This is a genomic window from Paraburkholderia antibiotica (assembly GCF_012927125.1).
Lineage (GTDB): Bacteria > Pseudomonadota > Gammaproteobacteria > Burkholderiales > Burkholderiaceae > Paraburkholderia > Paraburkholderia antibiotica.
Genome location: NZ_JABBFZ010000032.1, coordinates 1 through 45,092, shown reverse-complemented (window position 1 = coordinate 45,092; position 45,092 = coordinate 1). Strand labels below are relative to the sequence as shown.

The window sequence follows — 45,092 nt, the reverse complement described above, 5'->3', positions numbered from 1 at the left end:
ACGCTTTAATCCCACTCTCGCCTTGCAAATATGCGTCTACCAACCGCTGCTTGAACCGTTCGTCGTACTTCGCCATGAAAAACACCCCAAAGGTTGGATCAGTGTCCAACTTTTGGGGTGCAGTTCAGTTCGGAAATGAACCTCGCCGCTTTTTTTTGCCGGCCCGGCACCTGCATCGGCACCGGTCCGCGATCTCTTCCTACTCTCGCCCGCTCAGGACTCCACGTCTTCCAGACTGAAGATTTCGGTCTGGTCGTTGTACGAGAAGATTTCGCCGTAACGGCCCCAGTTGATGACCGCGTCGAGCGTCTCCTCGGCGGCGCTATCGGACAGGAAGTCTTCCAGCTCCTGCTCGAAACGCACGCGCGGCGCGCGATGCCCCGGCCGCTCGTTCAACACCTTCTTGATCCGCGCGGCAAGCGGCACGTGGCGCAGCAGATGCTCGGCGAACATCATCTTGCGTTCCTGCGTGCCGAACTCGGCGAACACGCGCGCCGGCGGCGTCAGGAAAATATCGCCCTCGCGCACGTCGGCGAAACCGAGGTGCTGCAGCACTTCGGCGATCGGGAACAGATCGTCGACCTCCAGATGCAGCGAGCGCGCGATTTCCGGCATGTCCGCGCGACCGTGGTACGGCGCGGCGGCGAGCGTTTCGATCAGACCCGCCATCAGGTTGGTCGACACGTGCGGCAACCAGCTGTGCAGCTCAAGCCCCTTGCGGGTCTTTTCGTCGGTCTGACGCGCGGTCATCTTCGCGTAGATCTCGTCGACGAGGCGGCGGAACGCCGGGTCCAGACGATTGCGCGGATGCTTGAACGGCACCTTGATCTCGGCGATCACCCGCCCCGGATTCGACGACAGCACCAGAATCCGGTCGCACATGAACACCGCTTCCTCGATGTTGTGCGTGACGATCAGCACGGCCTTGATCGGCATGCGGCCTTGCGTCCACAGATCGAGCAGGTCGGTACGCAGCGTTTCGGCGGTCAGCACGTCGAGCGCGGAGAACGGCTCGTCCATCAGCAGCAGCGTCGGGTCGACCACCAGCGCGCGCGCAAAGCCGACGCGCTGACGCATACCGCCCGACAGCTCGCGCGGATACGCGTTCTCGAAACCGTCGAGACCGATCAGGTCGATCGCCGCGAGCGCGCGCGTGCGCCGCTCGCTAGCGCCGACGCCTTGCGCCTCGAGACCGGCTTCCACGTTCTGCAGCACGGTCAGCCACGGGAACAGCGCGAAGGTCTGGAACACCATCGCGACGCCTTTGGCCGGGCCTTCGAGCGGCTTGCCCATATAGGTCACTTCGCCGTCGGTCGGTTCGATCAGACCGGCGATGATACGCAGCAGCGTCGACTTGCCCGAGCCCGAGCGGCCGAGCAAACCGACGATCTCGCCTTCGCGCAGCGACAGATTCGCGTCGTCGAGGACGAGCAGTTCGCCCTGGGTCTTGTTGAAGCCGCGGCACACGTCCTTCACGCGCAGGATTTCCTCGCCGAGGCGCGGGGGCTTCGGCGGCGTCTGGATCGGCGCGGCGGTCATAGCAGCTTTAGGATTTTGCATCGCGTTAAGCCTTCATTTCTCAATCTAGGCGGAGCTTGCCTTCGGCATAGGCGTACATCGGACGCCACAGCAGACGGTTGAACAGGGTCACGAACAGGGACATCACGGCGATGCCCACGATGATCTTCGGATAGTCGCCCGCCGCGGTGGTCTGCGCGATATAGGCGCCGAGACCATGCGCGGCGACCTTGGTATCGCCCCACTGCACGAATTCGGCGACGATGCTCGCGTTCCACGCGCCGCCCGACGCGGTGATCGCGCCGGTCACGTAGTACGGGAAAATGCCCGGCAGCATCGCCTGACGCCACCATTGCCAGCCGCGAATGTGGAAATTCTTGGCCGCCTCGCGGTAGTCGTTCGGGTACGAGCTCGCGCCGGCAATCACGTTGAACAGGATATACCACTGCGTACCGAGCACGATCAGCGGCGACAGCCAGATATCCGGGTTCAGATGGAAGCGCACGATCACGATCACGAACACCGGGAACAGCAGGTTCGCCGGGAACGCGGCAAGGAACTGCGCGAGCGGCTGGATCTTTTCCGCGAGCGCCGGACGCAGACCGATCAGCACGCCGATCGGCACCCAGATCACGGACGCGATCGCGATCAGCACGACCACGCGCAACAGCGTGATCAGACCGAGCACCAGCACGTGGCCGACTTCTTCGAGCGACACGCCGGTCCGCACATAAAGGAACACGCGATACACCACGTAGACGGTGACCAGCAACACGAGCGCCGCCCAGAGCATGTCGCCGAACTTCGAACTCTTCTCGCGCTGCGGGATCTGGAAGCGCGGCGTGCTGAACGCCGGCAGCTCGAAGCGCACGCGCGCGGCTTTGGCGAACATCCAGCCGAGCGGCACCAGCAGGCGGTGAATCAGGCGGGTGCGGCGAATCAGGTCGAGCAGCCAGGACTCCGGCGCATCGCCCGAACTGGTGTTTTCCATCCGGAATTTGTCGGCCCACGCGACGAGCGGACGGAACAGGAACTGGTCGTACGCGAGAATCACGACCGTCATCGCGAGGATCACCCAGCCGATCGCGTGCAGGTTCTTGTCGCTGATCGCCTGGGCCAGATACGCGCCGATGCCCGGCAGCGTGATCGTTTTGTTGCCGACCGTAATCGCTTCCGACGCAACCACGAAGAACCAGCCGCCCGACATCGACATCATCATGTTCCAGATCAGGCCCGGCATCGAGAACGGCACTTCGAGTTTCCAGAAGCGCTGCCATGAAGTCAGATGGAAGCCGCGCGACACTTCATCCAGATCGCGCGGCACCGTGCGCAGCGACTGGTAGAAGCTGAACGTCATGTTCCACGCCTGGCTCGTGAAGATCGCGAAGATTGCCGCGAGCTCGGCGCCGAGCACGCGGCCCGGGAACAGCGCGAGGAAGAACGTAACGGTGAACGAGATGTAGCCGAGCACCGGCACCGACTGCAGGATGTCGAGAATCGGCACCAGCACGAGTCCGGCGCGCCGACTCTTGGCCGCGAGCGTGCCGTACACCAGCGTGAAGATCAGCGACGCGACCATCGCCGCGAGCATGCGCAGCGTGGTGCGCAGCGCGTATTCGGGCAGGTTGGCCGGATCGAGCGAGATCGTCTGGGATTTCAGCGTCGACATCGGCGCGAGCGTCTCGTGAAAACCGATCGACGCCATCGCGATCAGACAGATGATCAGCGGAAACGCAACGAAGTCCCAGCGATTGGGCAACACGCGCCATGCCGACGCATTGGCCGTGCGCTTCAGGTTGAAACTGAAATCCATCAGACGCCCTCCCCAATGGAACAGGCATTCGAACGCTCGAAGGAGGCCGCGACTATCTCACGGCGGTCTATGGATCGGTCCGGAAAGCAGAAATCAGGCATGGCAAAACACGCGTGCGTGGTAAATCGTTAGCGTTGGAGACACGTCGGCCGGCAACGGACAGGGTCGTGGACAAGTCGCCCAGGATCACCGCCCTCATACCGGATCGCTGTCGCCGCGGACGCCGCCCTAAGGCCGGCGGGCTTTCCTCGTTTGGACGGCACGACACTACACCATCCTATGTTTCAGGCACAACCTCGGACCGCAAATTGCGAGATGGCTCACAAGCCCGTGGCGTAAGCCGTTGGCAAGCATCGGCCCGGGTGACCGCGCCGCACTGTACCCTGCTCGAACGGATTGCGGGGCGTCACCTCGCGAAGCCATCCGGGCGCGTGGCGCCCAAGCCACATCCGCGTCTCTCGACGCGAATCAGTCATCCTGACGAACTCGTTCCCGGAACGCCGTGCAGCCATCAAGAAACCGACGCGGCTGCCGTTATGAACCTGGCCAGCCCCGCATATGCAGTCCGCATCCCAGCAATAACGGTGGCGTCGGGCCCCATGACGGTTAAAATCGGGAAACGACGTCCCTGTTTAGAAACAGTTCATCCTGGGCCGCGGCGACGACGCAGCGCACCCTGCTTGCGAAGAGCCGTCACCGCGACCGGCAACGCGGCCGCCACGGAGGCAGACACAGCGCCGGCGCGCTGCCACGATTGAGCAAGTTGCATGTCACAGCCAGACGGATCAGAGGGTCGATGAACAGGACAACCTTGCGCCAGGTCGCCGGGCCGGTCAGCTTCGTGCTGATCGTACTGGTTTGCTGGTTCGTGGCTGGCATGGTCGCGGACCGGATGGTACAGCAAGAGCTGGACGCGGCGCTGCGCACGCAGCGGCAAATGTCCACGTCGATCGTCGACAACATGGCCGAAGTGATTGCCAGCGACCTCGCGATGTCCCGCGCCATCCCCGCAACCATGGCCGAAATGGACGTGGTCCAGCGTGCCTTGATGCAAGCGCAGAATTATGCCGCGAACGGCGAAGCGGCGGAACCCGCTCTGCGCACCGCGCTGCTCGCCAATCCGCAGATGACCGCGGTCAGCAAGTTCCTGCACGACGCCCAAGGCTTCTCCGGACTCGACCAGATCTGGATCGTCAACACGAACGGCATCTGCGTGGCCTCGAGCAGCACGATCGCGGACCCCGGCGGCGCGCAACGCTCGTTCGTCGGCGTCGACATGCGCGCGCGCGGCTATCTGACCAACGCGCTGCTCGGCGCATTCTCCGAAGCCTACGGCGTGGGCCGCGCAAGCGGCGAGCCGGGTATCTTCATCGCCGCGCCGGTGTATTCGGACGGCCTGCTGGTCGGCGCGGTGGTCGCGAAGGTCGGCATCGCGCGGCTGCGCCATTGGGTCGCCCACGCGGGCACCTTCGTCGCCGACGACAACGGCGTCATCATCATGGCGCACAACAGCGCGCTCGAAGGCCACGCGCTGCCGAATTCGCACGTCACGCAAATGAGCCCCGCGGAGCGGCGCGTCATCTACCGCCGCGATACGTTTCCCGACATGCTGATCCGCGAAGATACCGAGTTGCGCGAGCAGGCGCCGTGGGTGCCGCCCGCCGTCGCCGGGCAGCTGTTCGGGATGAGCCGGCAGCCGGCGCCGGCGCTCTATCAGTCGCGCAGCGGTCTGAATTCGGGACTGTCCGCGCATCTGGTCGACCCGCTCGCCGCGTGGCCCGAGCTGCTGCGCAACCACAAGCGCGACCATCTGCTGGTATTCCTGACGCTGGCCGGCACCGTCGCGCTCGCCTGGGTCATCACCGTGTCTTATGTGCGCGAGCGGCGTCACCATCGCGCGACACGCGATCTCGCCGAACAGCTGCAGTCGGCCAATACGCTGCTGTCGGCCGAGGCGCGGCACGATGCGCTGACCGGCGCGTTGTCGCGGCGCTATTTCCTCGATCTGCTGCGACGTGAAATCGATCGCGCCCACGCGAACAACGAGCCGCTGTGCATGGCGATCGCCGACCTCGATCACTTCAAGCAGATCAACGACCACTTCGGCCATGCGGCCGGCGACCGCGCGCTCGAACATTTCGTCGATACCTGCCGCGCCGAGTTGCGCAGCTCCGACGCGATCGGTCGGCTCGGCGGCGAGGAGTTCGGACTGCTGCTGCCCGCCACCGATCTGGCGGGCGGACGTGAGGTGGTCGAGCGTCTGCGGTTGCGTCTGAAGGCGGTACCGTCGCCGAAGCTGCCGGCCGCGGCGGGCTTGAGCGTGAGCATCGGCATCACTGAACTGTCGCCCGACGATCTGCCCGAGCGCATCATGAGCCGCGCCGACACCGCGCTCTACGCGGCCAAGACCGGCGGGCGCGACCGCACCGAAGCGCTGCCGCCCGACGACACCGCGCCGCCGACCCGCACGGCGGTGAATGCCTGGTAAGCGCCGGATCGAACGATGCGCGTCGTTCTTTTTACCCTGCCCACAACAACGCTCGCTGCCCACCCATGGCTTGACGCACCGCAAAAGCGCGGAGTCGTCGTTGTCGACTGAACCAGGCTTCCCGCATCGGAGCAGGTATCATCGATCCTGATATTGGATCGTTGCTATTGCTCTAACGGGAGATTCGCATGAAGGGAAATCTGGTGATCGTCTGTCGCGATCAGGACGCTGACGCATTCGACCATCTGCTCGCCGAATATGGCGCATTCCAGACGCGCCTGTCGTCTACCGCGTGGTATCTGAAACTGGAGGTCGCGCCGGAACTGATTCAGGAGGAAATCCTCACGCGCCTCGGCAAGTACACGACGCATTACATCTTCGAGGCGGAATCGGTGACGTGGAATACCGTGGACAGCGAAACGGCCAATGCATTGAATACGTTGTTCTCGGATTAAGCACTGCCCACTCGCGATGCCGCCGCTACGCGCCCGCATCGCGACGCTTCACTCCGCTGGCTCAAGCGGTCGCATTCACCTGCTACGTTAGTTTGCCAGGCTGGCTTGCCAACTTGATTTACCACCTTGGTTCGCCGCCCTGATCCACCGCTTCAGTCTGCTTCTACCAGGCATTTTCCGAGGCTGTCGCCACGCGCGGCAGCACTTCGAGCGGAAAGCTCATCAGCACTCGCAAACCGCGGCCGCCGTGGTTACCGATCTCCCACTCGCCACCCGCGCGCCGCACCAGACGTTCGACGATCGCCAGACCCAATCCGCTATGACCGTTGCCACCGCGCGCCGGATCGAGCCGCACGAACGGCCGGCTCGCGCTGATCAGGTCCTGCGCGGCAATGCCTTTGCCGTTGTCGCTGATCGACAGCGTGAAGCCCTGCGATGTCCGCGCGGTGGCAACCACCACCGGCGGTGCACCGTACGCGTGAGCGTTGTCGAGCAGATTCGACAGGATCCGGTCGAGCGTGGCCGCGGGCAGCAGGAACGACGGTCCCGCGTTGAGTTCGGTCCGCACGGTCGGCGCACCGGCGGCGACCGCCCGATAGCTGCGTACGACCCGCTCGCATTGCGCATCGACTTCGACCGGCTCGCTGCGATCCGCGCCGTCGTGCGCAAACACCAGAAACTGCTCGACGATATGCGTCATCGAGTCGACGTCGCGCACGACACCGTCGCGCGTTTTCGCGTCGTCCATCATTTCGGCTCGCAGCCGCAGACGCGCAAGCGGCGTCTTCAGGTCATGCGCGACGCCGGCCAGCATCACCGCGCGATCGTTCTCGGTCCGCGCGACTTCCTGCACCATCTGATTGAAACCATGCGTGAGTTGCCGCAATTCGCGCGGGCCGCGCTCCGGCACCGGCGGCACCGGCAGGCCTCGACCGAAGCGCGTGACCGCCTGGGCGAGCGAGCGCAGCGGCTGCTGCAACGCCCATGCGGCAAACAACGCCGCCATCACCGCGAACGAGAAGATGATCGCGAGCCACAGCACGGTGCGGTCGAGCGAGCGCGGCATGCGCAGCGGCTGCACCGGCACGACGATCCAGTTTCGATCCGTCGCGGCGCGCACCCACAGCGTGGGCGGCCCGCCAGGCGGACCGACACGCACCTGGGTGTTGGCTGGCATGCGATCGCGCAAATCTTCGATGAAGCGCTCGAGCGGCGCCGGCAATTCCGTGTTGACCGCCGGCACGTCGGGGCTCGCCGGATCGACGAGCTTCACGCGTGACGGCAGCGGTTGATCCGGTGTACGGGCGACGTGCTGACGTACCGCGTCGACGAGGAAGGTCGCTTCCTCGACCGCGTAGCGCGTTTGCTGTTGCGAGCGTTCGAGCCGCATCAGCGCATACCACGCGAAATGCGACAGCATCAGCACCGCGACGACGAGCAGCGCTAGCCGCCCAAACAGCGAATCAATGGGCCGGCGCATGTTGCTCGCCGTCCGGCACGAACACGTAACCGCGGCCACGCACCGTCTGGATGAAGCGCGGGGTGGACGGATCGGTTTCGAGAATGCGACGCAGGCGCCACACCTGCACGTCGATGCCGCGGTCGGTGCCGTCGTACTCGGGACCGTGCAGCAATTCCAGCAGACGCTCGCGCGTGAGCGTGCGCATCGGGTGATTGACGAAAATCTTCAGTAGCGCGAATTCGCTGCCCGACAGCGTGAGCGGCCTGTCTTCGAGATGCAGCGTGCGCGACTGGAAGTCCAGCGTGAAGCGGCCGAAGCTGAACGGCTCGCGCTGTTCCGGCGCGGCCGCCGACGGCAGCGTGCGACGCCGCCGCAGCACCGCCTGCACGCGCGCGAGCAGTTCGCGCGGATTGAACGGCTTGCCGAGATAGTCGTCCGCGCCGAGTTCGAGCCCGACGATGCGATCGACGTCGTCCGCGCGCGCGGTGAGCATGATCACGGGGATATCGTCGCCCGACGCGCGCAGCTTGCGCAGCGCGGTGAGACCGTCCACGCCGGGCATCATCAGGTCCAGCACGATGAGGTCCGGGCGCTCGCGTTCGAGCCGGCGCTCGAGCGAGCCGGCATCGTGCAGCACCGATACTTCGATGCCCTGACGGGCGAGATAGTCGCGCAACAGATCGCGCAATTCGACGTCGTCGTCGACAACCAGGATTTGAGTAGCCATGGGATGAAGTTTAACGCTCAGCAGATTGGGTTTTCGTTTTCAGAACCGCCTCAAGGGTTACCGGGTGTTACGGTGAAAGGCGCACGTAATCGGTGGTAATAGCCGCATCCTGCCGCGTAACACAGCGACCGGCACGCTTCTCTACGCTGTGCCTTACCGAATGCAGGCAGTCCACATGACCGGTTGCATCGTCGGCTATTCCATTACAAGGAGCCTTATATGTCCACCAAAAAGATGTCACGCGTTCTCGCCGTTGCCGCCACCGCTCTCGCCCTCGGCGCGGGTGCCGCTTATGCCGCTCAACCCGCCGAGCACGCGCACGGCGGCCCCGGCGGCTGGCACGGCCAGTTCATGAAGCAGCTGACCCAGCTCCACGACCAGCTCAAGCTGAACGCGGATCAGGAAAAGCTCTGGCAGAACGCGCTCGATACGATGAAGCAGAACCACGAAGCGATGCGCGCAAACCACAAGCAGGCTCACGACCAGTTCAAGGCCGCGCAGCAACAACCGATCCTCGATCTGAACGCGATGGCCGCCACGCATCAGCAGATCGAGCAGAAGAACGCGCAACTGCACCAGCAAACCACCGACGCATGGCTGAAGTTCTATAACGGCCTGAACGACCAGCAGAAGACCACCGTCAGCACCGCGCTGAAGCAGCGCTTTGCGCGGATGGAACAGCGTCACGAGAAGATGCGCGAGCGCTGGGAGCAGCACAAGGCTCAGAAGGGCGCGGCTTCGGCTCCGGCCGCCAACCAGTAAGCGCGCCGGTTGCGAGGCGGGCCAGCGCGGCCGCCTCGCCGATATAAAAACGCCACGGAAGAAGTTTTCCGTGGCGTTTGCGTTGGTGCCGACTATCTGGCTGCAGTAATAACTAGCGGCGGTGAGCACCGCGGCGCGAATCAGCCGTGAATCAGCCGTTCAACGGGCCGAGATCGAACAGCAGCACTTCTGCGTGCTCGCCCTGCTCCAGCGTGACGGTATCGACGTCGCTCAGCTTCGCGGCGTCGCCCGCCTTGAGCGCCGTGCCGTTCACGCTCAGCGCGCCGCGCGCGACGTGCACGTAAGCGAGACGCCCCGCCGGCAGCGCGAACGTCGCCTGTTCCGCGCCGTCGAACAGTCCCGCGTAAATCGACGCGTCCGCGTGGATCGTCACCGAGCCGTCGCGACCCTCGGGCGACGCGATCACGCGCAGGCGGCCGCGCTTGCTGTCGGCGTCGAAACGCTTTTCCTCGTAGCCGGGCTGATCGCCCGCGCGGCGCGGAATGATCCAGATCTGCAGCAGATGCGCGAGCTCGTCTTGCGACGCGTTGAACTCGCTGTGCTGCACGCCGGTGCCGGCGCTCATGCGCTGCACGTCGCCGGGACGGATCGTCGAGCCGTTGCCCATGCTGTCGCGATGCGCGAGCGCGCCTTCGAGCACGTACGTGACGATCTCCATGTCCCGGTGACCATGCGCGCCGAAGCCCTGGCCGCCGGCGATGCGGTCTTCGTTGATCACGCGCAGCGGGCCGAAATGCACGTGCTGCGGATCGCGGTAATCGGCAAACGAGAAGCTGTGATACGAGTCGAGCCAGCCGTGGTTGGCATGGCCGCGTTCTTCGGAACGGCGAATCTCGATCATGGAAAATCTCCCGGCAAGTAATAAATAGAGCGATGACGGAAATGTAGGGGCAGCGCCGCAACTTAACAATCGGCGCGCCAGCACCGGACCGTTCCAGCGGTGCATGCAATCGCGCGCGGACCGCCCGGCCATGCCGAAACGGCCGACCGACCGCCCTCATCCCACGCGAGGCTTTCCCGAACCGAACCGCTTGCCGTGAAACCCATCCGGCAGGAAACCGGCCGGAAACGCCGCACGGGCCGGAAAATCGCCGCCGGCGTCGCGCCCGCACAACGCCCGCCGCGGCGACTTGCCGCTCGCGGCCCTGCCGGACTGGCAGCTTGCCGCTCTTCGGGTAAAATACCGCGCTTTTCAACGCGCATGCGCTCCGTTGGACGTGCATGCTGCGCCGGCGAGCTGCGTCGGGCAAGCCGCAACCGGTGCGCGGCGACGTCCGCGACCGTGAAAAACGGGTGCAATGGGTTGTCTAACGGGCAGTTAAGGGACGGTTACAGGGCAGCTTAAAGCGCTCCGCTCTACCCGCCACGTCGAACCAACCGTCGCCCGTCGCGCAGCGACACCCCTGCGGCACGGCAATTTTGACCGCCTAGAATAGCGACCGTCGGCGACCGTCGGCCCCAGCCGATGCTCGCCGAGTCGATCATCACGACGATCAGTTTGATCCAGGAGAATCATGAAGAAGTTCGCACTGTGCGTGGCTCTGGCAGTCATGGCCACCGGCGCGATGGCGAAAGAATGGAAGACCGTGCGCATCGGCGTCGATGCCAGTTATCCGCCGTTCGAATCGAAGGCGCCTAGCGGCGACATCGTCGGCTTCGACGCCGATCTGACCCGCGCCCTGTGCGCGAAGATGAACGTGAAATGCGTGTGGGTCGAGTCGGATCTCGACGGCATCATTCCGGCGCTGAAGGGCAAGAAATTCGACGCGATCATCTCCTCCCTGACCGTCACCGACAAACGCCGCGAACAGATCGACTTCTCCGACAAGCTGTTCGACGCACCGGCCCGCATGATCGCGAAAAGCGGTTCGCCGCTGCTGCCGACGCCCGAATCGCTGAAGGGCAAGCGCGTTGGCGTCGAGCAGGGTTCGACCCAGGAGCAATACGCGAAGCTCTGGTGGGAGCCGAAGGGCGTGACCATCGTGTCGTACCAGAATCAGGATCAGGTCTACGCCGATCTCGCATCGGGCCGTCTCGACGCCGCGCTGCAGGACGAGTTGCAGGCCGACGCCGGCTTCCTGAAGACGCCGCGCGGCAAGGGCTTCGCCTGGGCCGGCCCGGAAGTGAAGGATCCGAAGACGATCGGCGAAGGCACCGCGATCGGTCTGCGCAAGGGCGACGCCGATCTGAAGGCGATGTTCAACCGCGCACTCGCCGAGGTTCATCAGGACGGCACGTTCCGGAAGATCGAGAAGCAGTACTTCGACGTCGACATTTATCCTGGGCGCTAGGCGAAACTCGGGGCTCGCCCGCATGGGCTTGACCGGAACTTCGGAATAGAGTCGGCTCAGGCCGGTGGCAATGGCGGTCGTAGTCGTTATCGTAGTCGCAGTCGTAGTGGCAGCACCGGGCAGTAGATTCAAAACAACTCGAGACGAAAGTCCAAAAGCGCGCCGCGGGATCGGCAATGTTCCCGCGGCATGATTTGCACAGCGGCGTGCTGTGCGCCGCAGGTCACCGCGAGCCGACCGCTCGCGGCACACGCGGCGCAACACGGGCCGCGTCTTTCGCGGTGCGCGACGCGCGCATCGTCAAGGACTTCCTATGTTCCTTCAAGGCTACGGCCCGCTGCTTCTCACCGGTACCTGGGCAACCGTCAAACTGGCGGTGCTGTCACTCGTACTGGCCTTCGTGCTGGGCCTCCTCGGCGCGGCGGCGAAACTGTCGAAAAGCCGCTTCTCCAATGGCGTCGGCACCGTCTACACGACGCTCGTGCGCGGGGTGCCCGACCTCGTGCTGATGCTGCTGCTGTTCTACAGCATCCAGATCTGGCTGAACAACCTGACCGACGCGCTGGGCTGGGATCAGATCGACATCGATCCGTTCGTGGCCGGCGTCGCCGTGCTCGGCTTCATCTACGGCGCGTACTTCACCGAGACCTTCCGTGGCGCGTTTCTCGCGGTGCCGCGCGGCCAGCTCGAAGCGGGCGCCGCCTACGGCATGACGAACTGGCAGGTGTTCTCGCGCATCATGTTCCCGCAGATGATGCGCTTCGCGCTGCCCGGCATCGGCAATAACTGGCAGGTGATGGTGAAGGCGACCGCGCTGGTGTCGATCATCGGTCTGGCCGACGTCGTCAAGGCCTCGCAGGACGCCGGCAAGGGCACGCTGCGGTTCTTCTTCTTCACGCTGCTCGCCGGCGCGATCTATCTCGTCATCACGACGGTGTCCAACTTCGTGCTGATGTACCTCGAAAAGCGTTACTCGACCGGCGTGCGAAAGGCGGATCTATGATTGCGATCATTCAGGAATACTGGCGCAACTACCTCTTCACCGACGGCTATCGCTTCACCGGCGTCGCGATCACGCTGTGGCTGCTGGTGGTGTCGATCGGACTGGGCTTCTGTCTGTCGGTGCCGCTCGCGGTGGCGCGCGTATCGAGGAAGAAGTGGCTGTCGGGTCTGGTGTGGCTGTACACGTACATCTTCCGCGGCACGCCGCTCTACGTGCAGCTGCTGCTGTGCTACACCGGCCTCTACAGCCTCGAAATCATCCGCAACAACGAGCTGACCAACGCGTTCTTCCGCGACGGCATGCACTGCACGCTGCTCGCGTTCACGCTGAACACCTGCGCCTATACGACCGAGATTTTCGCCGGCGCGATCAAGGCGACGCCCTACGGTGAGATCGAAGCGGCGCGCGCATACGGGATGTCGTCGTTCACGCTGTACCGGCGCGTGATTCTGCCGTCGGCGCTGCGCCGCGCGCTGCCCTACTACAGCAACGAAGTGATCCTGATGCTGCACGCGACCACGGTCGCGTTCACGGCCACGGTGCCGGACATCCTGAAGATCGCGCGCGACGTGAACTCGGCGACGTATCAATCGTTCAATGCGTTCGGCATCGCCGCGCTGCTGTATCTATGCATTTCTTTCGCGCTGGTGTGGCTGTTCCGCCGCGCCGAGCGTCGCTGGCTCGCTTACCTGCGGCCGCAAGGCAAGTAACTCCGCGCGCCCCTGGGCAGGCAAGCTCGTTAAGGATCCTGATGAATTCCAAGAAGCAAAAGCTCTTCGTCGACGAGCTTCACAAAAAGTACGGCGACAACGAAGTCCTCAAGGGCGTGTCGCTGAAAGCCGATGCCGGCGACGTGATCAGCGTGATCGGTTCGTCCGGCTCGGGCAAGAGCACGATGCTCCGCTGCATCAACTTTCTCGAGCAGCCGAACGCCGGGCGCATTTTCGTCGACGGCGAGGAAGTGCGCACGCAGACCGCCAGGGACGGCGCGCTGCGCGTGTCGGACCCGAAGCAGCTGCAGCGCGTGCGCACCAAGCTCGCGATGGTGTTCCAGCACTTCAACCTGTGGTCGCACATGAACGTGCTCGAGAACATCATCGAGGCGCCGGTGCATGTGCTCGGTCTGAAGCGCAAGGAAGCCGAGGATCGCGCCCGCGAATATCTCGAGAAAGTCGGTCTCGCGCCGCGCCTGGAGAAACAGTATCCGTCGCATCTGTCGGGCGGCCAGCAGCAGCGCGTCGCGATTGCGCGCGCGCTGGCGATGCATCCCGACGTGATGCTGTTCGACGAACCGACTTCCGCGCTCGACCCGGAACTCGTCGGCGAAGTGCTGAAGGTGATGCAGAAGCTCGCCGAGGAAGGCCGCACGATGATCGTCGTCACCCACGAAATGGGTTTCGCGCGCAACGTGTCGAATCACGTGATGTTCCTGCATCAGGGCCGCGTCGAAGAAGAAGGCCATCCGGACGAAGTATTCCGCAATACCAAAAGCGAACGTCTGAAGCAATTTTTGTCGGGCAGTCTCAAATAATAAAATGACCTGCGGCCGGCAATAATTCGCCGCGTCGAAAATGTAGTCAATGTAGTATTACAAGGCGCTTACGAGCGCCTTTTTTATTTTCTCCGCCGCCTCCTTCGTGCTCTTCGAGAACACGAAAAAAACCGCTCAAAGCCCTTCCAGCAGGCCTCTCAGGTCGATTTTTCGCCCTACCCCGCCACTTTTTAATCGTCAATAGTGGCAATCCTTAATACGCCCCCTTCCGCGCTCTGAGTCCCTTGTCGGATAAGGCTTTGCACGTTTTCCCGAGGTACTTGAACGGGTCGCGCCGCACATTCGTATTGCAATTTGGCGACACCGTTTAGAAGCCATACCAATTTCTTCTCCCGGTTAAAGTTATTTTTGATAAATTAGTAACCAAAGTAGCAAAACAAAGTTGATTAAAAGTAGTTTCACTTCAAAGCAGAGGAGAACCGGTCGGCGAGGGATCGGCATGACGCACAGATAGCTCAACGCTACGCGTCACGGCAGGAGACCCTATCCACCCGCCACTCTCCCCTGGTACCGCTTCCTGTTCGGTGCCGAGCGCATCCGAACACCACTCGCAGTACTGGGTTTCATTTTTTGACAGGGTATGGAGGAGAAGATGAAGAAAGCATTGCTCGCCGCTGCGCTGATGTCGGCCGGCGTTGTTGCACACGCTCAAAGCAGCGTTACGCTGTACGGCCGCCTCGATGCAGGTATCGAGTACATGTCGGGCGTTCCGACCGGCGCCAACGTCAACGGCGCTGCTAACGGCAACTCGACCCGCTGGAAAGCAGAAAGCGGCGACTGGGGCACCAGCCTGTGGGGCATGAAGGGTGTCGAAGACATCGGCGCCGGCAACAAGGTGCTGTTCCAGTTGGAAGGCTCGTTCAACACGATGACGGGCTCGGGCCCGGGCGGTGGCGGCCTCTTCAATCGCTGGGCAACGGTCGGTCTGTCGAACGCACAGTACGGTACGTTCACGATGGGCCGTATGCTCTTCATCTCGAACGGCGTGTGGGACTTCGACCCGTTCGGTCAATCGGACTGGTCGTCGGCATCGCTGGTGCGTGGCCGCAACTGGCCGCAATCGAGCAACAACTTCGCGTACCAGTCGCCGAAGTTCGCCGGCTTTGACTTCTACGGTCAATACGCGCTGTCGAACGCGACGAGCTGGAACGGTAACGGCACGACCGCTCAAGGTCGCGAAGCCGGCGCACAGATCACCTACACGAACTCGCTGTTCCAGGTTCGCGGCATGTACGACGAAATCCGCAACCCGGCGAACGGCGGTCTGTATGGCCCGCAAGTCGGCACGATCAACACGGCCAATGCAGGTGGCGGCGTATTCTCGGCATCGCGTGAATACTCGGCCATGTTCAACGTGTTCCTCGGCCAGTTCAAGGTTCAGGGCGCTTACCAGGCTATCCGTTCGGCAGGTGCAACCGGTGTTCTGCCGGGCCAGCCGACCACGCTCGATCACGAATGGGGCGGCGTGACGTGGCAGGCAACGCCGGCTGCGGCACTGATCGCGGCGGTGTACCACGTGAACGGCAACAACGGCGCGGGCAATGCGACGATCTACACGGTTGGCGGTTCGTACAACCTGTCGAAGCGCACGCTGCTGGACATCCAGGTCGCTGGCGTGTCGAACAGCCGTACGGCTAACTTCGGTCTGAACGCGAACAATCCGGGCTTGGCAGCAAGCACGGACAACCCGCTGCAAGGCAAGGGCCAAACCGGCGTGTACGCAGGTATCCAGCACTCGTTCTAAGCGAGTGTGCCCCGAGGGCAAGTCCTTCGGGGCCTGACAGGTTTCTCCAAGAGAATCTTTTTCACGCTGCTGCGAGAGGCGCGTATCGGTGCAATATCCGCAAGGGTATTGCACCGTTTTTTATGGGCGCGCGGTTTCGTGATGGATTCCGCGCACCGTGACGGTGCGTCGCCTGATTGTGGGGCGCTTATACCGCCGCTTCGTTCTCTTCGCCGGTGCGGATGCGGATCACGCGCTCGACGTCCGCGACGAAGATCTTGCCGTCGCCGATCTTGCCGGTACGCGCCGCGCCGATGATCGCGTCGATCACCTGATCGCACTGGTTGTCCGCGACCACGACTTCGATCTTCACCTTCGGCAGAAAGTCGACCACGTATTCCGCACCACGATAGAGCTCGGTATGCCCCTTCTGACGGCCAAAGCCCTTGACCTCGGTAACGGTCAGGCCGGTGAGGCCAACTTCCGCGAGCGCCTCGCGCACTTCGTCGAGTTTGAACGGTTTGATGACTGCGGTGATGCGCTTCATGGCGAACCTCGTCTCGTGATAGGGAGAGTGAAAAGGGAAAAGATGATTTTTATTCTACGCCGCGCCGGATGCATTGCGGCATCCGGACACGCGCATGCTCGACGACGCTCGGGCCGGGCCGTCGCCAACGCGCTGGCGACGGCGACGACGAAATAGCGGCAACTATTGTGCCGCCGTGTCTCACTCCACCGGCTCGGTATAGCGCGACGTGATCGGATAACGCCAGTCGCGACCGAACGCGCGGTGCGTGACGCGAATACCGATCGGCGCCTGACGACGCTTGTACTCGTTGATCTTGATGAGGCGCGTGACGCGCTTCACGTCGTCGGCCTTGTAGCCCGCCGCGACGATCTCCGCGAGCGAACGATCCTCTTCCATGTACATGCGCATGATCGCGTCGAGTATGTCGTATTCGGGCAGGCTGTCCTGGTCGGTCTGGTTCTCGCGCAACTCCGCCGACGGCGCGCGCGTCAGAATGCGCTCGGGAATCACGTCGCGCGTCGCGAACGTGGTGGCCTCGTTGCGATAGCGGCACAGCCGGTACACGAGCGTCTTGGCAATATCTTTGATGACCGCGAAGCCGCCGGCCATGTCGCCGTACAGCGTGCAGTAGCCGACCGCCATCTCGCTCTTGTTGCCGGTGGTCAGCACGATCGAGCCAAACTTGTTCGACAGCGCCATCAGCAGCGTGCCGCGAATGCGCGCCTGGATGTTCTCTTCGGTCGCGTCTTCGGCACGGCCCGCGAATTCTTCGGCGAGCGAGCCGCGGAACGCGTCGAACATCGGCGCGATCGCGATCTCGTCATAGCGCACACCGACGCGGCGCGCCATCTCGGCGGCGTCGGTAGTCGAAATGTCCGCCGTGTAGCGCGACGGCATCATCACCGCGCGCACCTTGTCGGCGCCGAGCGCATCGCAGGCGACCGCCAGCACGAGCGCCGAATCGACGCCGCCCGACAAACCGATCAACGCGCCTGGGAAGCCGTTCTTGCCGATATAGTCGCGCACGCCCATCACGAGCGCCGCGTACACCTGCGCCTCGATCGACTGCTCCGGCGCGATCGCCGCCGGCAACGGCTTGCCGTTGTCGAACTCGACGATCGCCGTCGCTTCCTCGAACTGCGCGAGCTTCGCGACCAGCTCGCCCTGCGCGTCGAGCACGAACGAACCGCCGTCGAACACGAGTTCGTCCTGGCCGCCGACCATGTTCACGTAGACCATCGGAATGCCGGTCTCGCGAATCCGCGCGCGCAGAATGTCGAAGCGCACCGCTTCCTTGTTCAGGTGATACGGCGAGCCGTTCGGAATCAGCAGCACCTGCGCGCCGGCGGCCTTCGCCATCTGCGCGGCCGATGCATGCCACGCGTCCTCGCAGATCACGACGCCGTATCTGATACCGTCGAGTTCGAACACGAACGGTTGCGGGTCGGCCGCGAAGTAGCGCTTCTCGTCGAACACCTCGGTATTCGGCAGATCCTGCTTGCGATAAGTGCCCTTCACCTCGCCGTCGACGATCAACGACGCCGCGTTGAACGTATCGACCGGTGGCACACCGCGCTCGATCGGCGCGTTTGCATTACCATGGCCATTCGCCGCGTTATGAGCAGCGTCCCGCAGCGGATGACCGACGATCACATGCAGCCCCGTGAACGGCTTCAGCTGCGCGGCGAGATCGGCGAGCGCCGCGGCGCTCGCGGTATAGAACGCGGGACGCAGCAGCAGGTCTTCGGGCGGATAACCCGACAGCGCGAGTTCGGGCGCGACCAGCAGCTTCGCACCATCGCTGTGCGCGGCACGCGCGGCGGCGACGATCTTCGCGACGTTGCCGGCGAAGTCGCCGACAGTGACATTGATTTGAGCAAGAGCGATTCGGGTCTTCATGGCAGGATCGACAGGCAAGCCTTCACGGCTCGCGGGTACCGCGGCTAAAGGGCGCGACGGATTGGACACACCGGATAAACGAACTTAACGAACGACGTGGCCCGAGCATCTTCAAAGCCGCGCCGCTCATTGCAAACAGTCACCTAGATTGAACCAGCAACGCATCGATTATCGCACGGGCATTCTGGCGTCGCCCTCCGAGGTGGACGCCGCCGAGTGGAACGCCCTTCTCGCGCAACAGCCGCAGCCCACGCCGTTTTTGCGGCACGAGTTTCTGAGCGCGCTCAGCGCGACGCAATGCGCGGTCCCCGACACCGGTTGGGCGCCGCAATTCGTCACGCTGACCGACGCGCGCACCGGCAAGCTCGCGGCGGCCGCGCCCGTCTATCTGAAGGGTCACTCGTACGGCGAGTACGTGTTCGACTGGGCGTGGGCCGACGCGTATAAGCGCAACGGCCTGCCCTACTATCCGAAGCTGCTGTGCGCGGTGCCGTTCACGCCGGTGCAAGGCAACCGCCTGCTCTCGACCGACGAGCACGCGTTGCGCCATCTCGCGGCCACGTTGATGGCGTTCGCCGAGCAGGCCGAGGTGTCGTCGCTGCATGTGCTGTTTCCGACTCAAACGGAAGCCGAGGCGCTCACCGACATCGGCATGATGCAACGCGAAGGCGTGCAGTTCCACTGGCTCAACGACGGCTATCGCGACTTCGAAGACTTTCTGTCGACGCTCGAACAGAAGAAGCGCAAGAACATCCGCGCCGAACGTCGCAAGGTGCGCGATGCGGGCGTCACGCTGCGGCGCATTCGCGGCGAAGACATCACGGATGCCGACTGGCGCTTCTTCAGCAAGTGCTATCGGCAGACTTACCGCGAGCATTTTTCGAGTCCGTATCTGAACCTCGACTTTTTCCGCATGATCGGCGCGTCGATGCCCGAGAATCTGCTGCTCGTGATCGCCGAATACGAAGGCAAGCCGATCGCGAGTTCGCTGGTCGTCTATCAGCGCGACGCGAAGACCGGCGGCACGCTGTACGGCCGCTACTGGGGCGCGCTCGAACACGTGCCGTGCCTGCACTTCGAAACCGCGTACTATCAGCCGCTCGAATTCTGCATCGAGGAAAAGCTCGGCGTATTCGAAGGCGGCGCGCAAGGCGAGCACAAGATGGCGCGCGGGTTTCTGCCGACGGTCACGCGTTCGACGCACTGGCTCGCGCATCCGGCTTTCGCCGATGCGGTCGGCCATTTCCTCGACAACGAAAAGAACAGCATCCACGCGTACGTGGACGAGCTGCGCGATCACAATCCGTTCAAGAGCTAGGGGCTGGCAGCGCGGTTATGGCGTGGTTTCTCTATCTACTCGAATGCTCGGACGGCAGCGTCTATACCGGCATCGCGACCGATGTCGCCGCGCGCTTCGACAAACACGTGAACGGCACGGGCGCGCGTTATACGCGCTCGCGCAAACCGGTGCGGGTGCTGGCGTCGTTCGAACTGGCGGATCGGTCGAGCGCGTCGAAGGCCGAGTATTGGGTCAAGCGGCTCACGCCGACGGACAAATGGGCGCTCGCGGCGGGGGTGTTTTCGTTGGAGTCGGTGTTGCCGGTGGTAGCGGTGGATGCCGGCGAAGCGGCAAGCGACGGTAGCGACGACGGCGCCGCAGCGCCGGCTGAGTAACGTGGCCGAGTAACGTCGTCCTTTCCGCGGCACCCGTCGTGTCCACATATCGTGTCCACGTATCGCGCGCCCTACCCCCGCGCCTCGCGCATCCGTTCCGTCAACAGCCGATGCACGCGCGCAAGTTCGCCCACCACATCCACTTCCAGCGACGTCAACTGCTCGCGCGCGGGTAGTTCGAGTCGCATCGGCAGCAAGGTCCGATTCAACGCGGCTTCGATCCCCTCGCTCATCGCCGCGACCCATTCGTCGAGTTCCACATGCATGTCGCGCCGGTTCGCGCTCAGGCGCAACTGCGTCGCCGTGCCCGCCATCCGGCGCAGCAGGCTCAGTACCGTCAACGTCACCGTGTCGGCCATCGAGTCTTCGAGCTTTTCGAGCCGCACGCGGCCGAGCGCCTCCTCCGCGTTGTTGCTGGTAAGCCCCGCCGCGCGTCGCAGACGCTCGATCTCCTTGCTGCCATGTCGCGGCGCATCGAGCGACGCGCGCAGATACGCGAGATTCGCGCGCACCGCGTCGCCGAGATACACGCGCAGGTCGAGCTTCTCGCGCGTCGGCCACAGCAGGAAGGTCGCGAGCAGCGCGAGCACGCAGCCGAGCACGTTGTTGCCGAGCCGCGTCAGCGCGAACGAAAACTCGTTGGCGCCCGGCGTCGCGAAGTCGGCGACGAGCACGAAGGCCGGCGTCAGGAACAGCACGAACAGGCTGTAGCTGACCGGGCGCAGCGCCATCGTCGCCATCACGAGCGGGAACACCGCGAGCGAAATGCCGAGCGGCGAATGAATCGCATAGCCGATCGCCGCCGCCAGCACGCCGCCGACGATGCTGCCCGCCGCGCGCTCGATGCTGCGCGGCCACGTCGCCGCAATCGACGGCTGCAAGATCAGCAGCGTCGCCATCGTGGCCCAGTAGCCGAACGGCAAACCGAGCGCGCGAATCACGACAAAGCCCGCCGTCGTCGTCACGCCGACGCGCGCCGCATGGCGCAAGCCGACCGACTGCCACGACAGATTCGCCTTCAGCGTCGACCATGCTCGCGCCGCGTAACGCGCGACACACGCATGCCACGGCTCGGCGTGCACCTCGCGCGGCGCAAAGTCGACCAGTTCGAAACCGGATTGCAGCTTCACCGGTTCGAGCAACGCGCTTTCGAGCCGATGCGCGAAACGTCGCAAGCGTGCCTGCAAATCCGCGAGACGCGGCCAGCGCGCATCGCCCGCCGCGGTGCCAATGTCGCGCAGCACTTCGCCGATCGCGCCCAGCAAGCGCGCCGCGCGTTGCGAACGATGCGGGTCCTCGGGCACTTTCTCGGCCGCGCCCGACACCGCGATCAGATACGCGAACAAGGCCTCGCCGTCGGTCAACAGGCCGAGCAGCGTGTCGTAAGCCGCCGCGCCGCCGGCTTTCGACGCGGGCACGTTCGCGAGCGCATCGCGCGAACGTTCGAGCGCGGCGCGTGCGTCGGCGCGAAACTGCGCGGCATGCGACGCCCATTCGCGCGGCGCCGCGCGACGTTCGACGAGGCGCGCGCTATCGAACGCGACGTCAGCGAGACGCAGATACACCGCGCGCAACGACGCGCGGCTCGCGCCGAACGGATGAATGCGCCAGAGCGTCAGACTCAGCGCCACTGCGAACAGACAGCCGAGCAGATAGACGCCGAGAAACGCGAGACCCGCACGCGTATCGTGCATCGGCCGATCGACCATCACCACGCATGCGGTCGCCGCGAGAATCGTCACCTGCGAGGTCGCCGCGCCCCAGATGCGGCCGAACGCGCCGAGCGTCGTGAACGCGAGCACCGCTAGCGCGGCGAACACGGCACCCTGCGCGGACGCGAAGGCGGTGACGCCGCCGCATAGCGTGGACAGCAACGCGAAGCCCATCATCGACATGAAGCGCGCGCGGTTCGAGCCGCCCGCATCGGCGAGACAGGTCCAGAACGCGCCGATCGCGGCCCACGCGAAGACCGGATCGTGCAGCAGGTTGCCGAGCGCGAGCATTGCCGTCGACGCGCACGCGGCCCTTAACCCTTCCGACAGATTCGCCTCGCTCGCCGCAAACGACACCATCCAGACCGGCCGCTTGCGATAGATCGCGGTGACGACCGAATGCAGCCGGGTCGACCAGCGCGGCGATGTCGAGTGGGACTTGCTGCGGTTCATCATCCGGACAGTGCGTGTATGAATTGATGGGCGCGCGAAGATGCGTGAATTGGTTGTACGCGCGATAGGGTGCGGCGAATGATAAGGGTTTCTACCTAAATATAAAAATGCGTTCGGTTCATCGCGGCGATGCATTCGGGTTATGCGAGCACGCCCCTTCCTTAATCCCTGCCTTTGCCTCTTGACCGCGACCCGCATTCGGCGTTCTTATCGATACGCGTGCCGACGCATCTGCATGATCGAAATCCCATCCTTCTTCCGAGCGCGACATAACCGCAAAAGGTGTCCCATGGAATCCGTCACTGCCACCCCGCCGCTTTCACGCACGATTAATCTGCTAGCCGTAATCGATACGCAATACATCAAGCATAGTTACGAACCTAATCCGGACGTTTTACATCCCACCGCCATCAAACCGGACCACCTGTTTCTGATTGGCGCCGGTTTATGCAGCAACTCTGGAAAACTGAAGTTTGAAGCAAAAACCGGCGATGCCATTTCATTGACAGGAACATCCGCCACCCATAATTCAAACGACGCCGTTATTTTATATAACGCACATCCATCCGGCCGATCCCATATATTTCATCCGTTCAGACAGAAATTTGTGACAAGAAGATGCTCGGTTGAGCCGAATCCTGATTCGGAAAATTACGACGGCTTACCCGCCATTGAAACCACGTCCCATTTCTCACACCTCAATTCCAGAATCCAGGATTACGGCACACAACACATCGATTTTAAATTCGCGCTTTATACATTGTCCGACGACGGCCAGACCCAGCGGCTGTACGGCTATTACCGCTGCCGCCTGAGCGCAACCGTTGAGCCGCCGCACCGCACCCACCTGGAATAACCGGCTTTTACACGCCTGTTTAGTGAATCGCTAAAACACGATATTCTCGCCGCATTTTTAATTGATTTTAATATTTAATCTCCCTGCATAGCGACTCGCAGTGTCAACCTATTTATTTCGCTAGGTACGCAATCTGCGAAATAAGAGGACATTACCGGTGCACGCAGAACGTGCACCGAGATGTTCCCGATTGAAAATCACACGAGACGGAGATTGCAAATGAGCGACGTTAAATTGTTGGCGGCTGCGCAGAAAATCGACATCCTCACGGTTATCGACACGGAAACCATCAAGAATTACTGGAATAAAAGCAGCCCGAGCCGCACGCCGAGTCAGGATAAAAACGCTCCGACCGGTCTCGATCACAGCAATAAATTCATGATCTGCACGGGTTCGCGCGGCATTATCAGCGGCCAGGGCACCGGCGATCTGAGCTTCCGCGCTTACGTCGAAGATTCGGTGCGCTTCGTCGGCACGTCGGCATACAACAACGCGAACGATGCCGTGATCATCTACAAGATCCAGAAGTTTTCGGGCACCGACGTCTTCAACCAGTTCAATGCGAACGTGTACGTGAAGAAGGAAGCGGTCCAGCCGAATCCGAACTCGGACACCCGCGACGGCCTGCCGGCGCTGCACGTGCCGACGAACTTCTCGGTGCTCGAAGCGACGGTCCGCCAGAGCGGCACGGAAGGCTTCGGCGTGTGCTTCGCGCTGTACACGCTGTCGGACGACGGCCAGCGGCAAGACCTGTACGGCTACTTCTGGTGGGATCCGACCATCACGGTGGCCTAAGCGGGCGTCGCGCGAAACCGGCAGAGCGGTTTCGCAGCCTTCGGCTCATAACGAAAAACCGCGCGGCCCTTGCGGGCTCGCGCGGTTTTTTTCGTGCTTTTGACGCTGTGGCGCCAGCGGGCTAATCGACCCGCGGCACGCTTACTTCTTGTAGTTCGCGACGCCTTCGCTGATTTCCTTGTGCGCGGCATCGACGTCCGCCCAGCCTTCGACCTTCACCCACTTGCCCTTCTCGAGCGCCTTGTATTGCTCGAAGAAGTGCTTGATCTGGTCCTTCAGGTAAGCCGGCACGTCGTCGACCGACTTCAGGTTTGCCGTCATCGGGCAGATCTTGTCGTGCGGCACGGCGATCAGCTTCGCGTCGACGCCCGATTCGTCGGTCATCTGCAGCATGCCGAGTGCGCGAGCACGCACGACCGAGCCGGCCAGCAGCGGGAACGGCGTGATCACCAGCACGTCGACCGGGTCGCCGTCGCCCGACAGCGTCTGCGGGATGAAGCCGTAGTTGGCCGGATAGCGCATGCCGGTGCCGATAAAACGGTCGACGACGAGCAGGCCCATATCCTTGTCGGCTTCGTACTTCACCGGGTCGCTTTGCGCCGGGATTTCGATGATGACGTTGAAATCGTGCGGAAGGTCTTTGCCTGCGGGAACGTGATTGAAGCTCATGAGCGCTCTCTGAACGGGATGGAAGTCGGAATGCGGCGAACGGCGCGCGGGGCGGCGGACACGATGCAGACGGCTCGCGAACCGCGAACGTCGACTGTCGAGCCCTGAAACCCACTGGCCCCAACGATGAGGCCGCGCACCGGACCGTGCGGAATGCGCCATTATAGCCAATCGACCGGTGGCATCCCGTGTCGGATCGGCGCGATAATCGTCCGACGACGCTCGCTAGCGTTTCCAGTTTTGTGTCTCCCCTTCGAATCCGCGCCGCCGCACGCCGGCCGCGCGCCACCTTCAAGGAGCATGCATGGAAGAAGCCCGGCATTTCATCGGCGGCGAGTGGTGCGCCGCATCCGGCGGCGACACGATCGCCGTGCTCGATCCGTCGGACGGCCAGCCGTTCACGCGCATCGCGCGCGGCACCGAGGCCGATATCGACACGGCCGTGCACGCGGCGCGCCGCGCGTTCGACGGCGCATGGGGCGCGCTGAGCGCCGCCGAGCGCGGCCGCGTGCTGTACCGGCTATCGATGCTGGTCGCCGCGCGCCAGGAAGACCTCGCGCAACTCGAAGCGCGCGACACCGGCAAGCCGCTCAGGCAGGCGCGCGCCGACGCCGCCGCCCTCACCCGCTATTTCGAGTTCTACGCCGGCGCGGCCGACAAGCTGCACGGCGAAACGCTGCCCTATCAGGCGGGCTACACGGTGCTGACGATCCGCGAGCCGCACGGCGTGACCGGCCACATCGTGCCGTGGAATTATCCGATGCAGATTTTCGGACGCAGCGTCGGCGCGGCGCTCGCGACCGGCAACGCGTGCGTCGTCAAACCGGCCGAGGACGCGTGCCTCTCCGTGCTGCGCGTCGCCGAACTCGCCGCTGAGGCCGGCCTGCCGCCGGGCGCGCTGAACATCGTGACCGGCTACGGACACGAAGCGGGCGCGGCGCTCGCGCGTCATCCGGGCATCGATCACATCTCGTTCACCGGCTCGCCCGACACCGGCAAGCTCGTCACGCAGATGGCCGCCGAAAACCACGTGCCGGTCACGCTCGAACTCGGCGGCAAGTCGCCGCAAATCGTGTTCGCCGACGCCGATCTCGAGGCCGCGCTGCCGGTGCTGATCGCCGCGATCGTGCAGAACGCCGGACAAACCTGCTCGGCGGGCAGCCGCGTGCTGATCGACCGGGCAATTTACGAACCGCTGCTCGACCGGCTCAGCAATGCGTTCCAGGCGCTGCGTGTCGGACCGTCGCAAGCCGATCTCGACTGCGGGCCGCTGATCAGCGCGAAGCAGCAGCAACGCGTGTGGGATTTTCTATCGGATGCGCAGCACGACGGCATCACGATGGCCGCGCACGGTGAAGTGATTCCCGAAGCGCCCGAAAGCGGCTTCTATCAGGCCCCCACGTTGCTGCGCGACGTGCCCGCGAACCACCGCCTCGCGCGCGAGGAAGTGTTCGGCCCGGTGCTTGCCGCGATGTCGTTTCGCGACGAAGACGAGGCGCTCGCGCTCGCGAACGGCACGCAGTACGGACTCGTCGCCGGCATCTGGACTCGCGACGGCGCGCGTCAGATGCGGCTCGCGCGACGCGTGCGCTCGGGCCAGGTGTTCATCAACAACTATGGCGCGGGCGGCGGCGTCGAGTTGCCGTTCGGCGGCGTCAGGCATTCGGGGCATGGCCGCGAGAAAGGCTTCGAGGCGCTGTACGGCTTCACGGTGCTGAAGACGATCGCGATCCGGCACGGCTAGCGGATCGCACGGCACAGTACGGCGCGGCTCGGCTTGGCTCGGTTTGCCAGCAACGCGAGCAGCACGAGCAACCAGCTCAGCACGCTCAGTGCAATCGACGCGAGCCGTGCATGCATCACGCGACACGCAACAACGCATCGCTCTATCCATCACGAACAACGGAGACAACATGCGCTTGACAGGTAAAACGGCCATCGTCACGGGCGGCGGTTCGGGTTTCGGCGAAGGCATCGCGAAGACCTTTGCGCGCGAAGGCGCGAACGTCGTGGTCAACGACCTCAATGGGCCGGCCGCCGAACGCGTCGCGAGCGAGATCGCGCTGGCGGGCGGCAAGGCGATCGCGGTGGCGGGCAACGTCGCGCAACGCGATGATTGGCGCGCGCTGCGCGAAGCCGCGCTCGACGATTTCGGCAGCGTGCAGATCGTCGTCAACAACGCGGGCACCACGCATCGCAACAAGCCGGTGCTCGAAGTGAGCGAGGCCGAGTTCGACCGCGTCTATGCGGTGAACGTAAAGAGCATCTACTGGAGCGTGCAGGAGTTCGTGCCGTATTTCCGCGAGCAAGGCGGCGGCAGCTTCATCAATATCGCGTCGACGGCGGGTGTGCGGCCGCGCCCGGGCCTCGTCTGGTACAACGGCAGCAAGGGCGCGGTGATCGTCGCGAGCAAGTCGCTTGCGGTCGAGCTCGGGCCGGAGCGGATTCGCGTGAACTGCGTGAATCCGGTGATCGGCGAAACCGCGCTGCTATCCGAGTTCATGGGCGTCGAGGATACGCCGCAGAACCGGCAGAAATTTCTGGCCGGCATTCCGCTCGGTCGATTTTCGACGCCGCAGGATATTGCGAATGCCGCGCTGTATCTCGCGTCCGACGAGGCGGAATTCATTACCGGCGTGTGCCTCGAAGTGGATGGCGGGCGCTGCGTATAGAAGCACATGCAGCGGCACATGCAGCAGCACATGTAGCGACGCATGAAGTGAAGTAGCAGTGAAGCTGCGCTGCGCGCGCGTTGGGTTGAGGGGGCGTTGGATGCCCCCTTCGCTCACGACACATGCGCAGTCAATGCGCAGTCAGCGCGAACTCAGTGTTTTCCCCCGTTATTGATTCGTCGTGCAAAAGACCGGTCGCGGCTAGAATCGACCGACGTCGGTACTTCAATTCAAAAGAAAAGAGGAGACGCATTCATGGCTAGTCCCGCAGATCCGCTTCGCCATCCCGGCGCCGGCACGCCGCCGTCGACCTTCGAGGAGGCGACCTATCGCAAGGTCACATGGCGGCTCGCGCCGCTGTTGATGCTCTGCTACATCGTCGCGTATCTGGACCGCGTGAACGTCGGCTTCGCGAAGCTGGGGATGAGCGCGGACCTCGGCCTGAGCGATGCCGTGTACGGCTTCGGCGCGGGGATTTTCTTTATCGGCTATTTCATCTTCGAAGTGCCGAGCAACGTCATCTTGCACAAGGTCGGCGCGCGCGTATGGATCGCGCGGATCATGATTTCGTGGGGCGTGATCTCGATGCTGACGATGTTAGTCACCACGCCGACGATGTTCTACGTGATGCGCTTCCTGCTCGGGCTCGCCGAGGCCGGGTTCTTCCCCGGCATCATTCTGTATCTGACCTACTGGTATCCGGCGCATCGGCGCGGACGGATGACGACCTGGTTCATGACGGCGATTGCGCTGTCGGGTGTGATCGGCGGACCGGTGTCGGGGTACATCCTGAAGAACTTCGATGGCACGAACGGCTGGCATGGCTGGCAGTGGCTGTTTCTGCTCGAAGGGATTCCTTCGGTACTTGTCGGGATCGTCGTGTTCGTGATGCTCGACGACCGGATTTCGAAGGCCAAGTGGCTGACGAAGGAAGAGCAGCAATTGCTCGAGAGCCAGGTGTCGGCGGAAGAAGCGACCAAGCACGATATGCCGATCCGCGAAGTGTTCACGAGTGGGCGCGTGTTGATGCTGAGCCTCACGTACTTTTCGTTCGTGATGGGGCTGTATGGCGTGAGCTTCTGGCTGCCGACGATCATCAAATCGACCGGCGTCACCGATGCGTTTGCGATCGGCTTGCTGTCGGCGGTGCCGTTTGCGGCGGCGGTGGTAGCGATGGTGTTTGTCGCGCGCAGTGCGGATCGCTCACGCGAGCGCAGGTGGCATATTGCATTGCCGGCGTTTCTGGGCGCGGTCGGGCTCGTGCTTTCCGTCGTGTGGGCGCATAACACCGTGCTGGCGATGACCGGCTTGACGCTCGCGACGATGGGCATCCTCACTACCCTGCCGTTGTTCTGGAGTCTGCCGACGGCGATTCTCGCGGGGACCGGTGCGGCAGCGGGGATTGCGATGATCAACTCGATCGGAAATCTTGCCGGCTTTCTGAGCCCTTATGCGGTGGGCTGGTTAAAGCAGGCTACCGCGGCTAACGATTCGGGGATGTATATGCTGGCGGCGTTTATGGTGCTGGGTGGGTTGCTGGCGATTAGCGTGCCGGCCAGGATGGTGAATAAATAAGCGGGAGCGCGGATAAGAAAGCCCCGGCGGGGCTTTCTTTGTGCGTCGGCGACCACAACGATTTCGCTCAGGACCGTTTTGGTGCCCGTGCCGTTGCGCGGGTCGGTGACGGCCGCTGACTTCACGGCCGCCCGGCGCATAGCGGGATGACGCTCATCTCGCCGCCCCGCCCCTCACTCACTCTTCCTCATCCTGTTTGGGCCGTGGATCGCCACACATCCATTGACAACTACCCTTGCAAATCGGGGCTAGCTCAATCTCGACTTGCCGAACAGCAAGTTCACCGTCAGTACGTTTCACCAAAAAATCGTCCGTCATGATTACAGGATCGACATAGATATTTTCACTTGGGATACCAAGCTTCCTCAGGTAGGCTTCCACCGCCTCGCCACGGTTCTTCTGCAACACATCCAGATCATGTTCTCCAATATATGCGCCGGCCGTCACGGTCGCCTGAATCCCGATAGCGGGCGGAGGCCATTTCTTTGCATCTTTCACGGCCATTTCGATTTCTTGCAGATTTTCGTTCGATAGCGACGTCGTATTGAACGGCAACTCAAATTCCATACTCTTCAGGAAACGGCATGTGGTGGGCGCCATCACCTTACCCTCCGACCGGTAAGCGTATGCCACGTCGCAAAAAAACGGAGACAAGGCTATCGCAAAGACCAGAGCAACGCGCCAGGAGTTCAGCCCTCCTCCCATTATGAAATTTCCTCATTGAAAGTTGCTATATATCCTGTAATGCTATCCGCGTTTTCGATTGCCTTATGAGGCTCGCGCTGCGCCCATATGCTAATTCCTCTTTCCCTATTTCCATACATATGGTCTTCCGAATTAAACGTGTCCGTAAAGTGAGTGCATTCGTGGATTATGGTCTTTATCTTGCATCCGTCCCGCAACCTGCCAAATGGGCTTTCACAAAAAGCTGGATGAATAACGATAATCCGCTTTTCAGAATCGGGCTTGCACACCGCAGCATGAGCATCTGGAGAAGTAGGCTTGAGCCGCCCACATGAAAGCGCCCTGCTCGTTCTACTGTCCCACCGAATGATTTTCTCCGGAACCAGTTCCTGCATTGCCTTGAGCAAGCGCGGCAGTCTTAAGCTGAGATAATTTCGTAGTTCTATGTCAGAGCGACCGAAAAAAGTTTGTGCGCGCCCCTGTTCGCTCTCGTCCCAAAGTGCAACAGCCTTGATGCGTTGTTTGACCAAACCAACGCCGATATCGCGCGCCCGCATGATTTCTTTTCTGAACTCCTTATTGGTCATGTTTGGACAGATCGGCGTGGTGTTGATGACCACTTCCACCAACGATTCTGGGTTCGTGTTCGTCCATGTGCCTGGATGAACGACGATCCAATCGTCATCCTCAACTTCAGTCGGAATTCTGAAACCGTACTCATTGTTGTTCATATCTCAACTGCCCAACTCCAGCGTTACATACTTTAACTGCGGGGTCACGATGCGCTCTGTCATGCCTTCGGAATCTGTCACGCCGGAGTGAATCTGCTTGCCACCAGAAAGAACGCGGTATGGCACATTCGCGACCGGATTGCCTTCGTCATCCTTAACGATATAACGTTCATCGTATCGACCAGGAGGGCGAGAGACGCACTTGCAACCGAACGTTATCCCGATTGCCTGCCGCATCTCATGGCCGGATGAGAGGGCTTTGAGTGCACTCGTCGGAATCATCTCGCCGGTCTGGTGGTGCATCGTCTGGGCGTACGATACATCCAGGAATCCCTTGAATATCCCGAACGCTATGCGGCATACAAGACATTCACGCCCGTCCGCTCCCTCGAATGCTTCGCTAAAGCGCTCGTTCATTTCCGCAACTATCTCAGCTGCGGGCCGCATCCTCTGCGTCATATGGTCCCCATCGGTCAATTGATGTTCATCCAGTACGAAGCATCCGCCTCGCACTGCAACGCCAATAGTTGCCATCGGTACTTATTGTTTCGTTGATCCGATCGAACTTAACGCGATTTCGGAGCGCGCGTCTCCCCGACTGGTCTGAAAAGAGAGTGGAGATTTGCTTCCTAATAATCTGCTCCACTTCGAAGCTCGTTGCGGCAGCGAGATCCTGTGATATCTCGAATCGCGTAAAGTCCGTATGCCGTGGCGCAAACCTGGTGACGCGCCAGCCGCTCGCCCACTACGGCGAATACTTCTTGCGTGTCTGGTGACAAGTCGCGATTTCCTTCAAGGAAAGCGCCAACTGTTTAATGCTCAGAGCGGTACGTCGAAACTGACCAGTTCCCCGATCTGCTGCCACGTAAAGCTGCCCTCGGCCTTACCGAGCATTCCTGTCAAATTTGCCTTGACGGCGCGTACCAGCCAATGCGACGTTGATCGGTGTATCAGGCATGAGTGCCGTTGCCGGTCCACGCTTTCGCGTCGCCGCCGCTTTGCCGGCGCGAATGGTTAATAAGTAATGCGAGGGTATGGTTGGGGAAGCTCCGGCGAGCTTTTCCCTGTGCGTTGGGGCGTTTGTTTATGTGTTTGGGAGCGTCATCATTCCCGCGTTCACGGCGCTTTGAGATTCACACGGATGGTTGAACGGTTGGGTTTTCGTAGAGGACGGCGAATTGCTTCATGACTGCTTTTCAGTCATGAGCGGCGCGCGCCCACCAGACACGACCGGAAACGTCGGCTCAAGCGGCCGCGCCTGCCATGCAGTCACTTCGTCCAGGACCTCGTCGGCGACCGAACTGATGAAACCGCGCGAGACCGCTGCGGCGTATTGCTCCTGCAGAAATCCCCGAATCTCGCGTAGGGTCATGCCGCGGGCATACATGGCAACGATTTTGTCATCGAAGCCAGTTAAGCGTCGTTCGTGTTTGGGAATCACCAATGGTTCGAAACTGCCATGACGGTCGCGTGGCTCGAATCTTATGGTCTTCGGTCTGGACGGTCTTGGTGCCCGTGCCGTTGCACTGGTTGGTGACGGCTGGCTTCACGGCGCCTGGCGCATAGCCGGGATGATGGCTCAGTTCGTCGCCCAGCGCCCGCTCGATCAGGGCCGTCTTGAGCGCCAGCGTTGTGGCATTGATCGCAGCGACCGTCATCGTGCCCCTGCCGAACTATTCAGGTAGTTCGGCAGGAATCGCCAGCAGATCTGCCGGGGGGCTTCGGTTTGCGAGGCATATTTTCTCGTGAGGAGCGTCGTATGCCCTGAACACGAAATTGCGGCCCCCAAGCATGCTGCACAGTCGGGACATCTCCCGACTGTGTGCTGTCACCTCTCTATAGCAAGGATTTGCCCTGCTCGAGAATCTTGTCGCAGACCTGCTTGGTGAGCTGCTCTTTCAGGCCGCCGCCGCTCAGATCGACCTGCTTGCCGTTACCGCTATTCAGGATGCCCTTGGCGCCGTCGGTGAAGCCGCTGTCGGTCGACGCGCTCCCTCCTGTCAGCTTGCTCATGAGGCCGTCCTTGACCGACGACGCGGTGCCGCCGCTGAGATAGTTGTTCTTGATGCAGAACTGAAGTACCCCGGCGACGTTGCCCGTGCTGCTGGATGTCAGCGACTGCAACGACGCGCCACCGCCCAGAGCGTTCCCCAGGCTGCCGAGCCCGCCAGCGGCTCCGCCGCCGCTGCCTCCCGCCTGATTAAGGAGGTTGCCGAGTTGGGCGTTGGCGACAGGAAAGTAGAGTGAGGTGGCGATGAACAAACCAGCTGCCAACGTGCGATGTTTGCGTGCGACCATATCGGAGCCCTTTCCGTAGAGTGAAGGTGGTCTTCACTATAGTGGGTTTTGGGGATGTTGTTGGGAGCGAGTGGGGTCAAGGATGTTTAAAAAAGTAACCAAATTCCATGATTCCCGACTTCGATCAGGGCCTGAAATTTGGTTCAAGGCAAGATTCAACCTATCCTCAGCATGAAGCAAACTCCCCAGGCACCGGCTGATGCTTGATATCGGAATCGCATCGGTTACTGGCCACTAGCGCTCCGATAATGCATATCGCGTAATTAGCCTATCCAGCTGTCTGACCCGAGAATATCGTAGCAGCAATTATCGCCTGCTCCAAATCAGGGCATGTCGCAATGCGCTAACTTATCGAACATCACACTCTTCTGGAAAACCTCGTAGGCATCTTCGAGTATGATGACAAGACTTATTAGCCAGAGCCGATATCGGGATTCGGATCTCTGTCTCAAAAGTACGACGTTGCATTGGTAAGAAAACATATCGCACCTCTAGCGAAAAAACATGACCAAACAAATTTCGTGGCTACATCTAAGCGATCTCCATATCGGACAGTCCTTCCAGTGGCTCTGGCCAAATTTTAAGGCCATTTTCCTAGATGATATTCGCAGGCTCACTGGCGAAGCTGGGCCTATTGACCTTGTTGTCTTTTCAGGTGATCTTACCCAACGGGGCGACGTAAAGGAATTCACGACGCTCTCTGACGAATTGCAGGATATTTGGGAGGAACTGGACAAATTAGGGCAGCGTCCACTGCTATTCTCCGTACCCGGAAATCATGATCTGGTTCGCCCGGCAAAGAACGACGCTCGCATCAAAATGCTAAAGCAATGGGCTATTGATCCGGACGTTTCGAATGAATTTTGGGCGAATAGCAGCAATCAATACTTCAATGTTGTGCAAGCGGCATTTGAAAATTACGTCCACTGGTACGCTGGGCTCAAAGACCGAGGAATCCCAGTTCCCGAATATGTGACTGGTCGATTGCCAGGTGACATCTCATCGTCGATCGTAATCAATGACGTATCCGTTGGGCTGATTGGACTCAATACCGCATTCCTTCAACTTGATGAAGAAGATTTCGAGGGGAAACTCGCGATTGATTTGCGACAACTCAATGCACTGACCAACAACAATCCACCTGCATGGTGCGACCAGAATCAGGTCAATTTTCTAGTTACTCATCATCCTACATTTTGGCTTAGCCCTGAGGCTTCGAGGCATTTTCAGTCTGAGATCTATCCCTCAGGGCGATTTACAGCCCATCTTTATGGGCATATGCACGAGCCGGACCAAACGACGATATACCGGGGCGGCGATAGGGGAAGAAAAACTTTTCAAAGCTCGTCACTTTTCGGTATTGAACATCTTGCCGATGGTAAGACGGAGCGAGCGCACGGATATGCAATAGGACAGATCGTACTTAGCGATACCGATGCCATATGGAAGTTGTGGCCGAGAAAGGGCCGCGTAAACCGCCGAAGCGGCGATCGTAGAATTGTTCCTGATGTCGACAACTTCGATCTGATCGCGGGAAAGGAATTCTTGGTCGATCAACTTATTTTGAAGCAAAATCACGCTGCCCGGTCAATTGTGATCGCGGCTCCAAAGGCTGTGGATCTTGCTGCGACCGTTGATGAGACCGCCCATCTTTGGGAGGAAGCGTTGCATGGAGCGATCCATACGCTCACAGAACAGGAGCAGCACCTCGCAATTCGACCATTACAACAACAAGTATGTATCGAGAGCATTCGTCAGAAACGGATGGCTTGGGTTTGTGCGGACTGGGGACTTGGGCGTGACGGCTTTCTTTGGTCAATTGCGAAGCGGATTGGTCGAGAGACTCAGCCCGTCTATCGGGTGGACCTCGGTAACTATTTGACACGAGATGAGTTTCTGACGCGCTTTGCTACAACTGCAGGCTGCTCATTTCCTGACTTTTGCAAAGCCTTAACGTCCGCAGGGCCATCACTATTACTATTGGACGAGGCTCCTGTTAGCGTAGGCGACCAGAATGAACGCTCTGTCGAGAGCGATGCGGAAGGACTCGCGATGATGCTCCGCGATTTCTGCCCAAGTTCAGTAATTATGTTATTGGCTCGACGACCACCACGGACGCATAGTATTGACGTCGTTCGGCTAGAGCCACTAGATGAGGCGGACACACGGACGTATCTCCTCGCCCATCCGGCGGCGGGATCAGAAGCTCGGTCGTCTCGCGGCGTGAGCGAAATTTTCCGCCATACAGACGGCTTGCCCGGACGAATCGATCGCGCGCTCGGTACGCTACGCGTCGTCAGCCTTTCAGAACTAGGCCCTCCAACGAGCAGCGATTTAACAAGTAGCATCTCGTCTCAAGATACTATCCCCATGTCGCTGATCAAGGCGGTTAGCGAACTTGTGGATTCCAATGACCCATCGGAAAGACGGTCATGGCTTTTGCTTAAAGTTCTCGCGATACTTCCTCACGGAGAATCGCTTCAACGATTAAAGCGAATCGAGCATGACAACCCGATCTTTCCCAAGCATGGGGAGGAGTTACTTGAGCGAGACCTTATACAAATCCGTACGTCGGCCACATTAATTAGACACAGTGAAGGCGCCGAGGACCAAGTCAAAATTCTCGTTGCGCCGCGGCCTGTACGTGATTATGTGCTGTCTCGTATGCCGCAAAAGGAGATTGACGCACTGGTGAGAAAAGCGGCATCACTGTACTTCGGTGAAAGTTGGCGCGTAGGGCACGCCAGCTTGCGCAAGTTAGACGGGCCGCTCACCTCTGATGATGGCAGTCTGCTACAAAATCCACATTTCCTTGTTACTCGCTTGCTTGCAGCTCCGTCGACTTGGCGGACAAACGAGTCCGCGGCCCCAGTGCTTGATTTATGCAAAATCTATACCAGTGCGTTGCTTGAAGCGACCAATTACCGGAATTGTGCTACGGTGTGCCGAGACGCCTTAGCGATAATTCCAGTGGACGACTTTGTCGCGCATAGAGAAACCCTAGAGATTCTGCTGGCCAAGAGTCTGCGAATGCTCGGCGAGCACGACGAAGCACGTGCGCTCTACGAGAAATTACTTAAGAACGAACGCCCAAGAGATGTAAAGACGTCAATACTGCTCAACTACGCGCTCTGCCTTCAGTCATTAGAAGACTCTTCGGCTATGGACGTGGCAAAACAAGTAATAGCGTTAGCACCGAAAAGTGCTGCAGCTCTGCAGGCACAGTCGATCATCCTGGAAATGCAGGAGGAAGCCGACAGCAGTGCAAAACTTTTGAAAATCGAGATAGAGGCAAGAAAACGTGGCTACGATACGGTTGCTAACAATCTTGTGTTAAGTCGAACGGACACAACAACGGATAATTTAGAAGCCAGTTCCGCACTCAAACAAGTCTATTTGACAGCAACGGCCGACGATGATCCGTACACGGCAGCAAGAGCGATGGTGAAACTGGCCGCTCGTTCAATACGAGAGACGGGAACGATTGAGAGCGGTGATCTTAATCATCTTATTAGCGCCTATCAGTATTTTTACGGCGAGCGTTTCAGTTCCCTTTTTTCGAGTGCGCACAAGACATTGTGGAACCTATTCGAAAGTCACGGGGACGTAAGAAATCTCCTGAGCCTCTTTAGGCATAGTTCTTTTATTTGGCGGCTACACGGTGACGAAGCGCGCGAAGAAATCTACGTGAAGAAATTGATCGGCACGGCGCGACACATTTTGACGACTAACGTTCTTAGTGCAGATCAGAATACTGCTTATTTTCTCTTGCGTGCGAGGGACCACGCGACAGACGAAGCGAACGGCTCTATTTCATAACGTACAGCAATCATCAGATGCATCGATTGTGGCACTGATCCGAATTCGTTGTGGCATCCATTCTAGCGATTCCTGATCGCGAACTTTCGCTTAGACAGGTTTTGAAGGCGCGCGAACGTCCGCATTGATAACTCGCTGATTAGCTCGACGAAGTGCACGAACGTCGCTTTCATTCAAGAGGCGACGTTCGGCCTCAACAGAAATTCCGATGTCTACTTTTTCCTGACAACGAACCATCTTGCTCTAATCAAACTAAAGCCATCGAGTGAAAGACGTGCTCTTCCACACTCGCGGCAATGATATGGAGTTCGCAAGGAAATTCTATTAATTTTAAAGCATTACGAGGATTTTTCCGAAGTAGACACACGCGAAACCTTCGTCACAAACGGCAGCACAGCGGCGTTATAAAAATTTGCGCCATTCGATTTTTCTTTTCGGAGTAGTGCACGCATATATTTGCTCAAGTAGACGACCCTTTTTAGTTCTTCGTCACGCATATTGCCGTACTTCGCTACGACCGCCTTCACCGCTGCTTCGTCAGGGGCAGACAGTGCCTGAGTGAACTCGCTCATAAGGAAATCGACTTGACTAGTAAGCCCAAGCATGACTTTGCCGCCGACGGATCGAATCATGATCCCCGGAACCAATTGCGGCAGTTTTGCCAAGTGCAAGTCTACAAAATATGGACCATCCTTTTGACGAACGACATACGCATTCGTAAGACGTTCCCCGGATGTTTCAAGTGAGGCCAACTCAGCCAGAAAACATAACTTATGAAGCGCGAAATAACTAAGCCCTTCTGACTTACTCTGCAATATCCGGTGAGCAACGTGTCCTAGTTTTGCAGCATCAGCTCGAGGCTTGCCGCCAGTAGATCTCTTGCGTTGCTTCTTCCCCCTTCTCAGGGTCTCAGCGACGAATTGATAGTCGCTTAGCTGATTTGCGAAACTGCGGTGAACCATAGCTCGTTGCCCTGGGTGATACACAGGTATCAGGGACCGGCGCAACCACGCGTTGTTCGTTCTAACGTGCTCGCGAAGCGACAACGTATGCGCTTGTAGTATGCCGCACGCCTTGAGCGCCACAGCACCAAGCGTAACTACAAGTGAGGGATCTACTATTTCGATTGTTTCTTGTAGGAAGGGTGCACAGTTTGCGATCTCGGCAGGCGTAGGCGTCGCATTATTGCCCCGTTCATCTTTGGGATTGCAGAGAACAGCGTTGGTCACGAACACTTCGTATCGACTGATTCCTACCTGTTCGATGAGGCTCTCGAAGTTGTGCCCGGATTTGTCCCCGTGAAAGGGCAAATGCGACCCATCGGCCCCAAGCCGCCCAGGTGCCTCGCCAACAAACATAAGCGGCGCGTCAAGAGGACCGCATCCGGGTCCGAGAACGCGCGCACTCCCTGTCATCCGAGGACACTTTTCGCAGGAGGTTACACGGCTAACCAAGTCAAGGAACTTGGTCTCCTTATCATCGATGGACGTCATTGAATCAGTGAACGAAGCTGTTGCTGAGAACAATCGAAGTAAGCATGAACTGAGTGGCAGACGAGCTTTCCCGGCTGCTTGTTCGAGGCCTCGCATATGAAGCGAAGTAGTCTGCCCAAGCCAATAAAATTGCCCAGCACTTTGTTGAAAAAATCATGATTCCGATATACCACGACGAGGTCCAAGGAATCGTCTGAATTCCAAAGAATTTCTCCAAACTGCCAGCAAGGTCCTCCTCTCGTACGAGGTGCATCTACGGCTGGCGACGAAAGATGAAATACTAAACCAGTGGTGTTCCGCTGCGGCCATGTGTTCAACTTATCGATCGCTCGCTCCAGTTGGTTGACGCCGTCCGGCGGAAACCGAATGAGCCGTTCGAAGTATGTGCCCCATGCATGGTGCCCACGTTGCCATCTATGAGCTCGGTCATGGACTCGGAGGTAGCGGGTGTAAAATTCCGATCGCGTCGCTACTCGCTCAAAAGTTCGCAACGGAAACAACGTATTGGCGACATCACAAGCGTCATCAGCACCCGCCTTTATGCGAGCAGGCGAATATCGCTTCAGCCAATCGCCTCCTGCTTGACAAGGATGAATCACCGTCGTAATTAAATTGCTGACTTCACCCCGCGCGTCGAGTAGAAGAGAGCACCCCGCGCGCCACGCTTCGAGTGCGGTAGGACCATCAACAACGGGAATTGTCATGCTCGTCGCCCCTTTGCCGTCGAAGATATTCCTCTTGTAATAGGCGACGCACGATATGTAATCCGTTGTTTATCCAAATCCACAAGCACGTCTCCGCCGCTGTTTTTCTTCAGTTCACGAAACACTGCGTAGCCTTGACAAATCGCTTGCTGCCATTGTTTTGCCGTACAAGAACGCACTTCCAAGCCCGTTACCATCCTGCGAATAGTCTTGAGCAGTCCGATGTCAATAGAGCTACGGTCTGCATACCATCCTCGTTCTTCTGCCTGATTAAAAACAAGAATTGAGACAGCTTCCTCAATTACAGCCGCACGCGCTCCATCTTCCACTTCGTCGATCTTTGCATCTGATTTGCGCTTACACTTGAGCAGCGCTCGGCAGACGGGAGACCACCCGAGCACGGCCGCGTATGCGAGATGAAATACATCGTGATAGCGATAGCCATCGTCCTCGTGTGAATTGTCGGTTAATGCATCACCGATGACGACGTCATTTACCGATACCTTGACGTAAAGGCTTCTCTCCAGAGGTTTCTCGTAGAAATTAACAACGAAGCGCCGCGGCAACCGCTCATCTGACGCAAAACCGCTATCAAAAATATTGACACTTCCTTCCGAATACAGGGATTCAGCCTTCTCTGCATTTGCCCTAGCAATTTCTTCTAGCGGAATTTCGTATAGGGAAGCAAGGCTCGTCAGATACCAAAGCAGGTCGCCAAACTCTTCTCGCAGCTCTGTTCGAAACAGAGGATTGTCCTTTTGGATAAGGAGCTTCTTCATCATGCTATGAAGATCACCGACCTCACCGACAAGCCCCATTAGTGAAACTGCGCGGGAGGGTCGTTCGTTAGTGCGTTCGACCATCGCTTGGTATTCGCTAAACGTTGTTAGCGTCGCGATAGCGCCACTTTTCAAACTTTCTTCGAGTTTCTCAACGGGCGCGCTCCGCAGCATACTCCCTCCCCAGCCATAAATTTATTTATAGGTTCGCTTCGAACAATCGTAGGTGGTCGACCACATTTTTTCATGCTCGACATAAATGTCAGGTTTTCCGACAATTCTCATGAAATGGTCGATGATGTTGACGGCAAGAATGACAGCGATTCTTCAACGTGCAAAGTAAAATTTAGACTTTTCGTTTTTTTATGTCAGGTGCATCGAACCGAGTTTAGTGATTTTGGTGCAGGTCTAGAAATACTCCCGCAAGCGCAAACCACGCCTTATCATGCGAGAGAATCAGGGTTTGATTCCAATCGTGACAGCCAGTACCGCACTGCCACACGAAATCTGCAACAATACCGCCCCAAATCTTGAAGTTGAGAAGCGATAGCAGCCGCAATAGCCCGCGATCAATTGATTTCATTCCGTTGCAAATATCACTGTCGGGGGACGTTGCTGCAGGCGCGATTCAGAGTACCGTTTGTGGCCGACTACTCCGATTGACAAGCAGCAGACGACGATGCCTTTTGGACCCAAGAGCGATCGTAGCCGCGGCGGCGCCAAATACGGGTTAACCCCATCTCCACTTTCCGACAGCAGTCATTCAATAGCTCTCAGGCGAGTTGTACCTCAACGGACAGACGCTCCAATGAAACATTGACCAATTCGCCTCGAATCGCCAAAAAACAGAACAAACGCCCGTCGCCTCACGCTTTCCTTTGTTCACTCGACCAACGCTCAACATCCAGCCCAAAAGCCTAAATGCGAGATAGCCCTTCACGTAGACTTACCAAGTCGCCGGGAAACACCCAGCGTCCAGGTTTGACAGCCTGATTGTTACGTCCGCACATCCGCCCAGGCGGGTGTGCGTTTACCTCTGCACGTCTATATATTTCAATGGGCGGGCCTTGGTAGGGGAGCCGCAAGGCTCGCCGGCTTGACGTAACACCGGTCTGTCAACCCTGCCTTGTGCCCGCTCACCCCTTCCCCCAAAAGCGAGTGCCCGGGCGATCCAGCAAGCAACAGGGAGAGATCGCACCATGACCAGGTCCGTCAAAAATCAACCGGCTTCGCGTCCGCCCGTCGACGCACTTCAGTATGAAAAGCTCGCCCTTTCCGCGTTCGATTTATGCGACCGGCAGTTGGCTCATCTGGATACCTTGATCACGCTTGCGTCTTCGATATGTAGAAATCCAGCCATCACGCGCGATGAAAGACGGCGTCGTCAAACGCTGCTCGAATTACTCGTCGACACGGCCGAGGAGTATCAACTGGAACTCGAGTGCGACCGTGAACTATTCCAGGTGATCGCCCTCGATGCAAAGGGCGTTCCGCGCAGTTGCATCACTGCAAAGCATGCAACAAAGCTGCTGGCCGAAACATCACAAAAAACGCAGCAAACAAAAGAACCGACAAACCGCGCAAACGTTTCGCGTCGCAAAGTTCGCTCGAAAGAAGCAGCAGTAACCGCAAAGAGCATCCTGGTATCGACAAAAAATACCAAGCCGCAACCAGTAGCCGCCGCCCACTAAGCAAACCCATCAAGGATCGAAGCAGGAAAGCCAACCCACTCATCGACGACACCATGGCCGGTGACTCCGGCCATCATCAATCGACCTTGCGCAAGCCCTCACTTCAATCCTCCCCCACCAACCCCCTCGCCTGCGCCGCCACCATCCGTCGATAAACCGTATTCCGCGACACCCCCAACGCCCGCGCCGCCGCCGACACATTGCCGCCATAACGCGCGAGCGTCATCGCGACCACCGACGCGGCGACATCCTGCAACCGCGCGCCATCGTGCGCGGAAGATGCATCACCAGCAACAGGCGCATCCGCACTCGCAACAGCTAAAGAAGAAGCAGAAGAACCCGAAGCCCCCGCCGCAACAGAACCTCCCCCCACCTCCTCCACAAAATCATCCGGCAGATGCTCCCACCGGATCACGCCATCGTCCTCGACCATCGCCGCCGCAGTCCGCAGCAGATTAGCCAGTTGCCGGAAGTTACCGGGCCACGCATATCGCCCGAACATCGCCATCAGATCGGGCGCAACGCTCAGCGCCTGCCCTCGCCCACCGTCAACGGTTTCCTGCTTCAACATCTTCTCGACCACCACCGCAAGATCGCTCCGCTCCCGCAACGCCGGCAGCCGAACCGCAAGCCCATTGATCCGATAGTAAAGATCCTCGCGGAACTGATTGTCCGCGATCATCTCGCGCAGATTGCGATGCGTCGCGCAGATGATGGACACATCGACAGGCACCGCCCGCGCCGCCCCAAGCGGCGTCACCACGCGCTCCTGCAACACGCGTAGCAAGCGCACCTGCAACGAGTACGGCATATCGCCGATCTCATCGAGAAACAGCGTGCCGCCATTCGCCTGCATCAGCTTGCCGATCGCGCCTTTGCGCCGCGCGCCGGTGAACGCGCCCTCCTCATAACCGAACAGTTCGCATTCGATCAGCGTCTCCGGAATCGACGCGCAATTGACCGCCACAAACGGTCCATCGCCGCGCGACGAATCGTTGTGAATCGCCTGCGCGAGCAGTTCCTTGCCGGTGCCGGTCTCGCCGGTGATCAGAATCGGAATGTCCTTGCCGAGTACCTTGCGAACCTTCGCGATCAACGCGGCCACGCGCGCATCGCCGGTGTCGAGATCGACGAGCCGCGATAAACCTTCGGCAGATCGCGACGCCCCCACATTCGCACGCATCGCTTGCGAGGCGGCAGAGCCTGGCACATCGATCGCCGCACGCCCCTGCCCCAACGATGCCCGTCTGAACTGCGCACGCGCGCACACCACCGCACCGTTGTGCAGATTCAGCATCAGATGCGGCGCGACCCCATGCGTCAACCGATCGATCAACTGCGCGTACGTGATCTGAAACAGCGACGTCAGCGTATGCGTACGCAGCGCGGCAAGCGACAAGCCCAACTGAAACTGCGCACTGCGATTCGCGGACAGAAAGCGGCCATCGTCGGTGAACGCGATGATCCCTTCCATCAGCGTGCCGAGAAACTCGGCGCGTCCGTGGAAAGACACTTGCAGCACGTCGCGAAACGCAGTCGAGAACAGATGATTTTCGATCATCTGCACCGACATCTTCGCGAGCGCCATCGTGTGCTGGTGATAGCTGCGGTGATCGCCAGTCACGTCGAGCACGCCGATCAGGTCGCCGTACGGATCGAGAATCGGCACACTCGAACAGGTCAGAAAGCGGTTCGCCGCCAGATAGTGCTGATCGCCATGCACGACCATCGCGCAGCCCTCGGCGAGCGACGTCCCGATTGCATTGGTGCCCTGGCGATCCTCGGCCCAGTTCGCGCCGGGTCGCAGCGCCACTTTTTCGGCGCGATGCAGGAAGTCGTCGTCGCCGATCGAATGCAGGATCAAACCTTCGGCGTTGGTCAGCACGATCATGCTTTGCGTGTTGACGATCTGCTCGTGCAGCGTCTCCATGACGGGCATCGCATGCGCGCACAGCGTCTGGTTCTGCTCGCGCTTCAGCGCGAGGCCGCTGTCGGAGAGGATGTCGTAACCGGGTTGGATCGATGCGCGCAGGCCGAAAGTCTCGGAGCGTTCGTGGGCTTTCTGGATTGCCGGTGCGGGCCAGCCATGGGGGCGATTGGCCGCGGCAAGGCTGACCGGATGAACGTCGTCGCGCATTGTCTCCTCCTGAATGCGCCCGAGTCGTGCCGGTCGCCTGGATAGGTCACGACAGGATACTCCGTTTGACCGCCCGCTTGCCGCCTGCGGCGATCCCGCGCACGCCTCTCGCCCCTTGTTCCGCGCGAGCATCGGCAAGCGCTGCCACGTTTCTGAACACCCCTGTCCGCGCGACTGTTCCGAAACGGAACACTTCCTGATGCGCAATCACCGCGAGCCACGGAAACTTCGTACTTCGATGCATTGGTACGGTTCGTGCCTCATGTCGCCCGGCGCAGTGCCCATCACCATCACAAACCGGAGACACGTAATGAACCCATTCGACCTGAAAGCCCTCGGCATCGACATCGAGTATCCGTATCGGCAGCGCTACGAAAACTACATCGGCGGCAAGTGGGTGCCGCCCGTCGACGCCGACTATTTCGACAACGTGTCGCCGATCAACGGCAAGCCGTTCTGCAGCGTGCCGCGTTCGACCGCCGCCGACATCGACCTCGCAATCGATGCCGCGCACGCCGCCCGCCGCAAATGGGCGAAGACGTCGGTGGCCGAGCGCGCGAACCTGCTGCTCGCGGTGGCCGAGCGGATGGAAAAGAATCTGAAGGTACTCGCGGTCGCTGAAACGATCGACAACGGCAAGCCGCTACGCGAAACGATGGCCGCGGACCTGCCGCTCGCGGTCGATCATTTCCGCTATTTCGCCGGCTGCATCCGCGCGCAGGAAGGCGGCATCTCGGAGATCGACGACAACACGGTCGCGTATCACTTTCATGAGCCGGTCGGCGTGGTCGGTCAGATCATCCCGTGGAATTTTCCGCTGCTGATGGCCGCATGGAAGCTCGCGCCCGCGCTCGCGGCCGGCTGCTGCGTCGTGCTGAAGCCGGCCGAGCAGACGCCAGCGTCGGTCCTCGTGCTGATCGAGCTGATCGGCGATCTGTTTCCAGCGGGCGTCGTCAATATCGTCAACGGCTTCGGCAAGGAAGCGGGCGAAGCGCTCGCCACCAGCAAGCGCATCGCGAAGATCGCGTTCACGGGTTCGACACCGGTCGGCAAGCGCATCCTGCACGCGGCCGCGGACAACCTGATTCCGTCGACGGTCGAACTCGGCGGCAAGAGCCCGAACATCTTCTTCGCCGACGTGCTCGATCGCGACGACGCGTTTCTCGACAAGGCGCTCGAAGGTCTCGCGATGTTCGCGTTGAATCAGGGCGAAGTGTGCACGTGTCCGTCGCGCGTGCTGGTGCAGGAGTCCGTCTATGAGCGTTTCATCGAGAAGGCGATTGCGCGCGTCGAACGGATCAAGGCCGGTCATCCGCTGAATCTGGACACGATGATCGGTGCGCAGGCGTCGCAGCAGCAACTCGACAAGATCCTGTCGTATCTCGACATCGGCCGCGATGAGGGCGCGCAGTGCCTCACCGGCGGCGAACGCGCGACGCCCGCCGCCGGTCTCGACGAAGGCTTCTACGTGAAGCCGACGATGCTGTTCGGCAACAACGACATGCGCGTGTTCCAGGAGGAAATTTTCGGACCGGTCGCCTCGGTGATGACGTTCAAGGACGAACAGCAGGCGATCGAACTCGCGAACGACACCTACTACGGCCTCGGCGCCGGCGTGTGGACGCGCGACGGCACGCGCGCGTATCGCATGGGACGCGAGATCGAAGCGGGACGCGTGTGGACCAACTGCTATCACCTGTATCCGGCGCATGCGGCGTTCGGCGGCTACAAGCAGTCGGGGATCGGGCGCGAAACGCACAAGATGGCGCTGTCGAATTATCAGCAGACGAAGTGTCTGCTGGTCAGCTATCAGGCGGAGGCGTTGGGGTTCTTCTGAGCGAGGGGTGATGCGCGTCGTTGTTTTGTCGTGCGGCGACGACGCGCGGTTGCATCGCATCTCCTCGCATCAAGCAATCAAAGCTGGCAAACCGAATTTTTCCTGTTTACGCTAAAAATTCGTCCAATTCCGATAGACGGACGGGCATGCGGTTTCGATACTGTCGATGACACGTAACCTCATGCCCACATGCTCAAGCCACCCCAGGACCGCACATTAGGTATTACCGGCGATGCTCTCCCGACATGGGCTAACGAGCCGGTACTGGCC

35 protein-coding genes and 1 pseudogene are annotated in these 45,092 nt (G+C 60.3%); 19 read left to right on the top strand and 17 right to left on the bottom strand.

The window, feature by feature from the left end; translation table 11 throughout:
- Positions 1 to 213: 213 nt before the first annotated feature.
- Complete coding sequence (locus tag HHL14_RS30890; RefSeq protein ID WP_169501395.1) at positions 214 to 1,560, bottom strand: ABC transporter ATP-binding protein; 1,347 nt, start codon at positions 1,558 to 1,560, stop codon at positions 214 to 216.
- Positions 1,561 to 1,579: 19 nt separating this feature from the next.
- Positions 1,580 to 3,331, bottom strand: a complete 1,752-nt coding sequence (locus tag HHL14_RS30885; RefSeq protein ID WP_169501394.1) for an ABC transporter permease — start codon at positions 3,329 to 3,331, stop codon at positions 1,580 to 1,582.
- A 796-nt stretch (positions 3,332 to 4,127) separates the two neighbouring features.
- Between HHL14_RS30885 and HHL14_RS30880 the strand changes: the two genes are divergently transcribed.
- Together HHL14_RS30880 and HHL14_RS30875 are read left to right on the top strand one after the other, a co-directional pair.
- Positions 4,128 to 5,819, top strand: a complete 1,692-nt coding sequence (locus tag HHL14_RS30880) for a sensor domain-containing diguanylate cyclase (RefSeq protein ID WP_169501393.1) — start codon at positions 4,128 to 4,130, stop codon at positions 5,817 to 5,819.
- Positions 5,820 to 6,007: 188 nt separating this feature from the next.
- Positions 6,008 to 6,274, top strand: a complete 267-nt coding sequence (locus tag HHL14_RS30875) for a double-stranded DNA-specific endonuclease (RefSeq protein ID WP_169501392.1) — start codon at positions 6,008 to 6,010, stop codon at positions 6,272 to 6,274.
- 163 nt (positions 6,275 to 6,437) lie between these two features.
- On the opposite strand, the gene HHL14_RS30870 is transcribed toward HHL14_RS30875, so the two are convergent.
- The gene (locus tag HHL14_RS30870; protein WP_169501391.1) at positions 6,438 to 7,754 is read right to left on the bottom strand and encodes an ATP-binding protein; all 1,317 of its coding nucleotides are present in this window, start codon (positions 7,752 to 7,754) and stop codon (positions 6,438 to 6,440) included.
- Positions 7,738 to 8,463: a response regulator gene (locus tag HHL14_RS30865; RefSeq protein ID WP_027799783.1), complete on the bottom strand. Its 726-nt coding sequence runs from the start codon at positions 8,461 to 8,463 to the stop codon at positions 7,738 to 7,740. The genes HHL14_RS30870 and HHL14_RS30865 overlap by 17 nt, the downstream gene beginning before the upstream one ends.
- 219 nt (positions 8,464 to 8,682) lie before the next feature.
- On the opposite strand from HHL14_RS30865, the gene HHL14_RS30860 reads away from it, so the two are divergent.
- A complete protein-coding gene (locus HHL14_RS30860; protein ID WP_169501390.1) occupies positions 8,683 to 9,225 on the top strand; it encodes a periplasmic heavy metal sensor in 543 nt (180 codons plus the stop codon).
- 151 nt (positions 9,226 to 9,376) lie between these two features.
- On the opposite strand, the gene HHL14_RS30855 is transcribed toward HHL14_RS30860, so the two are convergent.
- Positions 9,377 to 10,087, bottom strand: coding sequence for a pirin family protein (locus HHL14_RS30855; protein ID WP_169501389.1), 711 nt, complete (start codon positions 10,085 to 10,087; stop codon positions 9,377 to 9,379).
- A gap of 673 nt (positions 10,088 to 10,760) precedes the next feature.
- Here HHL14_RS30855 and HHL14_RS30850 point away from each other — a divergent pair.
- The 5 genes from HHL14_RS30850 (at position 10,761) to HHL14_RS30830 (ending at position 15,836) form a co-directional block, all read left to right on the top strand.
- Positions 10,761 to 11,537 (top strand): ABC transporter substrate-binding protein, encoded by a 777-nt coding sequence (locus HHL14_RS30850; protein WP_169501388.1) that lies wholly within the window; start codon positions 10,761 to 10,763, stop codon positions 11,535 to 11,537.
- 313 nt (positions 11,538 to 11,850) lie between these two features.
- A complete protein-coding gene (locus tag HHL14_RS30845) occupies positions 11,851 to 12,540 on the top strand; it encodes an ABC transporter permease (protein WP_169501387.1) in 690 nt (229 codons plus the stop codon).
- Positions 12,537 to 13,250, top strand: coding sequence for an ABC transporter permease (locus HHL14_RS30840; RefSeq protein ID WP_169501386.1), 714 nt, complete (start codon positions 12,537 to 12,539; stop codon positions 13,248 to 13,250). The genes HHL14_RS30845 and HHL14_RS30840 overlap by 4 nt, the downstream gene beginning before the upstream one ends.
- A gap of 41 nt (positions 13,251 to 13,291) precedes the next feature.
- Positions 13,292 to 14,071: an ABC transporter ATP-binding protein gene (locus HHL14_RS30835; RefSeq protein ID WP_169501385.1), complete on the top strand. Its 780-nt coding sequence runs from the start codon at positions 13,292 to 13,294 to the stop codon at positions 14,069 to 14,071.
- A 613-nt stretch (positions 14,072 to 14,684) separates the two neighbouring features.
- The gene (locus HHL14_RS30830) at positions 14,685 to 15,836 is read left to right on the top strand and encodes a porin (RefSeq protein ID WP_169501384.1); all 1,152 of its coding nucleotides are present in this window, start codon (positions 14,685 to 14,687) and stop codon (positions 15,834 to 15,836) included.
- 187 nt (positions 15,837 to 16,023) lie between these two features.
- On the opposite strand, the gene glnK is transcribed toward HHL14_RS30830, so the two are convergent.
- Together glnK and HHL14_RS30820 are read right to left on the bottom strand one after the other, a co-directional pair.
- Complete coding sequence (glnK, locus tag HHL14_RS30825) at positions 16,024 to 16,362, bottom strand: P-II family nitrogen regulator (protein WP_006048444.1); 339 nt, start codon at positions 16,360 to 16,362, stop codon at positions 16,024 to 16,026.
- 180 nt (positions 16,363 to 16,542) lie between these two features.
- Entirely contained in the window at positions 16,543 to 18,243 is a 1,701-nt protein-coding gene (locus tag HHL14_RS30820; RefSeq protein WP_169501383.1) for an NAD+ synthase, read from the bottom strand.
- A 148-nt stretch (positions 18,244 to 18,391) separates the two neighbouring features.
- Between HHL14_RS30820 and HHL14_RS30815 the strand changes: the two genes are divergently transcribed.
- Together HHL14_RS30815 and HHL14_RS30810 are read left to right on the top strand one after the other, a co-directional pair.
- Positions 18,392 to 19,561 (top strand): GNAT family N-acetyltransferase, encoded by a 1,170-nt coding sequence (locus tag HHL14_RS30815; protein ID WP_169501382.1) that lies wholly within the window; start codon positions 18,392 to 18,394, stop codon positions 19,559 to 19,561.
- Positions 19,562 to 19,578: 17 nt separating this feature from the next.
- Positions 19,579 to 19,917, top strand: a complete 339-nt coding sequence (locus HHL14_RS30810) for a GIY-YIG nuclease family protein (protein ID WP_169501381.1) — start codon at positions 19,579 to 19,581, stop codon at positions 19,915 to 19,917.
- Positions 19,918 to 19,988: 71 nt separating this feature from the next.
- On the opposite strand, the gene HHL14_RS30805 is transcribed toward HHL14_RS30810, so the two are convergent.
- Positions 19,989 to 22,085: an FUSC family protein gene (locus tag HHL14_RS30805; protein WP_169501380.1), complete on the bottom strand. Its 2,097-nt coding sequence runs from the start codon at positions 22,083 to 22,085 to the stop codon at positions 19,989 to 19,991.
- A gap of 286 nt (positions 22,086 to 22,371) precedes the next feature.
- On the opposite strand from HHL14_RS30805, the gene HHL14_RS30800 reads away from it, so the two are divergent.
- Together HHL14_RS30800 and HHL14_RS30795 are read left to right on the top strand one after the other, a co-directional pair.
- The gene (locus HHL14_RS30800; RefSeq protein ID WP_169501379.1) at positions 22,372 to 22,938 is read left to right on the top strand and encodes an AidA/PixA family protein; all 567 of its coding nucleotides are present in this window, start codon (positions 22,372 to 22,374) and stop codon (positions 22,936 to 22,938) included.
- A gap of 219 nt (positions 22,939 to 23,157) precedes the next feature.
- Positions 23,158 to 23,733, top strand: a complete 576-nt coding sequence (locus tag HHL14_RS30795) for an inclusion body family protein (protein ID WP_169501378.1) — start codon at positions 23,158 to 23,160, stop codon at positions 23,731 to 23,733.
- Between the two features lie 141 nt (positions 23,734 to 23,874).
- Here HHL14_RS30795 and ppa read toward each other — a convergent pair whose 3' ends face one another.
- Entirely contained in the window at positions 23,875 to 24,402 is a 528-nt protein-coding gene (gene ppa, locus HHL14_RS30790; RefSeq protein ID WP_169501377.1) for an inorganic diphosphatase, read from the bottom strand.
- A 304-nt stretch (positions 24,403 to 24,706) separates the two neighbouring features.
- On the opposite strand from ppa, the gene HHL14_RS30785 reads away from it, so the two are divergent.
- From HHL14_RS30785 to HHL14_RS30775, 3 genes are all read left to right on the top strand, one after another.
- Complete coding sequence (locus HHL14_RS30785; protein ID WP_169501376.1) at positions 24,707 to 26,146, top strand: aldehyde dehydrogenase family protein; 1,440 nt, start codon at positions 24,707 to 24,709, stop codon at positions 26,144 to 26,146.
- Between the two features lie 169 nt (positions 26,147 to 26,315).
- Positions 26,316 to 27,074, top strand: coding sequence for an SDR family oxidoreductase (locus HHL14_RS30780; protein WP_169501375.1), 759 nt, complete (start codon positions 26,316 to 26,318; stop codon positions 27,072 to 27,074).
- A 255-nt stretch (positions 27,075 to 27,329) separates the two neighbouring features.
- On the top strand, positions 27,330 to 28,649 hold the full coding sequence (locus HHL14_RS30775) for an MFS transporter (protein WP_169501374.1): 1,320 nt from the start codon (positions 27,330 to 27,332) through the stop codon (positions 28,647 to 28,649).
- A gap of 177 nt (positions 28,650 to 28,826) precedes the next feature.
- On the opposite strand, the gene HHL14_RS30770 is transcribed toward HHL14_RS30775, so the two are convergent.
- From HHL14_RS30770 to HHL14_RS30750, 5 genes and pseudogenes are all read right to left on the bottom strand, one after another.
- Entirely contained in the window at positions 28,827 to 29,249 is a 423-nt protein-coding gene (locus HHL14_RS30770; RefSeq protein WP_230413284.1) for a hypothetical protein, read from the bottom strand.
- Between the two features lie 104 nt (positions 29,250 to 29,353).
- On the bottom strand, positions 29,354 to 30,064 hold the full coding sequence (locus HHL14_RS30765) for a M35 family metallo-endopeptidase (protein WP_169501373.1): 711 nt from the start codon (positions 30,062 to 30,064) through the stop codon (positions 29,354 to 29,356).
- A 3-nt stretch (positions 30,065 to 30,067) separates the two neighbouring features.
- Entirely contained in the window at positions 30,068 to 30,598 is a 531-nt protein-coding gene (locus tag HHL14_RS30760; RefSeq protein WP_169501372.1) for a hypothetical protein, read from the bottom strand.
- A 691-nt stretch (positions 30,599 to 31,289) separates the two neighbouring features.
- Positions 31,290 to 31,801 (bottom strand): annotated as a pseudogene (locus HHL14_RS30755) (transposase); the annotation flags it as partial.
- 99 nt (positions 31,802 to 31,900) lie between these two features.
- A complete protein-coding gene (locus HHL14_RS30750; protein WP_169501371.1) occupies positions 31,901 to 32,362 on the bottom strand; it encodes a DUF2501 domain-containing protein in 462 nt (153 codons plus the stop codon).
- Between the two features lie 504 nt (positions 32,363 to 32,866).
- Here HHL14_RS30750 and HHL14_RS30745 point away from each other — a divergent pair.
- Positions 32,867 to 36,181, top strand: a complete 3,315-nt coding sequence (locus HHL14_RS30745) for a metallophosphoesterase (RefSeq protein WP_169501370.1) — start codon at positions 32,867 to 32,869, stop codon at positions 36,179 to 36,181.
- A 338-nt stretch (positions 36,182 to 36,519) separates the two neighbouring features.
- Here the strand turns inward: HHL14_RS30745 and HHL14_RS30740 are convergent, their stop codons facing one another.
- On the bottom strand, positions 36,520 to 37,596 hold the full coding sequence (locus HHL14_RS30740) for a uracil-DNA glycosylase (RefSeq protein ID WP_268966666.1): 1,077 nt from the start codon (positions 37,594 to 37,596) through the stop codon (positions 36,520 to 36,522).
- Positions 37,597 to 38,374: 778 nt separating this feature from the next.
- The gene (locus HHL14_RS30735; RefSeq protein ID WP_230413282.1) at positions 38,375 to 39,331 is read right to left on the bottom strand and encodes a nucleoside triphosphate pyrophosphohydrolase family protein; all 957 of its coding nucleotides are present in this window, start codon (positions 39,329 to 39,331) and stop codon (positions 38,375 to 38,377) included.
- A 72-nt stretch (positions 39,332 to 39,403) separates the two neighbouring features.
- Here HHL14_RS30735 and HHL14_RS30730 point away from each other — a divergent pair, with 72 nt between their 5' ends.
- On the top strand, positions 39,404 to 39,691 hold the full coding sequence (locus tag HHL14_RS30730; protein WP_169501368.1) for a hypothetical protein: 288 nt from the start codon (positions 39,404 to 39,406) through the stop codon (positions 39,689 to 39,691).
- Between the two features lie 665 nt (positions 39,692 to 40,356).
- Entirely contained in the window at positions 40,357 to 40,848 is a 492-nt protein-coding gene (locus HHL14_RS30725; RefSeq protein WP_169501367.1) for a hypothetical protein, read from the top strand.
- Positions 40,849 to 40,951: 103 nt separating this feature from the next.
- Here HHL14_RS30725 and HHL14_RS30720 read toward each other — a convergent pair whose 3' ends face one another.
- Positions 40,952 to 42,985, bottom strand: a complete 2,034-nt coding sequence (locus HHL14_RS30720) for a sigma-54-dependent Fis family transcriptional regulator (RefSeq protein ID WP_169501366.1) — start codon at positions 42,983 to 42,985, stop codon at positions 40,952 to 40,954.
- 310 nt (positions 42,986 to 43,295) lie between these two features.
- On the opposite strand from HHL14_RS30720, the gene exaC reads away from it, so the two are divergent.
- A complete protein-coding gene (gene exaC / locus HHL14_RS30715) occupies positions 43,296 to 44,822 on the top strand; it encodes an acetaldehyde dehydrogenase ExaC (RefSeq protein ID WP_169501365.1) in 1,527 nt (508 codons plus the stop codon).
- The last annotated feature ends 270 nt before the right edge of the window (positions 44,823 to 45,092 follow it).

Excerpts from the sequence above, each read along its gene's own strand:
- HHL14_RS30890 (WP_169501395.1), bottom strand. The coding sequence starts at position 1,560 with ATGCAAAATCCTAAAGCTGCTATGACCGCCGCGCCGATCCAGACGCCG.
- HHL14_RS30885 (WP_169501394.1), bottom strand. The coding sequence starts at position 3,331 with ATGGATTTCAGTTTCAACCTGAAGCGCACGGCCAATGCGTCGGCATGG.
- HHL14_RS30880 (WP_169501393.1), top strand. The coding sequence starts at position 4,128 with ATGAACAGGACAACCTTGCGCCAGGTCGCCGGGCCGGTCAGCTTCGTG.
- HHL14_RS30875 (WP_169501392.1), top strand. The coding sequence starts at position 6,008 with ATGAAGGGAAATCTGGTGATCGTCTGTCGCGATCAGGACGCTGACGCA.
- HHL14_RS30870 (WP_169501391.1), bottom strand. The coding sequence starts at position 7,754 with ATGCGCCGGCCCATTGATTCGCTGTTTGGGCGGCTAGCGCTGCTCGTC.
- HHL14_RS30865 (WP_027799783.1), bottom strand. The coding sequence starts at position 8,463 with ATGGCTACTCAAATCCTGGTTGTCGACGACGACGTCGAATTGCGCGAT.
- HHL14_RS30860 (WP_169501390.1), top strand. The coding sequence starts at position 8,683 with ATGTCCACCAAAAAGATGTCACGCGTTCTCGCCGTTGCCGCCACCGCT.
- HHL14_RS30855 (WP_169501389.1), bottom strand. The coding sequence starts at position 10,087 with ATGATCGAGATTCGCCGTTCCGAAGAACGCGGCCATGCCAACCACGGC.
- HHL14_RS30850 (WP_169501388.1), top strand. The coding sequence starts at position 10,761 with ATGAAGAAGTTCGCACTGTGCGTGGCTCTGGCAGTCATGGCCACCGGC.
- HHL14_RS30845 (WP_169501387.1), top strand. The coding sequence starts at position 11,851 with ATGTTCCTTCAAGGCTACGGCCCGCTGCTTCTCACCGGTACCTGGGCA.
- HHL14_RS30840 (WP_169501386.1), top strand. The coding sequence starts at position 12,537 with ATGATTGCGATCATTCAGGAATACTGGCGCAACTACCTCTTCACCGAC.
- HHL14_RS30835 (WP_169501385.1), top strand. The coding sequence starts at position 13,292 with ATGAATTCCAAGAAGCAAAAGCTCTTCGTCGACGAGCTTCACAAAAAG.
- HHL14_RS30830 (WP_169501384.1), top strand. The coding sequence starts at position 14,685 with ATGAAGAAAGCATTGCTCGCCGCTGCGCTGATGTCGGCCGGCGTTGTT.
- glnK (WP_006048444.1), bottom strand. The coding sequence starts at position 16,362 with ATGAAGCGCATCACCGCAGTCATCAAACCGTTCAAACTCGACGAAGTG.
- HHL14_RS30820 (WP_169501383.1), bottom strand. The coding sequence starts at position 18,243 with ATGAAGACCCGAATCGCTCTTGCTCAAATCAATGTCACTGTCGGCGAC.
- HHL14_RS30810 (WP_169501381.1), top strand. The coding sequence starts at position 19,579 with ATGGCGTGGTTTCTCTATCTACTCGAATGCTCGGACGGCAGCGTCTAT.
- HHL14_RS30805 (WP_169501380.1), bottom strand. The coding sequence starts at position 22,085 with ATGATGAACCGCAGCAAGTCCCACTCGACATCGCCGCGCTGGTCGACC.
- HHL14_RS30800 (WP_169501379.1), top strand. The coding sequence starts at position 22,372 with ATGGAATCCGTCACTGCCACCCCGCCGCTTTCACGCACGATTAATCTG.
- HHL14_RS30795 (WP_169501378.1), top strand. The coding sequence starts at position 23,158 with ATGAGCGACGTTAAATTGTTGGCGGCTGCGCAGAAAATCGACATCCTC.
- ppa (WP_169501377.1), bottom strand. The coding sequence starts at position 24,402 with ATGAGCTTCAATCACGTTCCCGCAGGCAAAGACCTTCCGCACGATTTC.
- HHL14_RS30785 (WP_169501376.1), top strand. The coding sequence starts at position 24,707 with ATGGAAGAAGCCCGGCATTTCATCGGCGGCGAGTGGTGCGCCGCATCC.
- HHL14_RS30780 (WP_169501375.1), top strand. The coding sequence starts at position 26,316 with ATGCGCTTGACAGGTAAAACGGCCATCGTCACGGGCGGCGGTTCGGGT.
- HHL14_RS30775 (WP_169501374.1), top strand. The coding sequence starts at position 27,330 with ATGGCTAGTCCCGCAGATCCGCTTCGCCATCCCGGCGCCGGCACGCCG.
- HHL14_RS30770 (WP_230413284.1), bottom strand. The coding sequence starts at position 29,249 with ATGGCGCCCACCACATGCCGTTTCCTGAAGAGTATGGAATTTGAGTTG.
- HHL14_RS30765 (WP_169501373.1), bottom strand. The coding sequence starts at position 30,064 with ATGAACAACAATGAGTACGGTTTCAGAATTCCGACTGAAGTTGAGGAT.
- HHL14_RS30760 (WP_169501372.1), bottom strand. The coding sequence starts at position 30,598 with ATGGCAACTATTGGCGTTGCAGTGCGAGGCGGATGCTTCGTACTGGAT.
- HHL14_RS30750 (WP_169501371.1), bottom strand. The coding sequence starts at position 32,362 with ATGGTCGCACGCAAACATCGCACGTTGGCAGCTGGTTTGTTCATCGCC.
- HHL14_RS30745 (WP_169501370.1), top strand. The coding sequence starts at position 32,867 with ATGACCAAACAAATTTCGTGGCTACATCTAAGCGATCTCCATATCGGA.
- HHL14_RS30740 (WP_268966666.1), bottom strand. The coding sequence starts at position 37,596 with ATGACAGGGAGTGCGCGCGTTCTCGGACCCGGATGCGGTCCTCTTGAC.
- HHL14_RS30735 (WP_230413282.1), bottom strand. The coding sequence starts at position 39,331 with ATGCTGCGGAGCGCGCCCGTTGAGAAACTCGAAGAAAGTTTGAAAAGT.
- HHL14_RS30730 (WP_169501368.1), top strand. The coding sequence starts at position 39,404 with ATGCTCGACATAAATGTCAGGTTTTCCGACAATTCTCATGAAATGGTC.
- HHL14_RS30725 (WP_169501367.1), top strand. The coding sequence starts at position 40,357 with ATGACCAGGTCCGTCAAAAATCAACCGGCTTCGCGTCCGCCCGTCGAC.
- HHL14_RS30720 (WP_169501366.1), bottom strand. The coding sequence starts at position 42,985 with ATGCGCGACGACGTTCATCCGGTCAGCCTTGCCGCGGCCAATCGCCCC.
- exaC (WP_169501365.1), top strand. The coding sequence starts at position 43,296 with ATGAACCCATTCGACCTGAAAGCCCTCGGCATCGACATCGAGTATCCG.